The sequence below is a fragment of the Pseudomonas reactans genome, assembly GCF_013385825.1.
In the GTDB taxonomy this organism is placed as follows: Bacteria; Pseudomonadota; Gammaproteobacteria; order Pseudomonadales; family Pseudomonadaceae; genus Aquipseudomonas; species Aquipseudomonas reactans.
Map to the genome: position 1 here is coordinate 141204 of NZ_JACAPG010000005.1, position 55660 is coordinate 196863.

A 55660-nucleotide genomic window follows, 5' to 3' on the forward strand; every position below is an offset into this window, starting at 1 on the left:
TTGTGTTCCCTGATACTGCTGGGGTCAGGCATGTACCGTTTGAATAAGCGCCGGGGCATAAGGGGTCCAGGTCAGTTCGAGGGGCAAGTATGCCCGCATTCTATAAACAGAAAATTCAGACTTTGTGACAAAACATCATAGGCCGTGCTGGGCATCCGGCTAAGACTGAGTGGATCACTTGAAAAGGATGATCCATGAGGACAGGGATGTTCGCGTTTGCGCTGGGGTTGCTGGCCTTGCGCTTTTTACCGGGATTGCCGACGACCGGCTGGCTGATCGCCTTGCTGGTGCTGGCCTTGATGCTATTGCCGTTTCGCACGTATCCCTTGGCGTTTTTCCTGTTCGGGCTGAGTTGGGCGTGCATGAGCGCGCACTCGGCGCTGGATGATCGCCTCAAGCCAGTGCTGGACGGCCAGACGCGCTGGGTGGAAGGGCGGGTCAGCGGGCTGCCGCAACAGACGGACGAGGGCGTGCGCTTTGTACTGACCGACAGTCGGTCGCGTAATGCCCGGCTGCCCACGCGCATCCGGGTGTCCTGGCGTGGCGGGCCGCCCGTGCGCAGCGGTGAACGCTGGCGCCTGGCAATCACCCTCAAGCGGCCCGCCGGGTTGCTGAACTTCCATGGGTTTGATCAGGAGGCTTGGCTGCTGGCCCAGCGCATTGGCGCCACGGGCACGGTAAAGGACGGGCAGCGCCTGTCACCGGCTGCCAACGCCTGGCGCGACAGTGTGCGTCAGCGTTTGCTTGCGGTGGACGCCCAAGGCCGGGAGGCGGGCCTGATTGCCCTGGTGCTGGGCGATGGCTCTGGATTGACCGCTGCTGATTGGCAGGTGCTGCAAGACACCGGGACTGTCCATTTGCTGGTCATCTCCGGCCAGCACATCGGTTTGCTCGCTGGCTTGATCTACGGCTTGATCGCCGGCCTGGCCCGTTACGGGGTTTGGCCTCGAACCTGGCCCTGGCTGCCCTGGGCCTGTGGGTTGGCGTTTGCCACGGCGCTGGGTTATGGCTTGCTGGCCGGGTTTGGCGTGCCGGTGCAGCGCGCGTGTGTGATGGTTGGCTTGGTGCTGGTGTGGCGATTGCGCTTCCGTCATCTGGGGCTGTGGTGGCCTTTGTTGCTGGCGCTCAATGGGGTGTTGGTCCTGGAGCCGTTGGCCAGTTTGCAGCCTGGGTTCTGGCTTTCCTTTGCGGCGGTGGCGGTGCTGATCCTGGCGTTTGGTGGCCGGCTGGGGCCGTGGAGCCTGTGGCAGGCATGGACCCGGCCGCAGTGGTTGATTGCCATCGGGTTGTTTCCGGTCTTGTTGGTGTTGGGGTTGCCGATCAGCCTGAGTGCACCGTTCGCTAACCTGGTGGCGGTGCCATGGATCAGCCTGGTGGTGTTGCCGCTGGCGTTGCTGGGTACTGCATTGCTGGCGTTGCCGTTTGTGGGGGAAGGTCTGCTGTGGCTGGCGGGCGGGGCACTGGGTGCCTTGTTCAACGGCTTGGCGTGGCTTGCCGGGCAGATGCCGGCCTGGATTCCGGCCGACGTACCGCTGGGGTATTGGCTGGTGAGTCTGCTCGGGGCTGTGCTGCTCCTGCTTCCCACAGGTGTGCCGTTTCGTGTGCTGGGCTGGCCACTGCTGTTGCTGGCGGTGTTCCCCCCGCGCACGCTGGTGCCCGACGGGCAGGTGGAGGTGACGCAGCTTGACGTCGGCCAGGGGCAATCGCTGATTTTGCGCACTCGTCATCACACGTTGCTCTATGACGCCGGCCCGCGCTCCGGCACCTTCGATCTGGGGGCTCGCGTGGTACTGCCGTCTCTGCGAAAACTCGGGGTAGGGGAGTTGGATATGCTGCTGCTCAGCCACGCCGACGCCGATCATGCCGGTGGTGCGGCAGCCGTTGCCAAGGGCATGCCGATCAAGCGCGTGGTGGGCGGGGAAACTGAAGGTCTACCCCCATCGCTCGGCACTCAACCTTGCGTCAGCGGCGAGCGATGGACCTGGGACGGTGTGACCTTTGAACTCTGGCAGTGGCCCGACGCTTTCAGTGGCAACGCGAAGTCCTGTGTTTTGCAGGTGCAGGCCAATGGCGAGCGCCTGCTACTGACCGGTGATATTGACCGCGCCGCCGAGCAGGCCATGCTCGCGTCCCCCCTGGCGGTGCCCACCGATTGGCTGCAAGCGCCGCACCATGGCAGTCGCAGCTCATCGTCCTGGCCCTTTGTGGAGCGGCTTGCTCCACGGTCCTTGTTGATCTCGCGGGGGCGCAACAACGCGTTCGGCCATCCCCATCCGCAGGTGATGGCGCGTTACCAGCGATTGGGCAGTCAGGTGTATGACAGTGCCGAGCAGGGCGCCGTGCGTCTGCAACTGGGGGCTTTCACGCCGCCGGAGGTTGCGCGCGGTCAACGCCGCTTCTGGCGCGAGCGGTTACCTTAGGCGCGGCCGATGGGGTCTGTGGTCGACGCACCTATATGGTAAAGTGGCGCACTTTTTCGAGGGGACATTCACTGTGTGGGAATTGGTCAAATCCGGCGGCTGGATGATGTTGCCGATCATCATGAGCTCTATCGCCGCACTCGGCATCGTCGCCGAACGCCTGTGGACCCTGCGCGCCAGCCGTGTGACCCCCGAGCATTTGCTGGGGCAGGTCTGGAGCTGGATCAAGAACAAGCAGCTCGACAAGGAAAAGCTCAAGGAGCTGCGCGCCAACTCCCCGCTGGGTGAAATCCTCGCCGCCGGCCTGGCCAACTCCAAACATGGTCGCGAGATCATGAAAGAGTGCATTGAGGAAGCCGCCGCCCGCGTCATCCATGAGCTTGAACGTTACATCAACGCCCTCGGCACCATCGCCGCCATGGCGCCGTTACTCGGCTTGCTCGGCACGGTGCTGGGCATGATCGATATCTTCAGCTCGTTCATGGGTTCCGGCATGACCACCAACGCGGCCGTACTGGCCGGTGGTATCTCCAAGGCGCTGATCACCACGGCCGCAGGCCTGATGGTGGGTATTCCGTCGGTGTTCTTCCACCGTTTCCTGCAACGCCGCATCGATGAACTGGTGGTGGGCATGGAGCAGGAAGCCATCAAACTGGTGGAAGTGGTGCAGGGCGACCGTGACGTGGACCTGGTTGGGGGCAAAGCGTGAAATTTCGCCGCAAGCAACGGGAAAACGTCGATATCAACCTCGCGTCGCTGATCGACGTGGTGTTTATCCTGCTGCTGTTTTTTGTCGTCACCACCACCTTCACCCGGCAGACCGAGCTGCGCGTCGACTTGCCGGAAGCCGTGAGCGGTTCGCCGGCCGAGGACCAGCAAGTCAAGCAACTGGACATCGCCATCAGCGCCGACGGGGTGTTTTCGGTGAATAACCAGTTGCTCGAGAAAAACGACCTGGCCAGCCTTATGGATGCCTTGCAGAAAGAGTCCGGCGGCGACACTAAGCTGCCGCTGTCGATCAGTGCCGATGGCAAGACCCAGCACCAGGCCGTGATCACCGCAATGGACGCCGCCGGTAAGCTCGGCTTCAGCCATTTGCGCATGACCACCGTCGAGGCGGCGGGCCAACCCTGATGGCCCTGTCTGATCGTTTGCTCAAGGCCTGGTACGAGGGCCATCCGGCGCTTGCGCTGCTGCGGCCGCTGGAGTCCTTGTATCGCCGGGTGGTGCAGGGCAAGCGTGCACGCTTCCTGGCGGGTGAAGGCGAGATCTATCAATCGCCGGTGCCGGTGGTGGTGGTGGGAAATATCACCGTGGGTGGCACCGGCAAGACGCCGTTGATCCTGTGGCTGATCGAACACTGCCGACGCAGCGGCCTGAGCGTGGGTGTGGTCAGCCGAGGTTATGGCGCCAAGCCGCCGCAGTTGCCCTGGCGGGTCGAAGCCAGCCATAGCGCCGACGTGGCGGGTGATGAGCCCTTGTTGATCGTGCAGCGCTGCGGCGTGCCGCTGATGATCGACCCCGATCGCAGCCGTGCGGTCCAGGCGCTGCTCGCCAGCGAAACCCTGGACCTGATCCTCTCCGACGACGGCCTGCAACACTATCGCCTGGCCCGCGACCTTGAACTGGTGCTGATCGACGCTGCCCGCGGCCTGGGTAACCGCCGTTGCCTGCCGGCGGGGCCGTTGCGTGAGCCGGTTGAGCGTTTGCAGAGCGTCGATGCGCTGTTGTACAACGGCGCCGTCAGTGATCGAGACGATGGTTTTGCCTTTCGCTTGCAGCCCACCGCACTGGTCAACTTGCTGACCGGCGAGCGGCAGCCGGTGGATCATTTTCCAGCAGGCCAGCAGGTGCATGCAGTCGCCGGCATCGGCAACCCGCAACGTTTCTTCACTACCCTTGAAACGCTACACTGGCAGCCGATACCCCATGGGTTTGCCGACCACGCGACTTACAGCGCCGAAGTCCTGAATTTTACGCCGTCATTGCCGCTGGTCATGACCGAAAAGGACGCGGTGAAGTGCCGCGCCTTTGCCCAGCCCGACTGGTGGTACCTTGCGGTGGATGCACTGCCGTCGCCGGCGTTCGTCGCCTGGTTCGACACGCAGCTGATGCGTCTGCTGCCTTCCCGCCTTTTGCCTTAAACCGCTGCTTTCCAGGAAACACTCATGGACACCAAATTGCTCGACATCCTCGCTTGCCCGATCTGCAAAGGCCCGCTCAAGCTCAGCGCCGATAAAACCGAGCTGATCAGCAAAGGCGCCGGCCTGGCTTACCCGATCCGTGATGGCATCCCGGTGATGCTGGAAAGCGAAGCCCGCACCCTGACCACCGATGAGCGCCTCGATAAATGACCACCGCCTTTACCGTTGTCATTCCTTCCCGCTACGCCTCGACCCGCCTGCCGGGCAAGCCGCTGCAACTGATCGGTGACAAGCCGATGATCCAATTGGTATGGGAGCAGGCCTGCAAGAGCAGCGCCGAGCGCGTGGTGGTGGCCACCGACGACCCGCGTATCATCGAGGCCTGCAAGGGCTTTGGCGCCGAGGCGGTGCTGACCCGCGAAGACCACAACTCTGGTACCGATCGCCTGGCCGAAGTCGCCACCCAGCTTGGCCTGGCGCCAGACGCCATCGTGGTCAACGTGCAGGGCGACGAACCCCTGATCCCACCGAGCGTGATCGACCAGGTGGCCGCCAACCTGGCCGCCCATGGTGAAGCGCGCATGGCGACCCTGGCCGAGCCGATCGAAGACATCGAGACCCTGTTCAACCCGAACGTGGTAAAGGTCGTCAGTGACATCAATGGCCTGGCGCTGACGTTCAGCCGTTCGACCTTGCCTTGGGCCCGCGACGCCTTCGCCAAGCAGCCTGACGTGTTGCCGGAAGGCGTGCCTTACCGTCGCCATATCGGCATTTACGCCTACCGCGCCGGTTTCCTGCATGACTTCGTCAGCTGGGGCCCATGCTGGCTGGAAAACACCGAGTCCCTGGAGCAACTGCGGGCCCTGTGGCACGGCGTACGCATCCACGTGGGCGATGCGCTGGAAGCGCCGCCCGCCGGTGTCGACACCCCGGAAGACCTTGAGCGCGTCCGTCGCCTGCTGGGGGCCTGATGGAGGTTCTGTTTGTCTGTTTGGGCAACATCTGCCGCTCGCCCACCGCAGAAGGCGTGCTGCGCCATAAATTGCGCGAAGCGGGGCTGGCGGGGCAGGTCGAGGTCGCGTCCGCCGGGACGGGTGAATGGCATGTCGGCAACCCGCCGGACCAACGCAGCCAGCGTGCGGCGTTGGTGCGCGGCTACGATTTGTCGGCCCAGCGTGCCCAGCAGGTTTCTCGCGCCGACTTTGCGCGCTATGACCTGATCCTGGCCATGGATCACAGCAACTTGCGCAACCTCAAGGCCCTGCAGCCGGGCCAGGGCAAGGCGGAGCTGGACCTGTTCCTGCGCCGTTACGACGCCGAAGTGGACGAAGTACCAGACCCGTATTACGAAGGCGAACAAGGTTTCGAACGGGTCCTGGACCTGATTGAACGTGCCTGTGATTTATTGGTGATCGAGTTGAAGGGGCGGTTATGACCTTGCAGGTGCTTGCGCAGGTGTCGCTCAAGCCATTCAACAGCTTTGGCATTGACGTGTGTGCCCAACTGTTCGCTGAGGCCCGCAGCGACGATGATGTCCGTGAGGCCTTGGCCTATTCGGCCGCACACGCGGTGCCGCTGCTGGTGATCGGCGGCGGTAGCAACTTGCTGTTGACCCAGGACATTCCGGCGCTGGTGCTGCGCATGGCCAGCCAGGGCATCCGTGTGTTGCACGACGACGGCACGCAGGTGGTGGTCGAGGCCGAAGCCGGCGAGGCCTGGCACCCGTTCGTGCTATGGACCCTGGAACAAGGCTTCTGCGGCTTGGAAAACCTCAGCCTCATCCCCGGCACCGTTGGCGCCGCGCCCATGCAGAACATTGGCGCCTACGGTGTCGAGATCAAGGATGTATTCGCCGGCCTGACCGCCCTGGATCGTCACACCGGCGAGTTGCGCGATTTCGGCCTGGAGGAGTGCAACTTTGCCTACCGCGACAGCCTGTTCAAGCACGAAACCGCCCGCTGGCTGATCCTGCGGGTGCGCTTTGCCCTTAGCCGCGCCAGCCACCTGAAACTCGACTACGGCCCGGTGCAGCAGCGGCTGGCGGGGCAGGGGATCACCGAGGCGACACCGAGTGACGTCAGTCGCGCGATCTGCAGCATCCGCCGGGAAAAACTGCCCGATCCGGCAGAGCTGGGCAACGCGGGCAGCTTCTTCAAAAACCCGCTGGTGTCCCAGGTGTTGGCGGCTGAGCTGCAGGCGCTGTATCCGGACCTGGTTGCGTACCCGCAGGCCGATGGGCAGATGAAGCTTGCGGCTGGCTGGCTGATCGACAAGGCCGGCTGGAAGGGCTTCCGTGACGGCGATGCCGGCGTGCACACGTTGCAGGCACTGGTGCTGGTCAACTACGGCGAGGCCACCGGACACGATATTGCGAACTTGGCCCAGCGTATCCAGCGCGACATTGCAGAGCGCTTCAAGGTCGATCTGGAAATGGAGCCCAACCAGTATTGAGTCCCTTCAAACAAAAATGCCCCGCATCTTTCGATGCGGGGCATTTTTTAGGGTGCTGACAATCAGTCGTCGCGGCTCATGATGCCGAAGATCTGCAACAGGCTGATGAACAGGTTGTAGATCGATACATACAGGCTGATGGTTGCCATGATGTAGTTACGTTCACCACCGTGGATGATTGCGCTGGTCTGGAACAGGATGCACACCGAGGAGAACAGCACGAAACCTGCGCTGATCGCCAGTTGCAGGCCGCTGATCTGGAAGAACATGCTCGCAACCACAGCCGCTAGCAACACGAAGAAACCAGCGGTGATGAAACCACCCAGGAAGCTCATGTCCTTGCGGGTGATCAGCACGTAGGCCGACAGACCACCAAACACCAGTGCGGTCATGGCAAACGCCGAGCTGACCACTTCCGCGCCGCCGGCCATGCCGAGGTAACGGTTGAGGATCGGGCCGAGGATAAAGCCCATGAAACCGGTCAAGGCAAACGCCGACACCAGGCCCCAGGCCGAGTCACGCAGCTTGTTTGTCAGGAAGAACAGGCCATAGAAGCCGATCAGCACGACAAAAATATTCGGGTAGCCGACGCGCATCTGCTGGGCCACGAACGCCATCACGCCGCTGAATGCGAGGGTAAGGGCGAGCAGGCCATAGGTGTTGCGCAACACACGGCTGACTTCAAGCTGCTCAGCCTGCGCGTTACCATTCACTGCGTAATTCTGTTCGCGCATGGCGACACTCCTTCGGTTTTGAAACGTTCAGTCGCAAAGATCATAACAGACGCTCTGTAACAAGCGATGGCAAGAGTTTGACAGTGTGTTTCATTCGGGTATTATGGCGCCCGCTGAGACGGGATGGGCTACTATAATCCTGTGATGCACAAGGGAAATTGGCAGAGTGGTTGAATGCACCGGTCTTGAAAACCGGCGGACGTTAATAGCGTCTCCAGGGTTCGAATCCCTGGTTTCCCGCCAAGATTCAAACAAAAGCCCCGCGAATGCGGGGCTTTTGCGTTTCTGATGGCCCGTAATGCGTCGCGCAAAACATTTGATCGTTTCCGCAACTCGACGTCAGCGGGTCGGTTTCAGGAGCTGGCGTGACGATTTGCCGTCACTTGGTGGCGGCGATGACATCAGATTGAATTGGCGCCAGCACTGAGCGCCCTCTTGAACAGGATCGATTTGACCTGTGTTTGCACATAACGCCGTGACGCTGGTGTGGATGACGTGAACAGTGCCAGCAACGTTAATCCATCTTCTTTAAGATCCAGCGAACCGGCCAGCGTCAGTACCGTGTCACCGCTCTTTTGTGCAGCGGTAAGGCTGACCGATTGTAGTGACAACCCGACCGCACCCGCGTTGATATCAGTAAAACCGGATATTTCGACACACTCGCTGGAGGTCGTCAACGTACCGCTGACACAACCTAAAGCGAGCTGACTTGACGCACTGACGTGCAGTTTCAGGTCATATCCCTCGGTCGCAAGCCATGTGCCATTTAGCGGGTTGTCTTGCTTCGAGGACATCGTAGGGGCAACAGGATTTAGTTCTATGGCCTCACCTGGAACCCGTCGATAGCTCAGTTTGTCGAGGTACGTTCCTTGATTAGCCAGATCGGGAAATTCACGGGTGGCGACGAGCAAATGCGATAGTTCGAACCGATCCTCGCCTGCAATCTGGTGGAGCTGTCCGCACAACCCCGATACCCAATGCCAACTAGGATCAGCCTGCTGCTGATCCAGCGGGTGCCAGTCTATTGCCAATGCCACAGGTAGCCCTTGTTCCTGTGAGAGACTTGTACTCGCTTGATAACCCGTTATGGCGTATTGCCCCGTTGAACCCGTGGACGACTGATACGAGCCGGTTATCACATTACCGGTAACCGTCAATGTCATTACCGAGCCGTAGTCATTTTTCCAGGTGCCTGCGACGGAAAATGGTGGCTCTGTTTGGACATTAGCTACGGTCGGGCTTAGCACCTGGTTTCCACGGACGAGCGTGCGTGCCTCTGCCTCAAAGCGCCGCGAAGATGATCGGGTGATGATCTGCGGCCCTTGCGGACGATTGAACAGCCACATCCCAACCGGCGCAAGTGAGTAAGCGCCCGGGCGACATTGCACCACGCGGTATTCGTAGACAGTGTAGCAATGCTCCATCACCAGCGAACCGACCAACACCAGGTCGGCAAGCCCCAGTGGCTCGAATTGAGGAAGGGTTTTGCCCTGATCTGGTCCTTCCTCGATCAGGACGTTGTACAGATCGGGACCGAGGGTAATCTCGCCATCGGCGAAGCCCAGGACGACCTCTGGGCTCCCTCCCTGGGCAATGCGCTCAAGGGTTTGACGCATTAGTCGGTCATCCCCTTTGAATCGCGATGAGCCAGAATCCAGTGCGAAGGTGACGTTCCTGGCCAAAACATCCCCGCCTACGGTGTAAGACACCAAGGGTGTCGACCAGATGTATTCCACGCCGCGTACTTTGCTGTAGAGCGACCACGGCAGAAAAAGGTGTGGGCCGCGAGTTTTTTCAGCTTCCACGGCGCCCATTTGGCAGACGCCGCGACGCGAAGCAGGGTCCCAATCGAAGGCAACGAAGGGTTGATGGGGGGCAATTTTTCCACTGTTCATCAACGTCTGAAACACAAACGAGCTTCTTCCGTCGACGTAGGCGCTGCTGCTGGGCAAGCCCATGCCACCGTCCCAGTCCAATTGGTGAAACTGCGTTCCGGTGTAGTCTGCCGCCAGTAGCAGCTGAGTGGGCAATACGGTGTTATTCAGGGTCAATACATCCGAACCGGACTTTACCTGCATGGTGCCCCAGGGGCCGAAGCTGTAAGGGCGTTGTAGGCAATCGGTGAAGGTAAAGCTGCTGGACGCCTGATAGTCAAACCGGCCAGCGCTGTAGTGCTGGCAGCGGTCGGGCGAGCACAGTGTGGAGGTTATCCAGGTAATATTGGTTCCGGAGTCCAGCGACAGCTTCAGGAGTTGCCCTGGTGTGCCTACCGGTACAAGGGTGTACCAAGGTGCGGCGCCGTTGTTCTGAAACGGGCCGCGTTGCATGGTGAGGGTCAACCCGTCACGCCATTGTTGATTGTCCATAGTGAATTCCGTTTCTGCGATTTGATGGGGTCATCCGATCGGATGACCCGGTTGAGGTCTGTAGTTATTCAAACGCAGGGGCAGGGTGCTGGCTGTCAGTCACCATGGACAACATCGGCCTGAAAGCACGATAGGCATTGTGCTAATCCAATGCCTTGCCCTCAGTTTCAGGAATGAACAGCGCCAGCAACACGGTTGCCAGCATGAAGGCATTGATAAAGGTGGTGGTCATGTTGAACGAGGCGCCGTAAGCCACCAGCGCGCCGATCAACGAGGGCGCCAGGATATTGGCCACGCGCTGAGCGAATATCGCCCAGCCATACCCGATAGTACGCAGCGGCGTCGGGTACAGCTCGGCGATCCAGGTGCCCCACACGCCCCATGCTCCCAGGCTGAAGAACGCCAGGGCGAAGTTGCTCAGGTACAGCATTTCCAGGCTTTGAGCGTTGGCGAAGCCGTAGCCGGCGAGCACTGAGGCGCTGATGAATCCGATGATGATGTATTTGCGGCCATAGCGATGGGTAAGCCATGACGCCGCCATGTAGCCGGGGATCATGCACAGTGCCGACAGCGCGATAAAACCGTAACTTTGCGGCAGGCTCAGTCCGCGTTGCTGCAACAGCGTCGGCAGCCAGGTCTGTAAGCCCCAGTAGCCCCATGAGAACGTAAAATTCACCAGGATCTGCAACGCACTGATCCTGAACAGCGCTGGTGAAAACAGCTCCCGCTGGCGCCCTAGCGTCGTTTGGTCCACTTGCAGCAAGCAATCCTCAGGCACTTGCACGGTGCCTCGGCTTAATTGTGTGATGACCGTGCGCGCCTGTGGTTGGCGATTGACGCTGGCCAGCCAGTACGGCGACTCCGGCACCCAGCGAGCCACCACTAATGCCCACAACCCACCCAGTGAACTCACCACAATGATCGTGCGCCAACCATAGGGCATCAGCCATACGGTCGCGCCCAGGGCCAGCAGCATGCCGATTGGCCATCCCGAGGCCAGGTACACGGTCAGCGCGCCGCGATGGCGTACTGGCAATAGCTCCTGATAGTGAGCAAATGTCACCACCATCATGCCGACTGCGGCCACCCCCGACAGCAGTCGTAATGCGTAGAGCGAGGCGTAGTCGGGGGCAAACGCGCTCGCCAACGACACCACGCCGTAACTGGCCAGGCTCCAGACCACTGCGCCCTTGCGGCCGATACGTTCGGCGAGCTTGCCCCAGACCAGCGAGCCTAGCAGCATGCCGATGAACATCGCGCCGATCAGGTGGCCGACGGCAAGCGCATCCAGGGAAAAATCCTTGGCGATCAGCGGCGCTGTGTAGACGATGATCATCATCTCCCACGCCTCAATGGCGAATACAAAGAACAGGGCGAGGCAGCACTTGAGGTGCTCGCGGGTCAGGGGTACGTCTCTGAATACATCGCCCACTTGCCGAGTGGAGGTGTAAGTGGTTTGTGCGGGCATTGGCGTGACGTCGCTCATAGAGAGTGCTCCAAGTGAAGGCTAGGCTTGCACACGGTTACCAATCGGCACCGGGCCCTGAAACAGGCCGAAGGCTTTGATTTCGGCTTCCGGTGGCGGCTCGCAACTGCCGACGCGGCTGGGGCTCCAACCGAAGCGCTGCTTCATGCCTGCCATGGCCTCGGCCATCTTGAACGCGGCGACCACAGGGTCGATCACGGGGACGCCAACCTCACGCTGCACCTGTTCGAAGAAACCAAATTCGATGGTGCAGCCCAAAATGATCGCTTCCGCGCCGTCTTCCTCAACGGCCTGAAATGCCTGCTCAATGATCTTGCGACGGGTGAGGGCCGGGTCTTTCTGGAACTCATCGACGCCCATGCCCAGCGCGCGCATAGAGGCGAGTCGGTCCGCCGCGCCGTAGCCTCGTATGCGCTCGCGCATTTGCTCCATCCATTTGTCTCGCCCGACGATGATCGAATAACGGTTAGCCAACTGGTCGGCGATCTGCAAACTGGCCTGGCAGGGTGCAACGACCAGGCAATTGCCGGAGATTTCCCGTGCATCCTCCAGGGCCGGATCGTAGAAGCAGCCAATCACCAGTGCATCGATGTTTTGCTGCGCGCAATCGCGGGCGACGCGTACTGTGCGCTCGTAAGTCATTGCCTCGTAGGCCCGGTACTCCAGGTGTGTTGGGCTGGGCTGCATGTCGAACGACACCACTTCGATGTGTGTCGAGGGCTGCTTGATGCCGTGCAGCAAGTCGGCGATCGGTGCGTCGAACATCGAGCAACCAATGGGGTTAAGCCAGCGCACTGTCACCGGCACATCGTGTGGCGGGGGAGTGGGGGTTGGGGTGTGCATAGGGTATTTCCTCGGATAGGGGGCCAATTGGGGCTAGAAGAACTTCACCAGCGCCATGGTCAGCTCATTGGAATGGGTCAGATTGGCGCTGTGGTAGTAGTCGACATTCAGATTTGCCGACAGGTAGAGCCCCTGTTGGGAAAACCCTGTGTAGGTCATCGACGGTCCGATCTTTCCAACCCGCGACTCGGCATAGTCCGAGGCTGTTCGGTTGTTGATGTGGTAGACGTGGTGCACGCCCAGCCACAGGTCATCTGTGACGAGATAGCCAGCGGCGACATTGGCCAGCCATAGGCTGACACCGCCTTGCAAGCGCTTGGGATCGCCGGTGCCGAAATCCGTGCTGTTGCGGTTACGCGCGGCGTAATGGATGCCAACCGGGGTAAAGGTGGCGGCGAATTTTCCGACGCGCAGGTAGTTGGCGAGGCTGAAGCTCACCGCATAGCGGTTGGCGAAGGCGCCGTAACCGGCGACCTCGTTGTTGCCGTTGGGGAACTCGACCATCAGCGTCGGGTTGGTCCAGAAGGTGGTGTAGTCGTCGGCGCCGTAGGCGCTGGTGGGCTCGACCACGTTGTAGTAGTAGGCAAAGCCGAGATTGGGCGACGCGATGCCCCACGGGCTGACGTTTTTCGCGTCATTGGTGCTGGCGTATCCGGGGACGGCACCGACCCAGAACTGCAATTGGTCGCGCGTCGTGTCGGTAAAGCCCGTCTCGGAAAAGTATGCAAGCACGGTGTTGCCACCGGCACGTACGTTGCCGTCGGTGTTGCGATTGAAGACCGGGAAGGTTTCAAGGGCCCAGCGTCCAGGAGGCCCTGGCTGACCAAAGCCGATGAATTGTTCGGCTTGGGTTGAAGGGCTGCCCAATACCAAAGCCAGTGAGCACGCAGCGCCTAAGCGCGAGAGTGGATGTTGCAACATGACGGTTCCCTCTTATTGTTTTAGGTGAACGCATGGAAAGCCGCCGAGCGGCGGCAGGTTGGAATCAGGGCATGACGCCGTACACGGCGCGGGCGGTTTGCGCGTCGAGGTAGCCATTCCTCAAGTCGTCGCGCACGGCAGCTGGATCGCGTGCTGCGGGCGGGCCAAAGCCGCCGCCTGCGCCGGTGCGTACCCGCACCAGATCTCCGGCATTGAGAGGGATGCTGCTGGCCATGGCGTAGCGTTCTGGCGGGTTGTCGCCGCGCAGCACTTCCACGTAGTTGGGGGTGCCGTCCAGGCCTTGTTGCAGGCCCCAAGGAGGGACGACTGAGCGGGTGTAGCCGCAGGTCAGGAAGCTCTCATCGGCCCGCACGCGATAATCGATGCAGATGCCGCGCCCGCCACGGAACTGGCCGTGGCCACCCGGCTCATCGTTCAGTGCCATGCGCTCGACATACAGGCCGTAACGGGCTTCGCAGACTTCCACCGGGCAGTTGTAGGTCTCGCCGTGCAGGCCGCAGTAAACGGCGTTGTTGCCATCACGTCCGGGTTCGGCGCCCCAGCCACCGATTTCCGGCTCCACCAGGGTGAACAGCCGACCGGTATCCGGATGCCGGCCGCCGATAACGGTGGCGCAGACCGAAGAGAAATTGCCCGCCGGCAAACGGTCGGGAAAATGCTGGGCCAGGCAGCGCAAGATCAGATCGTGCACACGAATCAGGTTTTCGAAGTAAAACCCTTCAGCAGCTGGCGGCTGGGCATCGAATAACGAGCCTGGACGCGTCAGCACATTCAATGGGCGGAAGGTGCCCCCATTGGTGATGCCTTGCGGGGTCGTAAGGGCTTTGAACGCCATCTGGGCCGCAACCACTGCGCCATCCCGGCTCAGGTTGGTGGGCCCGGCGCACTGATCGGGGTTGTCGCGCAGGTCCACGGTCATTGTACGGTCATAGATCTGCACCGACACCGTATACAGGCTGCCGTCGTCTTGCGGCTCCACCAAGGAAAGGCTGACATTGGGCAGTTCTTCTAGGGCTTTGCGCGATACTTTTTCGCCCAGGTCCATGAAATCCTGCATCGCCAGCAAAAACAGGTCAGTGCCGTATTTGGTCGTCAACTCACGCAGGTGCAAGGCCCCGCCGCGTACTGCTGCTACGCCAGCCCAGAGATCGCCTTCCATGAAGTCCGGCATGCGCGTGTTGGCCCGCAGGATCTGCAGTACCGAGCGGATAGGTTGGCCACGGCTGATAAGCTTGACCGAGCACAATCGCAGGCCCTCCTGAAAGATGTCGGTAGCCTGAGTGGACATCGATCCGGGGACCATGCCACCCACATCGTTCCAATGCGCGATGTTCGCAGTCCAGGCCACGCGCCGACCTTCGGCAAACACAGGCATGGCCAGCACCACATCGTTCAGGTGAGTCACTGCGCCGCTATGGGGGTCGTTGCAGATGAACACATCGCCGTCTTCGATATCATTGGGGCCGGCATGCTGGAGCAGAATCTGTTTGACCGCCTTGTCCAGCACCCCGACGAAGGCCGGAATACCCGCGCCGGAGCTGGCGATTTCACCGTTGGCGTCGGTGATGCCGGTGCCCATGTCCAGCACCTCATAGATAATTGGGCTCATGGCGGCCTTGCGCATGGCGACGAACATTTCGTCAGCAATGGCTTGCAGCGAGTTTTGAATGATGTCGCGAGTAAAGATATCAAGCGTATGCATGGTGAAACTCCCGTCAGCCGTTGATCGTGATGTGCAGGTTGCCGAGACGGTCTACGTACACTCGGTTGTGTGGGTGAACGACCACAGTGGTGCCGGCGTCTTCGACGATGGCGGGGCCGTCGAAACACATCTGGGGTTCTAGCAGGGCGTAGTCGTAGATGGCCGCTTCGTGGATGCCGTCCGTGGCGTAGTCGACGACGCGATGGCTTTTGCGTGCGGCCTCCAGCGTGCGCCCGGTCACCGCAAGGGCTTCGGGAATCAGCTTGTCAATTTGAGCAGTGGCGACCAGGTGGAAGCCGACGATCTCAACGGGGGCGTCCAGGCAATAGGTGTAGTGCTGCTCGTACAGGGTGTGGAAGCGGTGTTCGATGTGTGCCCAGTCGCGGTCGAGTTGTTCGTCAGCGTCCAGCGGCACTTCCACCGAGTGTTCCTGGTTCTGATAACGCAGCTTGCAATGCACCTTTAATTCGACCCGCTCCGGCGGCACTGCTTCGGCAATGAATTGCTCGCGGGCCGACGCCATCAGTTCATCCAGGAATACCTGGGTTTGCGCCTGTGCATGCGGCTGAGTGGTATCGACAAAACGATTGATGAACAGGTCGCGGCGCAAGTCCGACAGCGTCATGCCCCACGCTGAAAACACCGAGGCACCGCGTGGGACTATGACTTTTTTGACACCCAGCTCTTGAGCCAGGGCGACCGCATGCAGCGCGCCACCGCCGCCAAAAGCCATCAGGGTCAGGTCCCGGGGATCGTGGCCGCGGCTCAACGACACCAACTTCAGCGCGTTGACCATATTGTTGTTAGCCAGGCGCACCACACCACGGGCAATTTCATCGGCAGGCAGATCCAGGCGTTCGCTCAGAAGGCTAAAGCCATCCGCCACTGCTTGCAGGTCGGCGACAATTTCGCCGCCGCAGAAGTACGTCGGGTTGATTCGGCCGAGTGCTAGGTTGGCATCAGTGGTCGTGATATCGGTGCCACCGTTGCCGTACGCCGCCGGGCCAGGCAGGGCGCCCGCTGATTGCGGGCCGACATGCAACTTGTCAAACCCGTCGACCCAGGCGATGGAGCCGCCACCGTTGCCGATCTCCACCAAGTCCACCACGGGAACCATGATGGGGTAGCCGGCATTGAGGCGGTCGCGCTCGATCCAGTAGTCCGTTTTGATCGCGACCTGGCCGTTGCGGATCAGCGCGCACTTGGCCGTGGTGCCCCCGATGTCGAGCCCCAGCAGGTTGGGCTCATCGATCAAGCGCCCCAGCTCGGCAGCGGCCCAAAAGCCGCTGGCCGGCCCCGACTCGACCATGGTGATGGGGATGTCCCTGGCGTGGGCCACACTGTCAACGCCGCAATTGGATTGCATGATGTACAGCGGCGCCTCGTAACCTCCGCTGCGCAGGCCCGCCTCCAGTTCATCGAGATAGCGCGCCGCGATCGGTTGCACGTAGGCCGACAGCACCGTGGTGCTGGAGCGCTCGTACTCACGCCATTCACGGGTGATCTGGTGTGAAGCGACCACCGATACTTCTGGCCACAGCCGCTTCACTTCGGCCAGCACTGCCTGTTCGTGACCGGGGTTGGCATACGCATGCAGCAGGCAAATAGCGATGGCTTGCACGCCATCGGCGCGGAAGGCTTCGATGATGGCGGGCAACTCGTCCAGCACCAATGGCTCGCGCTCACGGCCATCGGTGTGCAGGCGTCCGACCATTTCCCTGCGCAGGTAGCGCGGAACAAAAGGCGCGGGTTTGACCCATTTCAGGTTGAAGTAGTCAGGGCGGTTGGCCCGGGCGATTTCCAAGATATCGCGAAAGCCTCGGGTGGTGATCAGCGCGGTCTTGACCCCGCGTCGTTCGGTAAGCGCGTTGATGACGACAGTGGTGCCGTGGGCGAGGAAGTCGACTTCCGAGAGCGTTACCCGTGCCTTTTTGATAACGTTGAGAATGCCTTGGGCAAAGTTTGGCGGCGTGGTGTCCACCTTCGCTGTACGAATAGTCTGCCGGCCGGTGGCGGGATCACTTTCGAAATACACAAGGTCAGTAAAGGTGCCACCCACATCGGTGGCTACGCGCACGGTCTTTCGGCTTTTCTGCACGGTTCGTCTCCTGGATCGTGTCTTGTCGGAAGCAGGAGAAGGACGGCATCGCGTCCCTCATTGCTGATGGTCACGATGCTAGGCAGGGTGTTGAAGGGGGGCCACGGGCGGGGCGGGTAGGTCACTGGCCAACAGGCAGTAAGACCTACCCGCCTGAGTAGGTTGGTGACTTAAACGGTGGTGTTGAGGTGCCCTTGACGTATCGCAGCGCTGATTGCCGCGGTGCGATTGTCCACGCCCAGTTTGGCGAACAGGTGTTTGAGGTGGAACTTCACCGTGTTCTCGGAGATATCCAGGGCGAGGGCGATGGCTTTGTTGGATTGACCGCTGGCAAGCAGCTCCAGTACCTGGGTTTCCTTGCCACTCAGGGCCATGTGCACCGGCGTTGGGTGCGAACGCCAGCCGCGTAGTCGCGTGATTATTGTCGGCAATAGCGTTGTGGGTTGGGAGTAGGCCTCCAATGCCGGTAGTAGGCAGGGGCCGACTTCCAGTAGAAGGCCGGGCAGGGCGTACTGAATGATCGGGGCCAGGGCCACATCGAGTTCATCGGATTGGAGCCGCTGGCCTTTGCTCGCTGCGGCCAAGGCCATCAACCTCAAGCGCCAGGCGGGTAGACGCAAGCCTTTGTTCTCCATCGCTTCAGCGGTTCGTTGAAGGCCTGTCAATGCGGCCCCCGAGCAACCGCTGAGTAACTGCAAGCGGCCCAACGCCAGGCTGGCAGCTTCCTGACTGCGCCAGTCTTCGCGCTGATCTGCAATCTGTTCCAGATTGGCCTGCAGGAGCGCTTGGCGAGCGGCGTGCAACTGCCCGCTCTGTACCTGGGCGTCGATAGACCAGGCCTGTACCAGGCGTGATAACCGTGGCCACTGGCGCGCGCGCCAGTTGGTCCACATGGCTTAGCTCCTGTAGTGCGGCATGCAACCCATGGCTGCGTAACCGAGTACGCCATGCTACCTCTGCCGTCACCGCGATCACATCCAGCCAGCCATCGGCGTGTTCCAACGCGGCCCAGCCGTCATCCAGCCAGGGTTGGGTTCCGGACCAGGTTCCTTGCCAATACAGCTGGCGTGCCTTGAAGCAGCCGACCAGTGCCCGCAACGAACTCTCTCGACCAAAATGGCCGTCGGCGAATGCCAGTGCCTCGTCCACCAGTGTGTTGGCTTCGTTGATAAAGCCTGATACCGCCAGAGCCTGTGCCTCATGGATTCTGCAGTAATTCTCGCCACGCGGGCTGGCGATCACGCGCATTTTGACGTGAGCGTCCCTGATGGTTTGCAGGCTTGATACCAGTTCGCCGCGAGTTAGAGCCGCCAGTGCATGCACACACTCCAGCGTGGCTTGTGCGAGGGTTTGGTCGAGGGGGTAGGGGCTGCTCTGGAACCTCACAATATCGGCATTGAGGCACTCAAAACGGTCATGATAGGCATCTGCCAGGGTTCGAATAACGTGAAAGTCGCGGGCGAGTCGTGCATCCCCGATCACCGAGACCCGGGCCAGGTGCAACAGTTGCGCTGACAGTTTGTGATCACCCTGTTTGGCGTGCAGGTAGGCCTGGAGCAGCAGGAGGTCAGGCTGGGTGTTACACGTAACGGCGTCGAACTGACTCAATAAACCCTGGGCGTAACGAATGCCATGGTGCAGCACCAGTTCCCAGCCGCCTGCGCTGACTACCAGGTTGACCGCCAGTGGGATGTCGCCCGCCTTGAGCGCGTGATGGATGGCTTGGCTCCAGTCCTTCTGATGTGCCAACCAATGTGCGGCAGCGCGGTGGATTACCTGAGCCTGATGACTGTCTATACGCAGGCGCAGGAAGTCACGTAGTAATGCATGGTAGCGGAACCATTGACGTTCGGGGTCCAGGGGAATCAGTAGCGTGTCGAGGTGGTGCAGTTGTCTTAAAAGGTCTGCGCTGTCATGGCGGCCGCGCACCGCATCGGCCAAATCGGCGTTGAAACGTTGCAGCAGAGAGGTCTGCAGCAACAGTGATTGGCAGTCCGCGGACAGGCTGTTGAAAATATGTGAGGTGAGGTAGTTCGCAACGTCCGTCACGCCCCCGGAGAATGCCGTTAAACCATACGCTGAGCCATCAATGCTGGTACGCCACAGGCGCGCCAACTGCACCGCCACGGCCCATCCCTCGGTAGCAATATGCACTCGGCGCAGGTCGTTCTCATCCACTGCCTCGCCCAGAATGCCCCGCACCTCCTGAAGGGACAGGATCAGCTCCCGTGCACTGATTTCATGCACCCAACCCTTGGCTTTCCAGCAGGACAGCGGCCAGTCTGGGCGCGTCCTACTGGCAACCACCCAACGTAACCCCGGCGCGGCTTGCTCCACTAACACACCTAGCAGCACACCCACCTCGGGACTGGCAGCGAGGTGATAATCATCCAGAAATAATGTAATTGATCGATCTTCCTCTGCAAGTGCTCTCAGCAGCGCCTGGATAGTGCGCTGTGGCTGCACGTCCAGGGCTTGCGAGGCTGCCAGGCGCGGTAAGTGCGCCAGCGCAACGCCAGCATGGTCCAGGGCGAGGATCAGGTACGCGAGGAAACGATTGGGGTCTGAATCGGCCTCGTCCACTGATAGCCAAGCTACTAGGGCCTTCGGCGCTTGCTGGTGTATCGCTATGTGCCATTGCATCAGCAAGGTGGTTTTACCGAAGCCGGCGGGGGAGGTCAGCAGCGTCAGCGGGACAAGCGCGTTTGCTTGCATTGAGTTTAACAGCGCTTCGCGCGCAACCGACGTGAGCAAGAGCTGCGGCGGTGTGAGTTTGCCGATCCAGTACCAAGCATTGGATGAGCGAGGGGGAAATTTTTGGTTCATGGTGAGACGCACTAATGACGATCTATTGGGTGCGTTTTAACAGCAAATTACACCAGTTGTTTATTGACTGTGTTACCCGTAGTTTCCAAGGCTCAGGCACGAAAAATTAGCCCCACTACCCGATCAGTTTTCCTCGGGGTGTGAGTGTCCGAATTCGTTGACCTGCAGGTCGCTGGCTTGAGGGTTGATCCAGACGATTGCAGTGCGACTGTAGGTTCGTTCGTGCTAATCCTAGGCTCCGTTGTTGGCCGGATAAACCTCATCAGGAGTGCAACCGTATTGCGCGACGAGCGGGCTACTAGAATGTCGAGGGCTACTCGGAAGGGTTTTGCATGGAACCGGACTCCCTTTTGGGCATATTTTTATCAAACCGAAAAATGTGGATTTTTTTGCCTGCTATTTCGTTATCGCCGGGTGGTGTGCGGTATTCCAATAGTGCATTGCTGATGTGTGTCGATGAAAGAATCGACCCGACATCCACTGCAGGAACCCACAGATGAGTTGCAACGAACCGACTAAGAACGAAAATGCGCGGGGCATCGACGTGTCGCGCTGGCAGGGCGATATTGACTGGACCCGCGTTGCGGGTGCGGGCATTACCCATGCAATCGCCAAAATGACAGAGGGTGGAGACTACACCGACCCAAAGTTTGCCACGAACTTCAAGGGTATGCAGGCAAACGGTTTGAAAGCCGGGGTCTATCACTATTTTCGTGCGTTGAGCAGTACGCCGTGCGAGCAACTGACCAATATCAAGGGGCGTCTGGCCGAGGTGGCGTTCAACGCCAAGCGGGATATCCTGGTCATTGATGTCGAGACCAATCGCAACGAGGCGGCCAGCCCGGATCAGATGGCCGATGCCCTGTTTCAGCTGGTGACGCTGATTAGGGTTTCGCTGCTGGAGGGGGCATACCCGCACATCTACACCTCTCCCAGCATCTGGAGTAACCGCGTGGCCTGGCGCAAGTACGATTTCAGTGAGTGCCCGCTGTGGATTGCCCATTGGGAAGTGGCTCAGCCCACAGTGCCTGAAACCTGGAGCGCCAAGGGTAAAAGCTGGGAGTGGTGGCAACACAGCAGCAAGGGCCAGGTTGACGGTATCCAGGGGCCGGTAGACTTGGATTGGGTCAAGTCCTAATGCCCTACATCATAACGGCCCATTCAGGGCCGTTGCTATTGACTACCTTTGCCTATTTGAAGGGCTTGGCGGTTGCACGAATTGCATTGACCTTCGCATCTGCTCTGCGATCGAGCTTTTACTCGTCATCTCTTTGTTTTTTTACTACTATTACTCGTCTGTGCGCTCAAGGAAGAGAGGCTGAGCGCCTTGAGTCTGGTAGAAAATTTACACTCGATCATTGAGTGAGCTATTGCTTTTACCCAGAACCTAACGACTCAGCCAACCATAATTACTTCTTGGTGAAACCGATGGATAAAATGTGTGGCATCGTTGTAGTGGTAGGACTTGCCCTCGCGGGATGCGCTACGAAAACTCCAGAAAAAACTGAAGTGACCCCACCTCCTGCCGTCGTCCATGAAGCATCACCTGAAGCCGCACCTGCGCCAGCACCCAATTACACTGTGCGCTATGACAATACACCTGCGAACGCCAGTGCTGACACCGCCGTTCACGGCGCTCCAGAAGCCGCTCAGCCAGAATCAGAAACAACCCGCGCCGAACAATGCCGTAAAGAGCTGGATGTTTTGAAGGTTTACAACAAGCCGTCTTACGTTAAATACGAGGCGGAATACCAAGCCATTGCTGCCAAGACCGCTAAATATATGGAAATCAAGGACTCATTGGGTGCTGATTTGAACTATATGGTCATGCCAGCCTATCAATTTCAAATTCGTGAGTTCTGCTTCCGCGTGAAGACTCGTCTGTCGCAGCTTGTGCTTCGCCAAGCCAAATAATATAGGCAGACCCGCTGCGGGTGCTTCCTGGTCCAGAGAGGTCAGGTGGGCCCGTAAGGCTTAAAAGCCCTGCGGGTTTATCCAAGACTACAAAAGCCAATGCCCCGACCTGTCGGGGCATTGGCTTTTTACGTTTTGACACAGCCCGTGCCGACACTGAGCGTGCTACAGATAGCTCATCACAAAGGTTACCGATGCGTTTGCAGTGCCCGCTTTCAGCTCGCCATCAGCCAGCCTGTAATAAGCCGCAGAAAGCGGGATGTTGAAGCTGGTGCCCGTGCTATTGAAGCCATTGAATGGGTAAGTGGTGCCCAGGGCGATGGGTTGACCGCTGTCGTTCATCAGTTTCAGGCCGATGCCTTTGGCCGTTGAGCTGGCGTTCAACGCTACGATGCCCTGCTGCGGATCAATCACTTGAGAAGTGGCTTTAAGGGAATAAGTGACCTTCTGGATACCGGTCTGGCATTGGTTAAGGCCAATGTTGAATTTAACGGCTTGAGACGTATCGCCCACAGTGCTGAATTCATGCAGGTAATAATCATCGCCCATTTGAACAGAGACATCCGGGGTCTCGCAGGACGCGGCGTTCAAGATGATCGGATTGGCCAGGTTGATCCTCACAAGGTCAAGGTCTCCGTACCGATGCGCCCCCAGATTGCCTGCGGGAACCTCATTTTTCAATGACAGTTCACCTGATTTAATAATCTCAAGGGTGTATTGCCTGGCGACGTCCACGAAACTTCCACTGAGAAATCTGTCTGCAGTTAAATAGCCGTTCACTGTGTTCTTGATTTTGAGCGATAGTCCCGTCTTACCCAAAGGAAAGGTATTGCCAGTGGTAACGCTACCGAACGTTGGATTCAGGGTAAAGACAAAAGGGGATGTACCAGGGCAGTTAAAACCTTGCGAGGGTGCTGTGATGGACTCTTCGTAAACCACCGTACCGGCGGGCGCATCTCTAGGGACCGTCAAGGCAACGGGCGCGGCGGCGTAATTAGCTGTGAAAACGCGCCCTTGGGTGAAAGAGCAACTCGCCGCCAAGGTATTCGCTGAATAGACAAAAATTACCGCGGCTACGGTTCTCAACAGTGCACGTAATCGGCGTTGTTTTTCTGAAACACACATTTTGTTGACGGCCATGATGGAGGCAAGATGGACGGCCACCCTATCGATCACGCGCACCTGAGAAAATCAGGCGATCCTTAGAGTGCGTGCTGCGATGCTATTTTTTTGCAGTGGAAGGAGGGGAGCAATCATTGGCGCACCTTGATACCTCTCCGCGACTTGATCAGCCCACCGTCTGCAACCACTCAAGCAACGCCATTTCCACGCTGCCTTTCTCCGGCTCAGCCGAAGACAGCAGGCAATAGTTTGAGCCGTCTTCAACGAATCCCAAGGGCGCAGCCAACACGCCGTTCTCGAGATCGTCGCGCACTAAATGCCAGGGGCCGATGGCAACCCCGAGACCTGCTACAGCCGCCTGGATGCTGAAGTAAAAGTGCTCAAATACTTGCGTCTCCACCACCGGGGTCGGCAGTTCTCTTGCCGTTGCCCATTCCTGCCACGCCGTTGGCCGGCTTTTCGTCTGAAGCCGTGGAGCCGATGGGTGCAGAATGCCCTTGCTTGGGTCGAACCACGCACTGACTTTATCCGGCCGACAGACAGGGCCAACCTTTTCCTGGAATAGCGCTACTGCGTGATAGCCGGGAGGGCGGGGGAAGTCGTCACGCCGGATGGCGAGGTCGATACCCTGGTCGAACGAAAACGGGCCACCGCCCGCCACCAAATGAATGTCCAGCCCTGGTTGACGTGCCTGGAAGTCGCTCCAGCGCGGAATCAACCAGCGCATTAACAGGGTGGGTTCGCAGGATAGAACAAGCTGTCGTGCGCGGCGGGATTCGGTGCGGATCTCGCGCACGGCGTGGCTCATCAATCCAAACCCTTCGCTGACCGCCTTCGCGAGGCGTCTTCCGGTATCCGTTAGAAAAACCTTGCGGTTACGTCGGTCGAACAGGTCAGCGCCCAAGTCTTCTTCAAGCAAGCGCACCGCGCGGCTGATGGCGCCGGGCGTCAGGTGCAATTCCTCTGCCGCACGGGCAAAACTTTCAAACCGCCCGGCAGATTCGAAGCAGCGCAGGGCAAGCAAAGAGGGCATGCGCTGGTTAGAAATAGACGATTCAGAATCACCTTTTTCTTTAGAAAACATCGTTAGTGCCTGTCGTTAGAGTTTGGAAAAATCATGGGCCATGATCGATATTTCTCAAGGTACACCATGAACGAATGGATAGCAGTAATCACCCTTACACTGTTGGCGTGCGTCAGCCCGGGGCCGGATTTTGCCATGGTGTCTCGCAACGGGTTGCTACTGTCCCGGCGCGCAGGCGTTTTCACGGCACTGGGAATTGGAATGGGTGTGCTGGTACATGTGGGCTATACGCTGCTGGGGCTAGGATGGGTGCTTCAACAAAGCCTTTGGCTGTTCACGGCATTGAAGCTGGCTGGGGCGGCGTATCTTGTCTACTTGGGCATCAACATGTTGCGTGCCACGCCAGCACGTGAGCATGCCGAGGCACCGGCGCCGGCCTTGTCCGATCTGGCGGCGCTGCGTACCGGGTTTCTGACCAATGCGTTGAATCCTAAAACCGCGATTTTCATTGTCAGCCTGTTCATGGGGGTGGTGCGACCGGAGACGGGCGTAGCCGTGCAGATGGCCTATGGCGTGTTTATCGCGGGGGCACACGTCGCGTGGTTCAGCCTGGTCGCGCTGTGCTTCTCCGCCGGGCGGGTGCGTGAGAAGCTGATGGCCGCCCGGCATTGGATTGACCGGTTGTTTGGTGGCCTACTTGTGGCCTTTGGTGTGTCATTGGCGATTGCTCAGCGTTCGAGCTAGGTCATTAAAGAAAGTCATCGCCAGCCGGTCTGTCGGTCAGTTGCATCGTAACCTTTTGACCCGATACATCTCCCCATCCGCATGACTCAACAGTGTATCCGCATCCTCCCCATCCGCTGGGTAAAACGCCACGCCGACGCTGCAGGACGGCATCTTCACCCCGCCAAACTCGGCACCCAGCGGCTCCGCCATGACCGCCAGTATCCGCTCTACCTTTTCGGCCACTGCATTCTGCGACGGGGTATCCGTAATCAGCACCGTGAATTCATCCCCGCCCATCCGCGCCACCAGGTCGCTCTCGCGCGCGCAGCGCTCCAGTCGTCGTGCAATCACACAGAGCACGCGATCGCCCATGGCATGGCCATGTACATCGTTGATGCCCTTGAAGTCATTGATGTCCAGAAACAACAGCGCGAGGGTGTGGTTATGAGTTTTTGCGGTGTGCAGGGCGCTGTCGAGGCGCTGATTGAACAGCGATCGGTTGGTGAGTGCCGTCAGCGGATCATGATGGGCGAGAAAGCGTAATTCTTCCTCGGCCTGGGTGAGCGCCGTCACATCCCGCGCGACACCGATCCGCGCACCGACATCCTTGGACCAGAAGGCCGCCCACAGAATGTGCACGACGCTGCCATCCTTGCGCAGGTAACGATTGCGGAAGTCGACGTGGGGTTGGCCATTCATGACCCGCACAATGGAAGCGCGGGTGCGCGCCAGGTCTTCAGGGTGCATGTAGTCGGTAATCAGGGTGCCGGTCAGCTCTTGGGCACGGTAGCCGAGCAGGGCCTCGCAGGCATCGCTCACGAAGACAATCTGGTTATCGCTGTCGACGACGAAGACCGTATCCAGCATCAAGTGGATCAGTTTGGGATAAAGGGCTTGCAGGTCAACAGGCATGGGGCATAGGGCGTCCGGTTCAGATGGCCGATCATAGCCCGATCATCACGTAAGGCGGCTAGGGGGATTGCACATTTTTAATGCCGTTCATGCCAATTATGCCCCGAGTGTTCAAAACCGCCGGCCAACCGTATGATCGGAGCCAGCGCCTTATCGAGGCGCCGAGACTCACCCCTGATATAAGGACATGAGCATGCAAAAGCACTTCGGCAATTCAGGCCTGTTCAAGGCTGCTTCGTATCTCTGCGACGAAACCCTCGGTAGCGGCATTGCCCGCTGGGAGTTGAAAAACAGTGCGTTGAATACGAAGGAGTTTTTGATATGTCCAAAGAATTACTCGGAGTTTCTGCTCTAGGATTGATGATCGTTGGTGAGTTTTGTGCAATCTACAGTGAGGTGGTAACCGCCAGGTTGGCTCAAGCCAGTGACGGTTCATGGCAGGCGTTCATCATGCCGGTGGTGGTGATGTGCTTCGCGGGGCTTTGTCTGTTGGGCGCTTATTGGCTGGGGTATCTAGCGGTCGGTGATATCTGGGTGGTCACGGTGGTTTCCGTGACGTCGTTATTGCTGCTGGAACCGATCGTGATCTGGGCGCTGTTCCAGGAGTTTCCCGGGCGAGGCGCATTGATCGGGTTTTGCCTGGGCGCTCTGGGCATGCTGGCCACCGTCTTGCTGTAGCTGCATGTTCTGGCCCGGCATTCGAATGTCGGGCCAGGTTCAGGTGGGTCGTTGACAATACCTTCCACCGCCGCAATTGCAGCTGGGTATTAAAGCGATGACACGCAGCTCAGCAAAAAAGCTGTGCCACCGAAAGCAGGCAAATCATCTGAACAACCATTTGCGCACGAATTGGATGTTTCATTGCCGTCACCCTTATGTACTGCCGTTTTAATGAGTATAGAGACTGAATAGAATTATTCAGAATCAAGCCCATTCATCTGCCCAGCGGTCTTTGGTTACAACTATCTACCCCAGCCATTGCACTTTTCTGGAATTCTCCGCTCTATCCTTGTCCCAGCCCCGCCGATCCCCCGCGTGGGCAGATGAACCAGATCGGGTGCCGATGGATCGCACGTTTCCTTGTTTCAATAGTCGACGAATGTACCAGCCCATGCTGCTGGCAGCCTTGTTAATGCTCTGTGCCAGCGGTTGCAGCCAGCAACAGGGTCGGGATATCGCCAAGCAGTTCAGCAATGGCAAGCCAGATGAGTTCTTCCAGACCAGCGTCGATCGCATGGCAACGCTGGGCATGCGCGACAATCTGCAAAGCCTGTATGTGTTGATGAACAAGCTCTATCTGCGTAATCCCAGCCAGTGGCGGCAGTCGGGGTACCCGGACGCGGTGACGGCAGCGCGCAAGATTCGCCAGGCCATTGAGCAGCGTCAATCCCTCCCCGCGCTGGGCGATCGGCGTGATCTGGCGGCGCTGAGCTATTCCTTGGGGCCGGACTTCAAGGGCGACCGGGTCGGCGCTTTTATCTATGCCATCGGCAGCATGATCGTGACCGCCCACGGTGGACGTACCGAGTTCTACATCACCGACTCGATCAATCCGCAGTTTGTCAGTAATGCCGCGCGCAATATCGAGAAGGCCACCTGGCTGCTGAGCAAGCGCCAGGATACGAATGGCGTTCTGCTGTTGTTTTCCAATGAGATCTCGGAGGAGGGCAGCAACCTCAGTTTTGCGGTGGAGTTCGGCAAGATTGTCGCGCGCCTTGACCTGCTGACCCAGATGCTCGATGAGCGCTACCGGCGCATTGGTCTGAACTATGCGCAGAGTCTGTTGCTGATGAATTTTTTGCCGGTGCAGTAAACGGGTCAGCGTCAGGATAAATGTATGGTGTTTCCCTTTTTTATGTAGGACTCGGCCTATCTTGACGCCCCATGCTTGAAACACTTCACGCTCATCAATAGCCTCGGATTTTTCTGAAATCTGAGGCCTTTACCATGGGTAAGCGAAAAACGGTTTGGCCTACTGAAAGAGAAATACGCTTGCGTTTTATCCTGTTTGCAGTGATCGACGCGGCGAGTGTTCAGGGTGTTTGCGCCGAACTGTTGTTGCCTGCGGACAAACTCCTGCGTGATTCGCCGACCGAGGTGCAGTTGCTCGATGCTCTGCGCGAGATCCTGGCGACGGATGAAATGGAGGGTTTCAGGCTTACGCCAGGGTCGGAAGCCGATGAATTGATGCAAATGCTGATGCGACCTACACGTTAAGCGCGTCTTGTTAGAACGTTTATTTCCATAACGTTGGTCGACATTCCTATGGCGAATATCCATAGCGTCGGTTTGGCTCTCTTAACAATCGCGTCGGATGTAATAGCGTCCAAGTGTCTACTATCACATCCAATGTCACTGTTTTATTCAACTAAGCTTCCCTCCGAACACCCATTCCTGCTGCTCTGCCGCCGTCTTGTGCCGCCGTTCTCCGGCTTTAGAATCGGCGCCAGAACTTACTCATTTCCTGTCGATTACGGAGTTTCGAAGATGATGAATGCCATGCAGATGCCAATGAACACCGCCATGCCAATGATGCCGATGATGGGCATGCCGATGATGATGGCTACCATGAAATGCGAAATGGCCGCGGACGCCATGATGTGCACCATGAAGCCGGCCGCCGGCATGGACATGGCTCAGTTCAAGACCAATGCCGAAATGATGGCGATGATGATGAACTGCGGCATGCCGGTGATGATGCAGTGCGCCAACATGTCGATGATGTGCATGTCGGCCGATGCCATGGCCATGATGACGGGCATGAACATGATGCCAATGATGGGCATGCCAATGCCGATGATGAAGTGCGTGATGGAATGCACCCTGATGGGTGACAGCATGATGTGCAAAATGATGCCAATGCCGGGCATGAGCATGGACATGATGAAAAGCTGCTGCATGCTGATGAACAAAATGATGAACGACTGCGCCATGCCGATGATGATGAGCTGCAACGGCATGCCGATGATGTGCTGCACCTGCTGATAGGTCCGGCGCAATAAAAAACGCCCCGATTATTCGGGGCGTTTTGCATTTCAATCCAGGTCAATCCAGGCGCTCGGGGTAAGTGATCACCAGGAAGGCCACCGCCTCGCTGTCTGCCGGGTTGCGGTAGCGGTGGGGCTGATCGGCGTAGAACAGGATCGAGTCGCCGGTAGCAAGGAGGTAGCGCTCATCGTTGACGCTGACCTCCAACACCCCTTGGGCCACTACCAGGTTTTCCTGGATACCGGGCCCGTGGCCTGCGGAAATTTCCTCGCCCAGCGCCCGCAGGCGGATCTCGTAGAACTCTGACTGGCGCGCCGTATCGTAGGGGAACAACGCTCGGCTGATAAACGCACCATCGGCACTGACCAGGCGCTTGCTCTGTTGCGCCGGCAGCACCTCCACCCCCTCAAATGCTCGGTCCTCCAGAAACGCCGCCACCGACACCTTCAGACCCTTGGCAATCTTGCACAGCACCTTGATCGACGGCACGCTACGACCGGATTCGATCTGCGCCAGCATCGCCCGGCTCACGCCACAGGCGCGCGCCAATCCATCCAGGGACAAATGGCGTTTACTGCGCAGGCGCTGCAGGTTGTGGGCGACGCACTGGCTGATCGCATCGTCGTCGGTGCCGGGCTTGGGCAGCGGTTCAGGTGGTTCGGGAATCACGTGCAGGAAATTCATCGGCCTTACGCCCGGCGCGTATCGCTGGACGGGGCGGCTTGAGCGGTAAACACCGCCAGTCCGGCACGCGCTGCGTACATCGCCCACATCAACTCGGCCGCTGCACGCGCCTGGCGGCGTTTACGGTGGAGTGTGAAGTCGATGACAGTGGCGGATACTTGCATGGGGACGATCTCGGGGTACGTGGGCGACTCAGTGACTCCACAGTAATGCGTGGCGGTTATTTCTTTAAATACTGAGTTTGCATGTGGTAATTCGATTTCGGACTTAGCAAAGAATCCCGATCCGACACTGTTGTCGGAAGGGTCTGGTCCGTTAATAAGGAGTGACCTGGTGGGCGTCCCAGTCTTCCCACCACGTGCCCCCCGAATTCCAAGGACCTGCCCGATGCTGTTGCGCCACCCTCCGTTGCTGTTTGCCGCCCTGACGTTAAGCTCGCTGGTGCATGCCGAAGACCTGCAATTGGCCCCGGTCGAAGTCACCAGCAGCGAAGCCAGCGCCGGCGAAGTGGCCGAGGCGCAGCTCAAGAGCGTGCCCGGCGGCACCAATTACATCGACATGGACAGCGTGCAGCAGGGACGGGTGAGCACCAACGAAGACGTGTTCAAATACCAGGCCGGGGTGTACGCCAAGGCGGCGAACAACGAAGGGGTGAAGCTCTCGATTCGTGGCTCGGGCCTGAACCGCAGCCCCGGTTCCCATGCCTCCGGCCTATACGAAATGTTCGACGGCCTGCCGCTGACCGGCCCTGGCGGCACACCTTATGAGCTGAAAGACCCCCTGTGGCAAAGCCGCGTCGAGGTGCTGCGTGGCGCCAACGGCTTTGACCAGGGCGCCTTGGCCCTCGGTGGCGCTGTCAACTACGTGACGCGCACCGGCTACGACGCGCCCAAGCTGCAACTGCGCTATGAAGCGGGCAGCAAAGGTTATGCCCAGCGCGAAATCAGCTCGGGCCAGGTGCTCGGGGATGCCGACTACTACATCAGCCTCACCGACTCCGAGTCCGACGGCTACCAACGGCAGAGTGCCGCCACCGGCAAGGGCGTGGCCGCCAACTTCGGCTACCGGTTCAGCCCGGACCTGGAAACCCGCTTCTACTTCCGCTACCGCGAAACCACCAACGACACCCCTGGCAAACTCACGCGCAGCCAGATCAGCCATGACCCACGCGCGGCCAACAGCCTCAACGCCGCCCGCGATTCCAAGCGCCTGCAACCGGGCTCCACTTGGATCGCCAACAAGACCACCTTGCAGTTGGATGACAATGCCCGGGTCGAAGTCGGCCTGGCGTACCACGACTACCCGATGGACCTGCGCGAAGGCACCAACCGGCTGAAAGTCGCCTACACCGATATCAGCAGCACCCTCAATTACATCCGCCAGGACACGCTGTTCGGCCACGACAGCAAAACCACCGTTGGCCTGCGCACCACCCAGGCGATGCCCAATAACGGCGCGTCGGAGTATGTGCGCACGCCGGCCGGCAACACGGCAACCTACGCGCCGGGCACCAAGACCCGTGACTACAGCTACCTGGGTTCCGACACCGTGCTGCATATCGGTAACGACCTCGAACTGGTCCCCGACCTGTGGCTGACCACCGGCCTGGCGGCGATCTACACGCGTCGCGAGACCCAAGTCACCTATCCAGAAGGGCAGGCGCCGCTCAGTCAACATGACTGGGACTATGCGCCGCGTGTCGGCTTGCGTTATGACTTCACCCCGCAATTACAGGTGTACGGCAACCTGAGTCGTTCGGTCGAGCCGCCACATGCGTGGTCGATGATCTGGGGTTCCAACAAATACTTCCCCGCCGGCAGTGGAGCGGCCACCGGCCTGCAACGCGAAGGCGTGAGCCTGAAAAACCAGACCGCCACCACCCTGGAAATCGGTGGCCGTGGTGAAGCATGGCTCGGCCAGTGGGACCTGGCGCTGTACCGCTCCGAAGTACGCCACGAATTGCTCACCGTGGAAACCCAGGCCCAGACGTCGACCAGCAACGCCATCGTCGCTGAAAACAATGCCAGCCCGACGGTTCACCAGGGCGTGGAGTTGAGCCTGCTGAGCCCGTTGTGGGAGGGCGGCCGCAACGGCCAACTCACCCTGCGCCAGGCCTACACCTTCAGCGACTTCCACTACCGCGATGACGACCGTTTCGGCGACAACACCTTGCCGGGCATTCCCAAGCACTACTATCAGGCGCAAGTGCGCTACAGCCATCCGACCGGTTTCTACACCAGCCTCAACACCGAGCATTCATCAAGAGTGGCGGTGGACTACGCCAATTCCTACTACGCCGCGTCCTACACCCTTCTCGGCGCCACCTTCGGCTACGACGCCCCCCAGCAGGATTGGCAAGCCTGGGTCGACCTGCGCAACCTCACCAACCGGCGTTACGCCAATACCGTCACGCCGGGGTACGACGATAAAGGCCTGGATGTCGCGCGTTCCACCCCGGCGGATGGCCGTGGCATCTACACCGGCGTCTCCTGGAGCTGGCGCTGAGCCCTTGCCCAAACCCCTTTTTACTGGCATTGTCTGCGCAATTGGCAACTATTCCCATTTGAGATCTTTTTGCGCATGCATGACATTCCGGCCGCGCTGGGCGATTCCGTTCGGCAGCAGACCCTCACGGCGATGTACAGCGAGCACCACGGTTGGTTGCATGGCTGGTTGCGCAAGAAACTCGGGTGTTCCCAGCATGCCGCGGACCTCGCCCATGACGCCTTCATCCGCGTCTTGATGCTGGCCGAACCCCAACAGATCAAAGAGCCGCGCGCGTTCCTGGCCACCACGGCAGGGCGGTTGCTGATCGATGGCGCCCGTCGTCGACGCATCGAAAAAGCCTACATGGAAGCCCTGGTGATCCAGTGCGAAGACGCCGGCATGCCCGACCCGGCGGCGATTCATGTGGCACTGCAAGCCCTGGAGCGCATCGCCGAAATGCTCGCCGGGTTGCCGGCCAAGGCGCGCGAAGCGTTTCTGTTGAGTCGCCTCGATGGGCTGACCTACAGCGAAATCGCCACGCGCCTGGACGTGTCCTCCAGCACCGTCAAAAACTATATCTCCAGCGCCTTGGTGCACTGTTATCACAGCCTGCACCCGGCAGACCCGCTGGCATGAGTTCCGAACAGATCATCCAGCAAGCGGCGCAGTGGCTGACCCGCCTGCACGACGAAGGCGTTACCGAAGCCGACCGCCAGGCGTTCAACAACTGGCGGTCGGCCGACCCGCGTCACGCCGTGGCTATCGAACGCATGGGCGCACTCTGGGGCAGCCTCGATACGCTGCCGGCCAAACCCGCACGCATGGCCCTGAACCGCGCATTCGCCCCACGACGTCCGCGCGGTGCGCAAGTGGTGGGCTTGCTCGGCGTAGTCCTGTGTGGCTGGCTGGGCTTGCAACACCTGCCGGTCTGGATGGCCGACCAACGCACTGGTGTCGGCGAGCGTCGGCAGATCGCCCTCGAAGACGGCAGTCAGTTGCAGCTCAACAGCAATTCGGCGGTGGACGTGAAGTTCGACGGCCATCAACGGGTCATCGACCTGCTGCAAGGCGAACTCTGGGTGGACGTGGCCAAGGATGCGCAACGGCCTTTTGTGGTGCGAACCGACCAGGGCACGGCCACGGCATTGGGCACGCGTTATCTGGTCAAGCGTGCGGCGGACGGCACCACGGTGGTCACGGTGATCGAGTCCACCGTCGCGGTCCAAGGTGATGCCAGTGACGGTGTGAAGGTCACCGCCGGCCAGCGTTCGGTCCTCGACCACGGTCGCGCCCAACCGCCGCAATCCATCGGCAACAGCGACCCGGACGCCTGGACCCGTGGCCTGCTCAAGGTCAATGACCAACCCCTGAGCGAGGTGCTGCAAACCCTCGCCAGCTACCGCCACGGCATGCTGCGCTTCGATCCCCAGGCCCTGCAAAACCTGCGGGTGTCCGGCGTGTTCAAACTGGATGACACGGCGGCGGCGCTGTCGTCACTGGCAGACAACCTACCGATCCAGGTGGAGTACTTCACCGACCTGTTGGTGGTGGTCAAGCCGCGTTAGCTTTCGTGCTGGCGCAGGCGCTTGTACAAGGTGTTGCGGCTCACCCCCAGCTCCCGCGCCAGGTGGGAGATGTTGCCGCCGGCCGCCTTCAAGCGCTGGTTCAGGTCGATGCTGTCATCCAGGTATTCACTGGCGGGCAGTGGCGGCTCCACCTTCAAGTCCACAAAAAAATCATCCGGCAGATGCTCTGCGCGGATCGGTTGTTCTTCGGCCATGGCCAGCGCCACCTGCAACACGCTGCTCACCTGACGCAGGTTCCCCGGCCACGGATGCTGCTCGAACAACGCCAGCACTTCGGCGCTGAGGCCCGCCCATTGCGTCGGCTCGCGGTGCTGCTGCCACAGTTGCTGAAACAGTGCCTGCTTGTCGGTGCGTTCGCGCAACGGCGGCAGTTCCAGGGTCAGGCCGCCGATGCGGTAGTACAAGTCCTCACGAAAACGCCCGGCCTGCACCAAATCCCGCAGCGCACGGTTGGTGGCCGAGATGATGCGCAAGTCCACCGGAAACAACTCGCTGCTGCCCACCGGCTGCACGCAGCGTTCCTGCAACACCCGCAGTAAACGGGCCTGGGTCGGCAGCGGCATGTCACCGATCTCATCGAGAAACAGCGTGCCCTTGTCGGCCTTGCGGATCAGGCCGATGCTGCCTTTCTGATTGGCGCCGGTAAAGGCGCCTTTTTCGTAGCCGAACAGTTCCGATTCCACCAGCTCAGCCGGAATCGCCGCACAGTTCACCGCGATAAACGCCTTCTGGCTGCGCGAGCTGGCCTGGTGCAGGGCTTTGACGAACACTTCCTTGCCCACGCCAGTTTCGCCGTGGATCAGCAGCGGAATGTCCTTTTCCAATAAACGTTCGGCCTGGCGCACGGCTTTTTCCACGCGCACATCGCCAAAATGCAAGGTCTTGAGGCCAATCGGCGCCGGCTTCGGTGGCGTCGGTTCGGTGAAAACGCGTGCCTGCACCGGCATCTGCTTGGGGCGTCTGAGCAAGCACTGGAAACGGTTGCGTCCCGCGGCTTGCAGGGAGAAGGGTAGTCCTTCCGGCTGGTTCAACAACTCCAGCAATGACACCTTGAACAAACTGTCGATCATCACCCGCGACAAGCTGATGCCCAGCAGGTTGTCGGCACGCCGGTTGGCCGACAGCACCTGGCCGCTCTCATCAAAAATCAATAGGCCGGCCCACTGGCTGTCGAGGTTGCTCAGGCCGGTGTTGAAGGTCAGTTGGAAGTGCTCACCGCGAAACAGGTTGAGGATCAGCCGGTTTTCCACGGTCTGGCTCATCATCTTGACCATGCCCAGGGTGTGGGAGGGCGGCAGGTAGCTGTCGCTGGACACATCCAGCACCGCGATGATCTCGCGCTGGGCATCGAAGATCGGCGCTGCAGAGCCGGTCATGAAACGGTTGGCCTTGAGGAAGTGTTCATCGTGTTCGATATGCACCGCCTGGGCACACGCCAGCGCGGTGCCGATGGCATTGGTCCCGCTGGAGCGCTCCATCCAACTGGCGCCCGGGTTGAAGCCGCGCGCCAGCTTGGGCTCGATAAAACGCTGGGTGCCCCAACTCGTCAGCACCTGGCCCTGATTGTCGGCCAACATGATCAGGCAATTGGAATTGCTGAGGATGTTCTCGTAGTAGGGCAGCACTTCCTGATGGGTGGTCTGCACCAGTGAGTGCTGGCTTTCCAGCAATTGGCTGATGCCCTCGGCGGGGAGTTGGTCGAAGCTGGGCGTGCTCTGGTGGTCCAGGCCGAAGGCGCGGCAACGGCGCCAGGATTCCTGGATAAGGGTGTCGTGAGCCAAGGGTTCGGCCATGGGCGACCTTCGTTTTTATTGTTGTTGTTATTTAACCGACCTCCCTTGTAGGAGCCGGCTTGCCGGCGATGAGGCCCTCTAGGACTGCATCGTCCTCCAGATCGCTATCGCCGGCAAGCCGGCTCCTACAGGGGGCGTGATGGCAGAAAAGTCTATTCAGTGTTGTTCAGAACTGTTCATTGTCAACCCCCGACCTGTTCAGTTGTTCAGTCAGATTGTTCACTCTCGAACATCGCTTTCGGCCCATTTCCTTGCACATCAACCACTTGCCGTTTTGGCACGAAACTCGCTCTGACAACTGGCCAGATTCATTCCAATAATAAAAAAGGTCGTGTCATGTCATTGACCCTGGAAAATGTCTCCCGCGTTGTCGAAGGCCAGACCTGGATCGACGACGCCACCATGCGTTTCGAAGCCGGTTCCTTCAACGTCTTGCTCGGCCGCACCCTGTCCGGCAAAACCAGCCTGATGCGCCTGATGGCCGGCCTGGACAAGCCCAACAGCGGTCGCATCCTGATGAACGGCGTGGATGTCACGCAGAAACCGGTGCGCCTACGCAACGTGTCGATGGTGTACCAGCAGTTCATCAACTACCCGACCATGACCGTGTTCGAGAACATCGCCTCGCCGCTGCGCCAGGCCGGTGTGTCCAATGAGGTGATCCAAAGCAAGGTGCTGGAAACCGCGAAAATGCTGCGCATCGAAAAATTCCTCCAGCGCCACCCGTTGGAGCTCTCCGGCGGCCAGCAGCAACGCACGGCCATGGCCCGCGCGCTGGTGAAGGACGCCGAGCTGATCCTGTTCGACGAGCCGCTGGTAAACCTGGACTACAAACTGCGCGAAGAACTGCGTCAGGAAATGCGCGAGCTGTTCGCCGCGCGCCACACTATTGCCATCTACGCCACCACCGAGCCCAACGAAGCCCTGGCCCTCGGCGGTACCACCACCATCCTGCACGAAGGCCGGGTGATCCAGAGCGGCAAGGCCGCCGAGGTGTATCACCAGCCGCAGACGGTGCTGGCCGCCGAGCTGTTTTCCGAGCCGCCGATCAACCTGATGCCAGGTCGCATCAGCGGCAACGAAGTGAGCTTCGCCAATTTCGTGCACTTCCCGCTGAACGTCGACCTGCGCCCCATTGGCGAAGGCGAGTTCCGTTTCGGCGTACGCCCCAGCCATATCAGCCTGGTGCCGAGCAACGATGACGACCTGGAGTTGGCGGTCACCGTGGAAGTCGCGGAGATCAGCGGCTCGGAAACCTTCCTGCACGTGCGCAGCGAGCATTTCCTGCTGGTGCTGCACTTGCCGGGTGTGCACGAGTACGACGTCGACGCGCCGATCCGTGTGTACATCCCCACCCATAAACTGTTTGTGTTCGATGGTCAGGGCCGTTTGGTCCAGGCCCCCGGGCGCCGTGTCGCGAGGGTTGCCTGATGGCCGAGATCCATTTGCAGAACCTGGCGCATAGCTACAGCCCTACGCCGAGTGGTCCGGAGGACTACGCCATCCGGGAAATGAACCACGTGTGGGAGCAGGGCGGGGCCTACGCCTTACTCGGGCCGTCGGGCTGCGGCAAGTCGACCTTGCTCAATATCATCTCCGGCCTGCTCAGCCCGTCCGAAGGCCAGGTGTTGTTCGACACCAAAGTGGTCAACGACCTCACCCCGGAAAAACGCAACATCGCCCAGGTGTTCCAGTTCCCGGTGGTGTACGACACCATGACGGTGTTCGACAACCTGGCGTTCCCGCTGCGTAACCAGGGCATGGCCGAGGCGAAAATTCACAGCAAGGTGCAGGAAATTGCCGAGGTCCTCGACCTGCAAAACCTGCTGAGCAAAAAAGCGCGCAACCTCACCGCAGACGAAAAACAGAAAGTCTCCATGGGTCGCGGCCTGGTGCGTGACGACGTGTCGGCAATCCTGTTCGATGAACCGCTGACGGTGATCGACCCGCACCTCAAGTGGAAACTGCGGCGCAAGCTCAAGCAAATCCACGAGCAGTTCAACATCACCATGGTCTACGTCACCCATGACCAGTTGGAGGCCTCGACCTTCGCCGACAAGATCGCGGTGATGTACGGCGGGCAGATTGTGCAATTCGGCACGCCCCGGGATCTTTTCGAACGGCCTAGCCACACCTTTGTCGGCTATTTCATCGGCAGCCCTGGGATGAATCTGATCGAGGTGCAGGCCGAGGCGGGCGGAGTGCGCTTTGCCGGCACCCATCTGCCATTGTCCGAAGCCCTGCAGCAGCGCATTGCCAGCACCGACTACAAGAAATTGCAGGTCGGCATCCGCCCGGAATTCATCCACGTGTGGGACGAGCACAATCCCGACGCGATGCAGGCCGATGTCACACACCTTGAAGACCTTGGCACCTACAAGATCATTACCCTCAACCTGGATGGCGCCTTGCTCAAGGTGCGCCTGGCCGAAGACAAACCGGTGCCCGAAGGCCAGGCCTCCATCAGCTTTCCCGCGCAGTGGCTGATGGTGTACGCCGACGATTACCTGCTGGAGGTGCAGCCATGAACAAGGTGCAGAACAACAAGGCCTGGTGGCTGGTGTTGCCGGTGTTCCTGCTGGTGGCATTCAGTGCGGTGATCCCGATGATGACCGTGGTCAACTACTCGGTGCAGGACATCTTCGACCAGTCCAGCCGCTACTTTGTCGGTGCCGATTGGTACAAGCAGGTGCTGCTCGACCCACGTTTGCATGACTCGCTGCTGCGCCAGTTCATCTACTCGGCCTGCGTGCTGCTGATCGAAATCCCGCTGGGCATCGCCATCGCCCTGACCATGCCGACCAAGGGCCGCTGGTCGTCGCTGGTGCTGATCATCCTCGCCATTCCGCTGCTGATCCCGTGGAACGTGGTGGGTACCATCTGGCAGATTTTTGGCCGCGCCGATATCGGTTTGTTGGGGTACAGCCTCAACGCCCTCGGCATCAGCTACAACTACGCCGCCAACACCATGGACGCCTGGGTCACGGTGCTGGTGATGGACGTATGGCACTGGACGTCGCTGGTGGCGCTGCTCTGCTATTCAGGCCTACGGGCGATTCCGGATGTGTACTACCAGGCTGCGCGGATTGATCGTGCATCGCCCTGGGCGGTATTCCGACATATCCAGTTGCCGAAGATGAAAAGCGTGCTGCTGATCGCGGTGATGCTGCGCTTCATGGACAGCTTCATGATCTACACCGAGCCGTTCGTCCTCACTGGCGGCGGGCCGGGTAACGCCACCACGTTCCTGAGTCAGACCCTGACCCAGATGGCCGTGGGCCAATTCGACCTGGGCCCGGCGGCGGCTTTCTCGCTGGTGTATTTCCTGATCATCCTGTTGGTGTCCTGGCTGTTCTACACCGCCATGACCCACTCCGACGCCAACCGCTGAGGCCGCCAACATGAGCAAGCGCAAGGTTATTCCGCTGCTGATCTACATCCTGTTCCTGCTGGTGCCGATCTACTGGCTGCTGAACATGTCCTTCAAGAGCAACACCGAAATCCTCGGCGGGCTGACGCTGTTTCCGCAGGATTTCACCTTGGCCAACTACAAGGTGATCTTTACCGACCCGAGCTGGTACACCGGTTACCTCAACTCGCTGTATTACGTAAGCCTGAACACGGTGATCTCCCTGAGCGTGGCGCTGCCGGCGGCCTATGCGTTTTCGCGCTACCGTTTCCTGGGCGACAAGCACCTGTTCTTCTGGCTGCTGACCAACCGCATGGCGCCGCCGGCGGTGTTTCTGCTGCCGTTCTTTCAGCTGTATTCGTCGATTGGTCTGTTTGACACCCATATCGCCGTAGCCCTGGCCCACTGCCTGTTCAACGTGCCGTTGGCGGTGTGGATCCTGGAGGGCTTCATGTCCGGAGTGCCCAAGGAAATCGACGAAACCGCCTACATCGACGGCTACTCGTTTCCCAAGTTCTTCGTGAAGATCTTTATCCCGTTGATCGGCTCCGGCATCGGGGTGACCGCGTTTTTCTGCTTCATGTTTTCCTGGGTCGAACTGCTGCTGGCGCGCACCCTGACCTCGGTCAACGCCAAGCCCATCGCGGCAGTAATGACGCGCACGGTCTCGGCGTCGGGTATCGATTGGGGCGTGCTGGCGGCGGCGGGGGTGTTGACTATCCTTCCCGGCATGCTGGTGATCTGGTTTGTTCGCAACCACGTGGCCAAGGGCTTTGCCCTGGGCCGGGTCTGAGGAGTCGATGATGGAATGGATGGCCTGGACCACCCCCACCGCGCTGTTCTTTGGTGCCATAGCCCTGATCCTCGCGGGTATGACCACCTGGGAATTGCGTTCGCCGAGCATCCCTCGGCGCGGTTTTCTGCCGATCAGCACCACCCGTGGTGATCGCTTGTTTATCGGTCTTCTCGGCAGCGCCTACCTGCATTTGCTGGTGATCGGCGTTACCGACTGGAGCATCTGGGTGGCGTCCGCGCTCTCCCTGGTATGGCTGTTGAGTGTGATGCGTTGGGGCTAGTGCGGATACCACGCCCTTGTAGAAGCTGGCTTGCCGGCGATAGCGATCTTGAGCGCGCCATCGCCGGCAAGCCGGCTCCTACACGGAGCGGTGGTGTTTGTAGTCCCTTTTGAAATTAACCTGGAGGTCTCTATGTTGAATAAGAACAATAAGCTGCGACATAGCATTTCATTGGCCGCCGTACTGGCCCTCAGCGGTTTGAGCGCGTCGGCCTGGGCCGATGCGTACGAAGATGCCGCAAAAAAATGGATCGGCAGCGAATTCAAACCGTCCACCCTCACCGCTGAACAGCAGCTTGAGGAGCTCAAGTGGTTTATCAAGGCGGCGGAACCGTTCCGTGGGATGAAGATCAACGTGGTGTCGGAAACCCTCACCACCCACGAGTACGAGTCCAAGGTGCTGGCCAAGGCCTTCAGCGAAATCACCGGGATCAAGCTGACCCACGACCTGCTGCAGGAAGGCGACGTGGTGGAAAAGCTGCAAACCCAGATGCAGTCCGACAAGAACATCTATGACGGCTGGGTCAACGACTCGGACCTGATCGGTACGCACTTTCGCTACGGCAAGACCGAATCCATCACTGATCTGATGGCCAACGAAGGTAAGGACTACACCTCGCCAACCTTGGATCTGAAGGACTTCATCGGCCTCTCATTCACCACCGCGCCGGACGGCAAGATCTACCAGCTGCCCGACCAGCAGTTCGCCAACCTGTACTGGTTCCGCGCCGACTGGTTCGAGCGCGCGGACCTGAAAGCCAAGTTCAAGGAAAAATACGGCTATGACCTCGGCGTGCCGGTGAACTGGTCGGCCTATGAAGACATCGCCAAATTCTTCAGTGAAGACGTCAAGGAAATCGACGGCAAGCGCGTGTATGGGCACATGGACTACGGCAAGAAAGACCCGTCCCTGGGCTGGCGCTTCACCGATGCCTGGTTCTCCATGGCCGGTGGCGGCGACAAGGGCTTGCCCAACGGCTTGCCGGTGGACGAGTGGGGCATTCGCGTGGAGGACTGCCACCCGGTCGGCTCCAGCGTCACCCGTGGCGGCGACACCAACGGCCCGGCCGCCGTGTATGCCACCCAGAAATACGTGGACTGGATGAAAGCCTATGCGCCACCGGAAGCGGCGGGCATGACCTTCTCCGAATCCGGCCCGGTGCCTTCGCAAGGCAACATCGCCCAGCAGATCTTCTGGTACACCGCGTTTACCGCCGACATGGTCAAACCGGGCTTGCCGGTGGTGAATGCCGACGGCACGCCGAAGTGGCGCATGGCGCCGTCGCCGGTCGGACCTTACTGGGAAAAGGGCATGAAGAAGGGCTATCAGGACGTAGGGTCCTGGACCTTCCTCAAGTCGACGCCTGAGAAGCAGAAACTCGCGGCCTGGCTCTACGCGCAGTTCGTGACCTCGAAAACCGTCTCGCTGAAGAAAACCATCGTCGGCCTGACGCCGATCCGTGAGTCCGACATCAACTCCCAAGCGATGACCGACATGGCGCCGAAACTCGGTGGCCTGGTCGAGTTCTATCGCAGCCCGGCCCGCACCGAATGGTCGCCGACCGGCACCAACGTGCCGGACTATCCACGCCTGGCACAACTGTGGTGGAGCAACATCGCGGCGGCGGCCAGCGGCGAGAAAACCCCGCAGCAGGCGCTGGACAACCTGGCCAAGGAACAAGACGCGATCATGACGCGCCTGGAACGCTCCAAGGTGCAACCGGTGTGCGGCCCGAAAATGAACCCAGAGCGTGACGCGCAATACTGGTTCGACCAGCCGGGCGCGCCGAAACCGAAACTGGCCAACGAGAAGCCGAAGGGCGAGACCGTGGCTTACGGCGACTTGCTTAAACAGTGGGAGGCTGCGCGTAAGTAAACCCGCCACCCTCGTAGGAGCCGGCTTGCCGGCGATAGCGGTGTGTCAGTCAGCCCATTAGCTGGCAGATAGAGCGCCATCGCCGGCAAGCCGGCTCCTACAGGTTATGCGGCTTGCGGTTGCAGGTGCAGCTCGCTGTCCACATCCTTGACCAGTTCACTGGTCAAAAACAGCGGTGCCAGGCGTTTGTGCAGTTGCGGTTCGACAAACTCCTTCACCGTGTCCAGCGCCAGCACGCCGCTCAACGGCAGCTCGGCTTTGGTGTACGACAACCAGGCTTTCTTCAACGCTTGCAGTACATCGCTGCCTGCCGTGGACGCGAAGCGGCGGTGGGTGAGTTTGCCGTCAAAGGTGAAGGTGTGCTGGAACTCATAGCCGGTTTCATCACCTTGGCTGGCCGTGCAGCGGATACAGCTGCACGGGCCTTCGCCGAAGGCGCTGCGCAGGTAGGCGTTGAAGTCCACCACGGGTTTGAGTGACAGGCGCTTATCCACCTCGAACAGGTCCCCAGTCATTTTTTCGTCAGTGTTCAACGTCCATTTCCTCGCAGTGTGCGGCAGATTTTCAAAGCGCGGCACAATACCAGCCGAGCGCCTGTTTGTGGGTTATTTGCATAACAATAGATCCCGATATTCTTTTCCAGTCTTAAAAATCGCCGCTAGGCTCCATCACCTTCTTAAAAACCCGGCAGATTCCTATGACGTTCAAGCGTTCTTCCCTGACCCTGCTGGCTGCTGCGACAGCCTTGATCAGTATCGGCGCCCAGGCCGAAGGCAAGATCAGCATCGCCCAGCAATTCGGCATCGGCTACCTGATCCTCGACGTGGTGCGCGACCAGCACCTGATCGAAAAGCACGGCAAGGAACAGGGCTTGGATATCAAGGTGGAGTGGAACAGCATTTCCGGCGCCACCGCGATGAACGAGTCGCTGTTGGCGGGCGCCTTGGATGTGGTTTCAGCTGGGGTGCCGCCGATGCTCACTCTGTGAGACCGCACCCAGGGCAAGCAGAACGTCAAGGCCATTGCCTCTCTCGGCTCGATGCCCAACTACCTGCTGACCAACAACCCAAACGTGAAGACTCTCAAGGACTTCACCGAGAAAGACCGCATCGCCGTGCCCGCCGCTGGCGTGGGTTTCCAGTCGCGCACCCTGCAGATCGAGACCGCCAAGCAGTTCGGCGATGCCAACTACAAGAAGTTTGACGACATCTCCATCAGCCTGGCCCACCCCGACGCGACCGCCGCCCTGATTGCCGGCGGTTCGGAGATCAATTCGCACTTTTCCAGCCCGCCGTTCCAGTACCAGGAACTGTTGAATCCCAACGTGCACAAGGTGCTCAGTTCCTACGACATCCTGGGCGGGCAAGCGACGTTCAACGTGCTCTACACCACGCAGAAATTCCACGACGAGAACCCCAAAACCTACAAGGCGTTCTATGACGCGCTGGCCGAGGCCGAGAAAATTATCAAGGCCGACAAACCGGCTGCTGCCAAGGCGTATATTCGCGTAGAGCAATCGAAGTTGCCGTTGGACCTGGTAGAAAAAATCGTCCAGGACCCGGAAATCGATTTCACCATCGTGCCGCAGCGCACTTACATCTACGCCGAAAAATTGCAGGAACTCGGTGTGCTGAAAAACAAGGCCGCCAGTTGGAAGGACTACTTCTTCGAAGAAGCCCATGGCGGCAATGGCAGCTGAAATCGCTTTCTGTAGGAGCGAGCTTGCTCGCGAAGGTCGTTAACGATAACGCAGCGCATCGGGTCTGACGCGGCGCTCTTGGGTTCTTCGCGAGCAAGCTCGCTCCTACAGTAGGTTGGGTTAAACGGCGATCAGACTGCGCTTGATCCAGTCATACAAGTCATTCCCCTCGCTCGACAATTCACTGTTGGCCCGCCGGCACAGGTAGTACTGGCGGCCATCATTGACCTCCCGTTCAAACAACTTTACCAACTCGCCACTGGCCACCAATGGAGCCACCAGCGGCTCGCGCAGCAAGGCGCAGCCGAGGCCGGTGAGGGTGGCGGTGAGCGCCAGTTGGCCGTCTTCCAGCAACAACCCATTCAGCGCCGTGGTGTCGACATCGGCCGCTTCGAACCACTGGCCCCAGGTGCCGCGCTCTTCGTCGTGCAGCAGTGGCAGCTGGCTCAGCGCCTCGGGTGAATCGATAGGGCCGTGCTGCGCCAGGAAATCGCGGCTGCAATAGGGCGTCACCGCGCCGGAGATCAGCGGCTCACTGTGATAACCCGGCCAATGCCCGGTGCCGAAGCGGATCGACAGGTCGGCCGCATCGCTGGGGTAACTGCGGTGGTTGGCGTAGGTCACGTTGATGTCCAGCGCCGGGTGGTCCTTCAGAAAATCCGCCAGGCGCGGGATGAACAGGTTGATGCCAAATAGCGGGATCAGGCTGATGGTCACCTGGCGCGTAGCGCTTTTTTCGCGCACGTGCTCGGTGGCGCTGCGCAGTACGGCGAAGGCCGAACGAATCGCGCGGTAATACTCGCGGCCTTCATCGGTGAGTACTAGGTTGCGGCCCTGACGCAAGGTCAGCGGCTGTTGTAGGAAATCTTCCAGCAAGTGCAGTTGATGGCTGATGGCCGAGGCGGACACGTCCAGTTCGCGCGCTGCGGCATTCACTCCGCCATGGCGCGCGAACGCTTCGAAGGTGCGCACGGCACGCAGGGGAGGGTCGTTGGCTAACTGTTCTGATTTATTCATGTGTTGAATTAAATACTAACTTTTAACCTGAATAAAGAGCCATAAATGCCGTATTTTTGGCATAAAAAGCCTGTTATTCGTTTGGTATATGCATATGACTTTCTGATATTTGATAAAAACAGAATAGATGCTTAGTGTGCCGCCCTTGTACGCACTGAGGTCTCTGGTCCTGATGGATGGGTTTCTCCAACAACTGCTCAATGGTCTGATGACGGGCAGTCTCTACGCGCTGGTGGCCCTGGGTTACACCATGGTCTATGGCATTTTGCGCATCATCAACTTTGCCCACGGCGACGTGTTGATGATTGGCGCGTTGGTCGGCTTGTCGATGATTCGCCTGTTGCAGGCGAGCTTTCCAGAACTGCCGCCGGTGCTGGTGTTGCTGTGTGCCACCGTCGTTGCCATGGCGTTTTGCGCAGTACTCGCGGTGGTGATCGAGCGCGTTGCCTATCGCCGCCTGCGCCATGCGCCGCGCCTGGCGCCGTTGATCAGCGGGATCGGCGTGTCGCTGTTGCTGCAAACCATCGCCATGCTGGTCTGGACCCGAAACCCACAGATGTTCCCGCAACTGCTGCCACTGGAGCCGATTGAAGTGTTGGCCGGTGCCTCGGCGCACCCGGCGATTACCAACGTCACGGCGCTGACTACTATCGCTATCGCGCTCTCGGTGATGGTCGCGCTGCTGGTGCTGGTGGAGCGCACGCGCTTCGGCCGCGCCATGCGTGCCGTGGCGGAAAACCCCCAGGTCGCCAGCCTGATGGGCATCAGCCCGAATCGGATTATTGTCATCACCTTCGCCATCGGCGGCGCCCTGGCGGCACTCGCCGGGATCATGATGGCCAGCAACTACGGCAGCGCGCATTTCTACATGGGCTTTTTGCCCGGCATCAAAGCCTTCACCGCCGCGGTGCTGGGCGGTATCGGCAACCTCAAGGGCGCCATGCTTGGTGGCCTGCTGCTGGGGTTGATCGAAGCCTTGGGTACCGGTTACCTGGGCGCGGCCACCAATGGTGTGTTCGGCAGTAATTACCAGGATGTGTTCGCCTTTATCGTGTTGATCGCGGTGCTGGTGTTCCGTCCTTCGGGGTTGTTGGGCGAACGTTTGGCGACCCGCGCATGATCAAGTCCCTGTCTCCCAGCAAGCGTGCGAGTCTCGGCGTGCTGCTGTTCGCCGTGGCCCTGGTATTGGCGCCTTGGATCGTCGGGCATGCCGGCGGCAACACCTGGGTGCGCACCCTGGACTTTGCCCTGCTGTACATCATGCTCGCTCTTGGCCTGAATATCGTGGTCGGTTACGCCGGGCTGCTGGACATGGGCTTCATCGCGTTTTACGCGGTGGGTGCCTATCTGGCAGCGTTGCTCTCATCACCCCATCTGCTGCAACAGTTTCCGGCGTTGGTCGCGCTGTTGCCGGCAGGGATGCATACATCTATCTGGCTGATCTTGCCGTTGGGCGCACTGCTCGCTGCCGGTTGCGGTGTGGTGCTGGGTGCGCCGACCCTGCGCCTGCGCGGCGATTACCTGGCCATCGTCACCCTGGGCTTTGGCGAAATCATCCGCATCCTGCTGCGCAACCTTGATCGCCCGGTGAATATCACCAACGGGCCCAAAGGCATTGCCCAGGTCGATCCAGTCAACCTGCTGGGCGTGAACCTCGGTCGCGCCCAGGAGCTGTTCGGCCTGCGCCTGCCCTCGGTCTGCCTCTATTACTACCTGTTTGCTGCGCTGGTGGTGCTGATTCTGTTTGCCTGCATCCGCCTGGAGCGCTCGCGCATCGGCCGCGCCTGGGTGGCGATCCGTGAAGACGAAGAAGCGGCCCAGGCCATGGGCGTGAACACCGTACGCCTCAAGCTGTTGGCGTTTGCCATTGGTGCCGCGTTCGGCGGGGTGAGCGGGGCGCTGTTCGCTTCATTCCAGGGCTTTGTTTCGCCGGAGTCCTTCACTCTCAACGAGTCCATCGCCGTGTTGGCCATGGTGGTGCTGGGTGGCATGGGCCATATCCCTGGCGTAATCCTCGGCTGCGTGTTGCTGGCGGCCTTGCCCGAAGCCTTGCGCGCGAGCATGGGCCCACTGCAACAGGCGCTGTTCGGCCAGGTGCTGCTGGACCCGGAAATCATCCGCCAGTTGTTCTACGGCCTGGCGCTGATCCTGGCGATGCTCTATCGACCGGCCGGGCTGTGGCCCAAAGGAGTGGCACGATGAACGCACCGCTGTTGCAGATAGACCAGGTCAACAAGCACTTCGGTGGCGTCGCGGCGCTGACCGATGTGAGCCTGAGCATCCAGCCCGGTGAGATCTACGGGTTGATCGGCCCGAACGGCGCGGGCAAGACCACGTTCTTTAATGTGATGACCGGCTTGTATACCCCGGATTCCGGGCGCTTCCAGCTGGATGGCCGTGACTATCAGCCCACCAGCGTGCATCAGGTGGCCGAAGCCGGTATTGCCCGCACGTTCCAGAACATCCGCCTGTTCAATGCGATGAGCGCCCTGGAAAACGTGATGGTCGGGCGCCATGTGCGCACCCGCAACGGCCTGTGGGCGGCCTTGAGTCGGCACCGCCGCGCGCAGGAAGAAGAGGCGCAAACCCGCGCCCATGCCCATCGTTTGTTAGCGTATGTAGGCCTGGCCGGCTTTGCCCATTACCGCGCCGACAGCCTCAGCTACGGCCATCAACGTCGCCTGGAAATCGCCCGCGCGTTGGCCACCGAGCCACGCCTGCTGGCCTTGGATGAACCGGCGGCGGGCATGAACGCCAGCGAGAAAGTGCAACTGCGCGGCCTGCTGGAAAAGATCCGCGACGACGGCCACACGCTGTTGCTGATCGAACACGACGTCAAGCTGGTGATGGGCGTATGCGACCGCATCAGCGTGCTCGACTACGGCCAGGTTATCGCCGTCGGCCCACCCGCTGAAGTGCGTCAGCATCCGGCGGTGATCCAGGCCTATCTGGGAGCCAGTGCGCATGTCTGAAGCCTTGTTGAACGTCGAGGGCTTGCAGGTGCGCTACGGCGCTATTGAAGCCGTCAAATCCCTGGACCTGCATATCGCTGAAGGCGAGCGCGTCACGCTGATCGGCGCCAATGGCGCGGGCAAGTCTTCCAGCCTCAAGGCCTTGACCGGCTTGCTGCCGGCGGCCAGGGGCGATATCCGTTTTGCCGGGCGATCGATTCTCGGCCAGGCGCCGGAAAAACTGCTGCGCCAGGGCATCGCCATGGTCCCCGAGGGCCGCGGGATTTTCGCGCGCATGAGCGTGTTGGAAAACCTGCAGGCCGGCGCCTTTCTGCGTCGCGATAACGCGCAAGTGCAGCGCGAAATGCGCCAATTGTTCGAACACTTCCCGCGCCTGGAAGAACGCCTGCATCAGTCCGCCGGCCTGTTGTCCGGTGGTGAGCAACAGATGCTCGCCCTGGCCCGTGCACTGTTGTCACGCCCGCGCTTGTTGATCCTGGATGAGCCGTCCATGGGCCTGGCGCCGATCATGGTCGAGAAGATTTTCCAGGTGATCGACGACGTCTGTCGCCAGGGCATGACCCTGTTGCTGGTGGAACAGAACGCACGGCTGGCGCTGCAAGTCACCGACCGTGCCTACGTGATGGACACCGGGCGCATCACCTTGACCGGCGCCTCCCAGGATTTGCTTGAACACCCCGAGGTGCGCAGTGCCTACCTCGGCGAATAAAACCATGACGCTACCGGACGCCCGGCGTGTTTCGACCCGCCCGACACTTAGCAGGAATAACCCATGAACACGTTGAAGAAAACCGCATTGATCGGCTTGGCCCTGAGCAGCCTGGCCAGCGCCGTGGCCCAGGCCGACCAGACTGTATTGATCGGCCTCGCCGGTCCGCTCACCGGCCCGTCGGCACGGATCGGCAAGGACCTGGAAAACGGCGCGCAACTGGCCATCGACCAGGCCAACGCCAAGCACCCGAAAATCAACGGTGAAGCCGTGACCTTCAAGCTGGTGTCTGAAGACGACCAGTCCGACCCACGCACCGCCGTCACCGTGGCCCAGCGCCTGGTGGATGAAGGCGTGGTGGGCGTGGTCGGTCACTGGAACACCGGCACCAGCATCCCGGCAGCACGGGTTTACCATGACGCGGGCATCGCCCAGGTGGCGCCGGTGGCTACCGGTCACGCTTACACCCAGCAAGGGTTCGACACCAGTTTGCGCATCATGGGCCACGACGATGATGGCGGTCAGGTCGCCGGCGACTATGCCCTGAAAACCCTCAAAGCCCAGCGTATCGCCGTGATCGACGACCGCACCGCGTTTGGCCAGGGCCTGGCCGACCAGTTCGTCAAATCCATCGAAGCCGGTGGCGCCAAGGTGGTGTCCCGCGAATACGTGGACGATAAAACCATCGACTTCAGCGCCGTGCTGACCAATATCCGCAGCCAGAACCCGGACCTGATCTTCTTCGGCGGCGTCGACGCCCAAGCCGCGCCGTTGGCCCGTCGCATCAAGCAGTTGGGGATCAAGGCGCCATTGATGGGCGCCGGTGGTTTTGTCAGCCAGACCTTCCTGCAGTTGGCACAGAACGAAGGCGAGGGCGTGATCGCCCTGGAACCGGGCCTGGCGATTGCGCAGATGCCGGGCGGCAAGGCGTTCGAACAGGCTTACAAGGACCGCTATAAAACCAATATCGAGCTGCACGCGCCGTTCGCCTACGACGGTGTAGGCGTGCTGGTGGCGGCTATCGAGAAAGCAGATTCGGTGGACCCACAGAAATACCTGCCGGTGCTGCGCGCCATTAGCTATGAGGGCGTGACCGGCACCATCGCCTTTGACGGTGAAGGCAACTTGAAGAAACCGTCGTTCACCGTTTACCAGGTCAAGGCCAATCAATGGCAGCCGGTGAGCGTGGCAGGCGGTCAATAAAACCCGATCCTTTGTAGGAGCGAGCTTGCTCGCGAAAGTATTTCAGGCGCATGCCAGCGTCGGTTGTACATTTTTCGCGAGCAAGCTCGCTCCTACAAGGGCTAATGGAGAGCAGTCATGAGCAAACTGGAAGGTGAACTGGGCATCCTCGCCCGGCGGCGCATTGAGGCCGAAATCATCAAGCCGATCTACGAGATCCTCAAGCGCGAACAGGGCAAGGACTTTGCCGCTGCGGTGATCGGTGAAGCCGTGGGAAATGCCGCGATCCAGGCCGGCAAGCATTTTGCGTCGCTGGAAGAGCAGGGCGCTGACCTCAAGAGCTTCGTCGAGCTGCAAGTGCTGTGGGAGAAGGACGACGCGCTGAAGGTCGAGATCATCGCCAGTGACGCCGAACACTACGACTACGACGTCAAGCGCTGCCGCTACGCCGAGATGTACCACGAAATGGGCCTGGGCGAGATCGGCCATCTGCTGTCGTGCAACCGTGACGAGCTGTTTATCGTCGGCTACAACCCGGACATCCAGTTGACCCGCACCCAGACCATCATGGGCGGCGATCACCGTTGTGACTTCCGCTATCGGGCCAAACCTCATGAGTAAGCTGGCGCGTGTGAACGGCGAACGCCTGTGGGCTTCGCTGATGGAAATGGCGCAGATCGGCGCCACCGAAAAAGGCGGCGTCTCGCGCCTGGCGCTGACTGACGAAGACCGCCGTGGCCGCGACCTGTTCGTGCAGTGGTGCGAGGCGGCCGGTTGCAGCATTCGCGTGGATGCCATGGGCAATATCTTCGCCCGTCGTGCGGGGCGCTTCGATGATTTGGCCCCGGTGATGACCGGCTCCCACGGCGACTCCCAGCCCTTTGGCGGCAAGTACGATGGCATCTACGGTGTGCTTGCGGGCGTGGAAGTGCTGCGTACCCTGAATGACCTGGGGATCGAGACCGACAGGCCCATCGAAGTGGTCAACTGGACCAACGAAGAAGGCTCACGCTTTGCGCCGGCGATGATTTCGTCGGGCGTTTACGCGGGCGTGTTTGACCTGGAGTACGGGCTGTCCCGTGAAGACAAAGCCGGCGTGACCATTGGCCAGGCGCTGCAGCAAATCGGCTACGCTGGCACCGAATCGGTGGGTGGCCAACCGATCCACGCCGCGTTCGAACTGCATATCGAACAAGGCCCGATTCTAGAGGCACAGGGCATTACCATCGGCGTGGTCACTGGCGCTCAGGGCCAGCGCTGGTACGAAGTGGAACTGAGCGGCCGCAGTGCCCATGCCGGCACTACGCCCATGGATCATCGCCTGGATGCCTTGCTCGGTTTTGCCCGTGTGGTCGAGGCCGTCAACGGGCTGGGCCTGGAGCAGGGCGCCGAAGGGCGGGCCACGGTGGGCATGGCGAATATCTTCCCCAACTCACGCAACGTGGTGCCGGGGCGGGTGTTCTTCAGTGTGGAATTCCGTCACCCGGACGAAGCGGTGCTGACGCGCCAGGACCAGCAGTTGCGCGCTGCCGTGGTGCAAATTGCCGACGGGATCGGCTTGCAGCACAGCGTGAAGCAGATCTTCCAGTACGCGCCGATTGCCTTTGACGCGGGCTGTGTTGAGGTCGTGCGGACGTCGGCTGAGGCATTGGGCTACAACCATCGGCCGATGATTTCCGGCGCTGGGCATGATGCCTGCTACTTGAACCAAGTGGCGCCGACGGCGATGATTTTTGTGCCCTGTGTGGATGGGTTGAGCCATAACGAGGCGGAAGAAATTTCCCAGGAATGGTCGACCGCGGGGGCAGATGTATTACTCCAGGCTATCCTGGCCAAATCCACCCACTGATACCCCCTGTAGGAGCCGGCTTGCCGGCGATGGCGACCTCAGTTTCAGTGTAGATCTGGAGGACCTCATCGCCGGCGAGCCGGCTCCTACGCAAAAGGACGGGGTGTCAGCGGAAAAATTCGCCTGGGGTGGCCTCGAACTGCTGGCGAAACGCATTGATAAACGCCGAGGTGGATTCATACCCACACCCCAGCGCCACATCCGTCACCCGCTCGCCCTGTTCCAGGGCGGGCAGGGCGGTAAGCAATCGCAAACGCTGGCGCCACGCCCGGAAGGTCAGCCCGGTGTCGCTCAGGAACAAGCGGCTGAGGGTCTTCTCGCTCACCCCCAGCTTCTGACTCCACTGGCCCAAGGTCGTCTGCTGCTCCGGGTGTGAGTTCAAGCTGCGGTAGATCTGGCGCAAGCGCGGGTCCATTGGCAGCGGCAGCATCAGGTCGACCTGAGGCGCCGCCGCCAGTTGGTCCAGCACCACCTGGGCCAAACGCCCATCCGGCCCATCCTCGGCATATTCCACCGGCAATTCACTGAAACTGCGGATCAACTCCCGCAGCAAACTGCTCACCTCCAGCACATGACAGCGCTCATCCGCCCAGGTGGTGACGCTGCAATCCAGGTACAGGCTGCGCATCTCCGTGTGGGGCGAGCTGAAAACGCGGTGCGGCATGCCGGCCGGAATCCACACCGCCCGTTGAGGCGGCGCGACGAAGCGGCCGACGCTGGTCTGGATCTCCAGCACCCCGGAAATCGCGTAGGACAATTGCACCCACGGGTGGCTGTGGCGACGGGTCAGCGCACGATTGGGCAAGGATTCGGTGCGTCCATACACCGGCCGTGGCAGGCTGGAAAGCCCGGGCACACTACGGCGGACGGTCTTGTCATGTCCTTTAGGCGGCATTTACTGGCTCATTGGCGTTAGTCGGTAACAAGCCGTTACGTTAGAGTCGCGACGACGCTCTTGGCAACCCCCGGAAGATCCTGCTTATGACTCGCCCCCGTTTTCTGCCCGACAACTTCACCCTGACGCTGATCGCCACGGTGATCCTCGCTTCCCTGCTGCCGGCCAGCGGCCAGACCGCCGTGGCTTTCGGCTGGGTCACCAACCTGGCGATTGCGCTGCTGTTCTTCCTGCACGGCGCCAAGCTGTCGCGCCAGGCGATTGTTGCCGGTGCCGGGCACTGGCGCCTGCATCTGTTGGTGTTCAGCCTGACTTTCGTGCTGTTCCCGCTGTTGGGCCTGGCGCTCAAGCCGGTGCTATCGCCGTTGATCGGCAAAGACCTGTACATGGGCATGCTGTACCTCTGCGCTTTGCCGGCCACGGTGCAATCGGCGATTGCCTTCACGTCCTTGGCGCGGGGCAACATCCCGGCGGCGATTTGCAGTGCGGCGGCGTCCAGTCTGTTCGGGATCTTTCTTACGCCGTTGTTGGTGACACTGTTGCTCAACGTGCACGGCGAGGGCGGCTCTACCGTCGACGCGATCTTGAAGATCAGCGTGCAACTGCTGCTGCCGTTTATCGCCGGGCAGATCGCCCGTCGTTGGATCGGTGAGTGGGTCGGCCGCAATAAATCCTGGCTGAAGTTCGTTGATCAGGGCTCGATTCTGCTGGTGGTCTATGGCGCGTTCAGCGAAGCGGTCAACGAAGGCATCTGGCACCAGATCCCGTTGTGGGAGCTGGGTGGGTTGGTGGTGGCGTGCTGCGTGCTGCTCGCCTTGGTGCTGGTGGCTTCGACCGTGTTGGGCAAAGCCTTCGGCTTCAACCAGGAAGACCGCATCACCATTCTGTTCTGCGGTTCGAAGAAGAGCCTGGCAACCGGTGTGCCGATGGCCCAGGTGTTGTTCGCCGGGGCAACCATGGGCGTGCTGATTTTGCCGCTGATGCTGTTCCACCAGATCCAGCTGATGGTCTGCGCGGCGCTGGCGCAGCGTTATGCCAAGCGGCCGGAAAGCATTCCGGAACTGATGGGCCAGGTGGATCCATGATCCCTGTCACAACCTTCGGCGAATAGGCTCAAGTAAACGCCGGCCCAGACGACTACCTTCTTAACTACCCAAGAAGGAGCGTCGACATGAACGTTAAGCGTTTGTCACTGGTTACCGGCGCTCTTGCGCTATGGGCAGGTGCTGGAATAGCGGGCCCCTCAGGCGTCATTCAGTTTCACGGCAGTATCGTCGAGCCGAGTTGTCATGCGGCTGCGCCAGGCAGGTCGACGCTGGAACTCAAGGGCTGCCCCCAGGCCCTGCGTGGCAGCCAGTTAGCGGTGCAGCCTGTGCGCACGGTGACGGCGCTGGGCACTGCGCAGGTTAACGTCAAGTTGATCGCCGACCGCAGTGATGGGCGCTATTACGACCAGCGGTATGTGCTGGTGGACACCCTCGGCAAGCCCATTCAATCGGGGGCCTACGTGGTCACCCTGACCGCGCCATGACGCCCTGAGGTTGTTTTGAGCCGGATCGGCGTCAACAGCCGCGCCAGAAACCTATAGAATGCTCGGCGGCGGCGCTTGTCCTGGGTGGCCGTCTGATCATCGTCCGAGTACCGCGCCCTTCAATGAGCATTTCAGCCGCAACGCCCCAAGCCAACTGGCAACCGGTCATCGCCCTCGCGTTGGCCGCCTTTGTGTTCAATACCACCGAATTCGTGCCCGTCGGGCTGCTCAGCGCCATCGGCGCCAGCTTCGACATGCCCGTGTCCAGCGTCGGGTTGATGCTCACTATTTACGCCTGGATCGTGTCCCTGACCTCGCTGCCGGTGATGCTGCTGACCCGCAACGTCGAACGGCGCAAGCTGTTGATCGTGCTGTTCTGCATGTTTATCGTCAGCCACATTCTCTCCAGTGTCGCCAACAGCTTCGGCCTCCTGATGATCAGCCGCATTGGCATTGCCTTGTCCCACGCCTTGTTCTGGTCGATCACAGCATCGCTGGCAGTGCGCCTGGCGCCGGAAGGCAAGCAGGTGCAAGCCCTCGGCCTGCTGGCTACTGGTACGTCTTTGGCGATGGTGCTGGGCATTCCGCTGGGCCGCCTGCTGGGCGAAGCCATGGGCTGGCGCACCACGTTCCTGGTGATCGGCGCGTTCGCCGCCGCCCTGGTGTTCTGGCTGGCGCGTACCTTGCCGCTGCTGCCGAGCCAGAACTCCGGCTCCCTGCGCAGCCTGCCGCTGCTGTTCAAGCGCCCGGCGCTGGTGGCGTTGTACGTGCTCACCGCCATGACCGTGACCGCGCAATTCACTGCCTACAGCTACATCGAACCCTTCGTCGAAGACGTCGCCGGCATGAGCGGCAGCGCGGTCACCCTGATCCTGTTGGTGTTCGGCGGCGCCGGCATCATCGGCTCGCTGCTGTTCAGCCTGGTGCACCGTTTCAACCCGCACCTGTTCGTGGTCGGCGCGGTATTCATCCTCGCCGCGTGCCTGGCGCTGCTGCTGCCGTTGAGTGGTGCAGAATCCTACCTGGTGGTGCTGAGCGTGTTCTGGGGCATGGCGATCATGGGCTTCGGCCTGGCGATGCAATCCAAGGTACTGGTGCTGGCCCCGGATGCGACCGACGTGGCCATGGCGATGTTTTCCGGCATCTACAACATCGGCATCGGCGGCGGCGCCCTGATGGGCAGTTGGGTGGGTAGCCAGTTTGGCTTTGCCTGGATCGGCGCGGCGGGCGGGTTGTTGGCGGCGGTGGCGTTGATTGGCTATTGCCTGGCGATTCGCCGATTTGGGCAGGGTGTGGCGCGAGCCTGAGTCAACCGCCCGCGCCAGCCACCGTTGGGCTAAGGCGCCAATGCATTCAACACGTGCACGGGGTCATTGTGAATGGCCCTCAACAGCGCTTTGGCCGGCCCTGTCGGTTCCCGTCGCCCCTGCTCCCAATTACGCAGTGTGCCGATTTGAACATCGATCATCGCGGCGAATGCAGCTTGAGTCAGGCCGGTTGCCTTACGGATTTGTTTGACTTGAAGCGCGTCAACAATGAATTCGCGAGAGGGCTGGCGCTCGCCTCGGACGATTTCGTCCATTTGTTGCACGCTTTCCATCAGCTCATCAAAGAATTTGCTCATGGTTATCTCCAGTGTTCGATGACGGCTTTCAATGCCTTGCGTTCATCGTTTGTCAGGTCTTGTTGTTCGTTTTTCGGATAAATCATCAGTAACGCGATTTTTGACGCAGTGACAAAGTGGTAGTAAATCACTCGCGCACCACCACGATTACCGTGGCCCTTTGAGGCGACACGTAATTTTCGGATGCCACCCGTACCTTCAATCACGTCTCCCGCCCTTGGGTTCACCATCAACGCTACCTGCAAGCTCAAATAGGTATCGTGATTCATGAGTTCCGTTACACGCCGGGTAAAAATTGGGGTTTCAATAAAAATCATAGCAAATGTACGCCATTGACTTAGTCGCCGGCAATGCTAGTGCAGTCAGACAGCTGGATCATCTGTTCAGTTGTAAGCGGGTTTTAGGTCAAAGCCCCCTATTCACTCTCCAGGCGTTAAACGTTCAAAAGCATTAATCCAGACAAGTCTTACACAGCAATTTGATACCCATTGCTACCGTCCCCCACGACCGCCCACGGCCTGTGGTGACGGCACTTGAACAGCAATGGAGTCGATTGTGCAAAAGCGTTTGACCG

57 protein-coding genes, 1 tRNA gene and 1 pseudogene (2 of these 59 only partly in view) are annotated in these 55660 nt (G+C 60.1%); 38 read left to right on the forward strand and 21 right to left on the reverse strand.

The genetic code is table 11. The features are described 5' to 3' along the window. Positions 1-59, reverse strand: the start of a protein-coding gene (locus HX868_RS05385) for a DUF2062 domain-containing protein (protein ID WP_012724913.1). 457 nt of this gene lie to the left of the window's left edge; the window shows 59 of its 516 coding nt (coding positions 1-59); it begins with the start codon at positions 57-59; the stop codon falls past the left edge of the window. Positions 60-194: 135 nt separating this feature from the next. Between HX868_RS05385 and HX868_RS05390 the strand changes: the two genes are divergently transcribed. From HX868_RS05390 to murB, 8 genes are all read left to right on the forward strand, one after another. Further along, positions 195-2420 (forward strand): DNA internalization-related competence protein ComEC/Rec2, encoded by a 2226-nt coding sequence (locus HX868_RS05390; protein WP_246355482.1) that lies wholly within the window; start codon positions 195-197, stop codon positions 2418-2420. A gap of 73 nt (positions 2421-2493) precedes the next feature. Next, positions 2494-3129 carry a MotA/TolQ/ExbB proton channel family protein gene (locus tag HX868_RS05395; protein ID WP_016978182.1) on the forward strand — a complete coding sequence of 212 codons (636 nt, stop codon included), beginning with the start codon at positions 2494-2496 and terminating at the stop codon, positions 3127-3129. After that, positions 3126-3554, forward strand: coding sequence for an ExbD/TolR family protein (locus HX868_RS05400; protein WP_010209650.1), 429 nt, complete (start codon positions 3126-3128; stop codon positions 3552-3554). The genes HX868_RS05395 and HX868_RS05400 overlap by 4 nt, the downstream gene beginning before the upstream one ends. Further along, positions 3554-4564, forward strand: a complete 1011-nt coding sequence (gene lpxK, locus HX868_RS05405; protein ID WP_177002161.1) for a tetraacyldisaccharide 4'-kinase — start codon at positions 3554-3556, stop codon at positions 4562-4564. The genes HX868_RS05400 and lpxK overlap by 1 nt, the downstream gene beginning before the upstream one ends. Before the next feature lie 24 nt (positions 4565-4588). Next, positions 4589-4774 carry a Trm112 family protein gene (locus HX868_RS05410; RefSeq protein ID WP_003174668.1) on the forward strand — a complete coding sequence of 62 codons (186 nt, stop codon included), beginning with the start codon at positions 4589-4591 and terminating at the stop codon, positions 4772-4774. After that, positions 4771-5535: a 3-deoxy-manno-octulosonate cytidylyltransferase gene (gene kdsB, locus HX868_RS05415; RefSeq protein WP_177002162.1), complete on the forward strand. Its 765-nt coding sequence runs from the start codon at positions 4771-4773 to the stop codon at positions 5533-5535. The genes HX868_RS05410 and kdsB overlap by 4 nt, the downstream gene beginning before the upstream one ends. Further along, positions 5535-5999, forward strand: a complete 465-nt coding sequence (locus HX868_RS05420; protein ID WP_010209653.1) for a low molecular weight protein-tyrosine-phosphatase — start codon at positions 5535-5537, stop codon at positions 5997-5999. Before kdsB ends, HX868_RS05420 begins: the two co-directional genes overlap by 1 nt. Further along, positions 5996-7015 (forward strand): UDP-N-acetylmuramate dehydrogenase, encoded by a 1020-nt coding sequence (gene murB / locus HX868_RS05425; RefSeq protein WP_177002163.1) that lies wholly within the window; start codon positions 5996-5998, stop codon positions 7013-7015. Before HX868_RS05420 ends, murB begins: the two co-directional genes overlap by 4 nt. A gap of 62 nt (positions 7016-7077) precedes the next feature. Here murB and HX868_RS05430 read toward each other — a convergent pair whose 3' ends face one another. Further along, entirely contained in the window at positions 7078-7749 is a 672-nt protein-coding gene (locus tag HX868_RS05430) for a Bax inhibitor-1/YccA family protein (protein ID WP_016977342.1), read from the reverse strand. 152 nt (positions 7750-7901) lie between these two features. Between HX868_RS05430 and HX868_RS05435 the strand changes: the two genes are divergently transcribed. Continuing rightward, positions 7902-7992 (forward strand) — tRNA-Ser (locus HX868_RS05435). A gap of 158 nt (positions 7993-8150) precedes the next feature. Here HX868_RS05435 and HX868_RS05440 read toward each other — a convergent pair. The 8 genes from HX868_RS05440 to HX868_RS05470 all read right to left on the reverse strand — a co-directional run bounded on the left by HX868_RS05440 (position 8151) and on the right by HX868_RS05470 (position 20012). After that, a complete protein-coding gene (locus tag HX868_RS05440; RefSeq protein ID WP_177002164.1) occupies positions 8151-10115 on the reverse strand; it encodes an avidin/streptavidin family protein in 1965 nt (654 codons plus the stop codon). A 142-nt stretch (positions 10116-10257) separates the two neighbouring features. Beyond that, positions 10258-11601 (reverse strand): MFS transporter, encoded by a 1344-nt coding sequence (locus HX868_RS05445; protein ID WP_177002165.1) that lies wholly within the window; start codon positions 11599-11601, stop codon positions 10258-10260. Between the two features lie 21 nt (positions 11602-11622). Then, entirely contained in the window at positions 11623-12444 is an 822-nt protein-coding gene (locus HX868_RS05450; protein WP_177002166.1) for an aspartate/glutamate racemase family protein, read from the reverse strand. A 33-nt stretch (positions 12445-12477) separates the two neighbouring features. Continuing rightward, positions 12478-13365, reverse strand: a complete 888-nt coding sequence (locus HX868_RS05455) for a hypothetical protein (RefSeq protein ID WP_177002167.1) — start codon at positions 13363-13365, stop codon at positions 12478-12480. A gap of 64 nt (positions 13366-13429) precedes the next feature. Further along, the gene (locus HX868_RS05460) at positions 13430-15088 is read right to left on the reverse strand and encodes a hydantoinase B/oxoprolinase family protein (protein ID WP_177002168.1); all 1659 of its coding nucleotides are present in this window, start codon (positions 15086-15088) and stop codon (positions 13430-13432) included. 13 nt (positions 15089-15101) lie between these two features. Continuing rightward, on the reverse strand, positions 15102-17186 hold the full coding sequence (locus HX868_RS30655) for a hydantoinase/oxoprolinase family protein (protein ID WP_177002169.1): 2085 nt from the start codon (positions 17184-17186) through the stop codon (positions 15102-15104). Between the two features lie 170 nt (positions 17187-17356). Further along, positions 17357-17806 (reverse strand): helix-turn-helix transcriptional regulator, encoded by a 450-nt coding sequence (locus HX868_RS30660; RefSeq protein WP_246355483.1) that lies wholly within the window; start codon positions 17804-17806, stop codon positions 17357-17359. Positions 17807-17825: 19 nt separating this feature from the next. Further along, positions 17826-20012 (reverse strand): winged helix-turn-helix domain-containing protein, encoded by a 2187-nt coding sequence (locus HX868_RS05470; protein WP_246355484.1) that lies wholly within the window; start codon positions 20010-20012, stop codon positions 17826-17828. Positions 20013-20508: 496 nt separating this feature from the next. Here HX868_RS05470 and HX868_RS05475 point away from each other — a divergent pair, with 496 nt between their 5' ends. Then, positions 20509-21150 (forward strand): glycoside hydrolase family 25 protein, encoded by a 642-nt coding sequence (locus tag HX868_RS05475; RefSeq protein WP_177002170.1) that lies wholly within the window; start codon positions 20509-20511, stop codon positions 21148-21150. 290 nt (positions 21151-21440) lie between these two features. Then, positions 21441-21926, forward strand: coding sequence for a hypothetical protein (locus tag HX868_RS30580; RefSeq protein WP_218168561.1), 486 nt, complete (start codon positions 21441-21443; stop codon positions 21924-21926). Between the two features lie 165 nt (positions 21927-22091). Here HX868_RS30580 and HX868_RS05485 read toward each other — a convergent pair whose 3' ends face one another. Together HX868_RS05485 and HX868_RS05490 are read right to left on the reverse strand one after the other, a co-directional pair. Beyond that, positions 22092-23108, reverse strand: a complete 1017-nt coding sequence (locus HX868_RS05485) for a fimbrial protein (protein WP_343048002.1) — start codon at positions 23106-23108, stop codon at positions 22092-22094. A 106-nt stretch (positions 23109-23214) separates the two neighbouring features. Next, positions 23215-24132, reverse strand: coding sequence for a LysR family transcriptional regulator (locus tag HX868_RS05490; protein WP_177002171.1), 918 nt, complete (start codon positions 24130-24132; stop codon positions 23215-23217). A gap of 66 nt (positions 24133-24198) precedes the next feature. Between HX868_RS05490 and HX868_RS05495 the strand changes: the two genes are divergently transcribed. Then, positions 24199-24816, forward strand: a complete 618-nt coding sequence (locus HX868_RS05495; RefSeq protein ID WP_177002254.1) for a LysE family translocator — start codon at positions 24199-24201, stop codon at positions 24814-24816. Positions 24817-24852: 36 nt separating this feature from the next. Here the strand turns inward: HX868_RS05495 and HX868_RS05500 are convergent, their stop codons facing one another. Continuing rightward, complete coding sequence (locus HX868_RS05500) at positions 24853-25710, reverse strand: sensor domain-containing diguanylate cyclase (protein ID WP_177002172.1); 858 nt, start codon at positions 25708-25710, stop codon at positions 24853-24855. A 193-nt stretch (positions 25711-25903) separates the two neighbouring features. Here HX868_RS05500 and HX868_RS05505 point away from each other — a divergent pair, with 193 nt between their 5' ends. From HX868_RS05505 to HX868_RS30585, 5 genes are all read left to right on the forward strand, one after another. After that, positions 25904-26065 (forward strand): hypothetical protein, encoded by a 162-nt coding sequence (locus HX868_RS05505; protein WP_016977319.1) that lies wholly within the window; start codon positions 25904-25906, stop codon positions 26063-26065. A gap of 5 nt (positions 26066-26070) precedes the next feature. Next, positions 26071-26388, forward strand: a complete 318-nt coding sequence (locus HX868_RS05510; protein ID WP_016977318.1) for a hypothetical protein — start codon at positions 26071-26073, stop codon at positions 26386-26388. A 421-nt stretch (positions 26389-26809) separates the two neighbouring features. Next, entirely contained in the window at positions 26810-27523 is a 714-nt protein-coding gene (locus tag HX868_RS05515; protein ID WP_177002173.1) for a hypothetical protein, read from the forward strand. 134 nt (positions 27524-27657) lie between these two features. Further along, positions 27658-27927, forward strand: a complete 270-nt coding sequence (locus HX868_RS05520) for a hypothetical protein (protein ID WP_095015665.1) — start codon at positions 27658-27660, stop codon at positions 27925-27927. A gap of 270 nt (positions 27928-28197) precedes the next feature. Then, positions 28198-28695 carry a hypothetical protein gene (locus HX868_RS30585; RefSeq protein ID WP_246355491.1) on the forward strand — a complete coding sequence of 166 codons (498 nt, stop codon included), beginning with the start codon at positions 28198-28200 and terminating at the stop codon, positions 28693-28695. Between the two features lie 60 nt (positions 28696-28755). Here the strand turns inward: HX868_RS30585 and HX868_RS05530 are convergent, their stop codons facing one another. Both HX868_RS05530 and HX868_RS05535 read right to left on the reverse strand, forming a co-directional pair. After that, the gene (locus tag HX868_RS05530) at positions 28756-29382 is read right to left on the reverse strand and encodes a helix-turn-helix domain-containing protein (protein WP_177002174.1); all 627 of its coding nucleotides are present in this window, start codon (positions 29380-29382) and stop codon (positions 28756-28758) included. 5 nt (positions 29383-29387) lie between these two features. After that, the gene (locus tag HX868_RS05535; RefSeq protein ID WP_177002175.1) at positions 29388-29546 is read right to left on the reverse strand and encodes a hypothetical protein; all 159 of its coding nucleotides are present in this window, start codon (positions 29544-29546) and stop codon (positions 29388-29390) included. 223 nt (positions 29547-29769) lie between these two features. Between HX868_RS05535 and HX868_RS05540 the strand changes: the two genes are divergently transcribed. The 3 genes from HX868_RS05540 to HX868_RS05550 all read left to right on the forward strand — a co-directional run bounded on the left by HX868_RS05540 (position 29770) and on the right by HX868_RS05550 (position 33434). Continuing rightward, a complete protein-coding gene (locus tag HX868_RS05540; RefSeq protein ID WP_177002176.1) occupies positions 29770-31887 on the forward strand; it encodes a TonB-dependent receptor family protein in 2118 nt (705 codons plus the stop codon). 75 nt (positions 31888-31962) lie between these two features. After that, positions 31963-32505, forward strand: coding sequence for a sigma-70 family RNA polymerase sigma factor (locus HX868_RS05545; protein WP_038843667.1), 543 nt, complete (start codon positions 31963-31965; stop codon positions 32503-32505). Then, positions 32502-33434, forward strand: coding sequence for a FecR family protein (locus tag HX868_RS05550; protein ID WP_177002177.1), 933 nt, complete (start codon positions 32502-32504; stop codon positions 33432-33434). The genes HX868_RS05545 and HX868_RS05550 overlap by 4 nt, the downstream gene beginning before the upstream one ends. Here the strand turns inward: HX868_RS05550 and HX868_RS05555 are convergent. Next, positions 33431-35248 (reverse strand): sigma-54-dependent Fis family transcriptional regulator, encoded by a 1818-nt coding sequence (locus HX868_RS05555; protein ID WP_177002178.1) that lies wholly within the window; start codon positions 35246-35248, stop codon positions 33431-33433. The two genes, HX868_RS05550 and HX868_RS05555, sit on opposite strands and share 4 nt — an antisense overlap. A gap of 336 nt (positions 35249-35584) precedes the next feature. Here HX868_RS05555 and HX868_RS05560 point away from each other — a divergent pair, with 336 nt between their 5' ends. The 6 genes from HX868_RS05560 to HX868_RS05585 all read left to right on the forward strand — a co-directional run bounded on the left by HX868_RS05560 (position 35585) and on the right by HX868_RS05585 (position 41608). Continuing rightward, positions 35585-36679: an ABC transporter ATP-binding protein gene (locus HX868_RS05560; protein WP_177002179.1), complete on the forward strand. Its 1095-nt coding sequence runs from the start codon at positions 35585-35587 to the stop codon at positions 36677-36679. Then, a complete protein-coding gene (locus tag HX868_RS05565; RefSeq protein ID WP_177002180.1) occupies positions 36679-37776 on the forward strand; it encodes an ABC transporter ATP-binding protein in 1098 nt (365 codons plus the stop codon). The genes HX868_RS05560 and HX868_RS05565 overlap by 1 nt, the downstream gene beginning before the upstream one ends. Then, the gene (locus HX868_RS05570; RefSeq protein WP_010209674.1) at positions 37773-38639 is read left to right on the forward strand and encodes a carbohydrate ABC transporter permease; all 867 of its coding nucleotides are present in this window, start codon (positions 37773-37775) and stop codon (positions 38637-38639) included. Before HX868_RS05565 ends, HX868_RS05570 begins: the two co-directional genes overlap by 4 nt. Positions 38640-38649: 10 nt before the next feature. After that, the gene (locus HX868_RS05575; RefSeq protein WP_003174634.1) at positions 38650-39450 is read left to right on the forward strand and encodes a carbohydrate ABC transporter permease; all 801 of its coding nucleotides are present in this window, start codon (positions 38650-38652) and stop codon (positions 39448-39450) included. A 10-nt stretch (positions 39451-39460) separates the two neighbouring features. Continuing rightward, the gene (locus tag HX868_RS05580) at positions 39461-39733 is read left to right on the forward strand and encodes a DUF2160 domain-containing protein (protein WP_010209675.1); all 273 of its coding nucleotides are present in this window, start codon (positions 39461-39463) and stop codon (positions 39731-39733) included. 132 nt (positions 39734-39865) lie between these two features. After that, entirely contained in the window at positions 39866-41608 is a 1743-nt protein-coding gene (locus HX868_RS05585) for an ABC transporter substrate-binding protein (protein ID WP_038843653.1), read from the forward strand. Positions 41609-41712: 104 nt separating this feature from the next. On the opposite strand, the gene HX868_RS05590 is transcribed toward HX868_RS05585, so the two are convergent. Beyond that, positions 41713-42141 carry a hypothetical protein gene (locus HX868_RS05590; RefSeq protein WP_177002181.1) on the reverse strand — a complete coding sequence of 143 codons (429 nt, stop codon included), beginning with the start codon at positions 42139-42141 and terminating at the stop codon, positions 41713-41715. Positions 42142-42305: 164 nt separating this feature from the next. On the opposite strand from HX868_RS05590, the pseudogene HX868_RS05595 reads away from it, so the two are divergent. After that, positions 42306-43307: pseudogene (locus HX868_RS05595) on the forward strand (ABC transporter substrate-binding protein). Positions 43308-43427: 120 nt separating this feature from the next. Here the strand turns inward: HX868_RS05595 and HX868_RS05600 are convergent. Further along, entirely contained in the window at positions 43428-44324 is an 897-nt protein-coding gene (locus tag HX868_RS05600) for a LysR substrate-binding domain-containing protein (RefSeq protein WP_177002182.1), read from the reverse strand. Positions 44325-44496: 172 nt separating this feature from the next. Between HX868_RS05600 and HX868_RS05605 the strand changes: the two genes are divergently transcribed. The 7 genes from HX868_RS05605 (at position 44497) to HX868_RS05635 (ending at position 51036) form a co-directional block, all read left to right on the forward strand. Further along, positions 44497-45444, forward strand: a complete 948-nt coding sequence (locus tag HX868_RS05605; RefSeq protein WP_177002183.1) for a branched-chain amino acid ABC transporter permease — start codon at positions 44497-44499, stop codon at positions 45442-45444. After that, complete coding sequence (locus HX868_RS05610; RefSeq protein ID WP_177002184.1) at positions 45441-46526, forward strand: ABC transporter permease subunit; 1086 nt, start codon at positions 45441-45443, stop codon at positions 46524-46526. The genes HX868_RS05605 and HX868_RS05610 overlap by 4 nt, the downstream gene beginning before the upstream one ends. Further along, complete coding sequence (locus tag HX868_RS05615) at positions 46523-47296, forward strand: ABC transporter ATP-binding protein (RefSeq protein WP_016977293.1); 774 nt, start codon at positions 46523-46525, stop codon at positions 47294-47296. The genes HX868_RS05610 and HX868_RS05615 overlap by 4 nt, the downstream gene beginning before the upstream one ends. Next, positions 47289-48005, forward strand: a complete 717-nt coding sequence (locus HX868_RS05620) for an ABC transporter ATP-binding protein (protein ID WP_177002185.1) — start codon at positions 47289-47291, stop codon at positions 48003-48005. The genes HX868_RS05615 and HX868_RS05620 overlap by 8 nt, the downstream gene beginning before the upstream one ends. A 63-nt stretch (positions 48006-48068) precedes the next feature. Next, positions 48069-49208, forward strand: coding sequence for a branched-chain amino acid ABC transporter substrate-binding protein (locus tag HX868_RS05625; RefSeq protein WP_177002186.1), 1140 nt, complete (start codon positions 48069-48071; stop codon positions 49206-49208). Between the two features lie 117 nt (positions 49209-49325). Further along, positions 49326-49808 (forward strand): L-2-amino-thiazoline-4-carboxylic acid hydrolase, encoded by a 483-nt coding sequence (locus tag HX868_RS05630; RefSeq protein ID WP_016977290.1) that lies wholly within the window; start codon positions 49326-49328, stop codon positions 49806-49808. After that, entirely contained in the window at positions 49801-51036 is a 1236-nt protein-coding gene (locus HX868_RS05635) for a Zn-dependent hydrolase (RefSeq protein WP_177002187.1), read from the forward strand. The genes HX868_RS05630 and HX868_RS05635 overlap by 8 nt, the downstream gene beginning before the upstream one ends. Before the next feature lie 106 nt (positions 51037-51142). Here the strand turns inward: HX868_RS05635 and HX868_RS05640 are convergent, their stop codons facing one another. After that, on the reverse strand, positions 51143-51931 hold the full coding sequence (locus HX868_RS05640; protein ID WP_177002188.1) for an AraC family transcriptional regulator: 789 nt from the start codon (positions 51929-51931) through the stop codon (positions 51143-51145). 86 nt (positions 51932-52017) lie between these two features. Here HX868_RS05640 and HX868_RS05645 point away from each other — a divergent pair, with 86 nt between their 5' ends. The 3 genes from HX868_RS05645 to HX868_RS05655 all read left to right on the forward strand — a co-directional run bounded on the left by HX868_RS05645 (position 52018) and on the right by HX868_RS05655 (position 54769). Then, positions 52018-53016: a bile acid:sodium symporter family protein gene (locus HX868_RS05645; protein WP_012724877.1), complete on the forward strand. Its 999-nt coding sequence runs from the start codon at positions 52018-52020 to the stop codon at positions 53014-53016. A gap of 86 nt (positions 53017-53102) precedes the next feature. After that, the gene (locus tag HX868_RS05650) at positions 53103-53462 is read left to right on the forward strand and encodes a type 1 fimbrial protein (protein ID WP_177002189.1); all 360 of its coding nucleotides are present in this window, start codon (positions 53103-53105) and stop codon (positions 53460-53462) included. 122 nt (positions 53463-53584) lie between these two features. Further along, positions 53585-54769: a sugar transporter gene (locus HX868_RS05655; RefSeq protein WP_177002190.1), complete on the forward strand. Its 1185-nt coding sequence runs from the start codon at positions 53585-53587 to the stop codon at positions 54767-54769. Between the two features lie 29 nt (positions 54770-54798). Here HX868_RS05655 and HX868_RS05660 read toward each other — a convergent pair whose 3' ends face one another. Then, a complete protein-coding gene (locus HX868_RS05660) occupies positions 54799-55086 on the reverse strand; it encodes a helix-turn-helix domain-containing protein (RefSeq protein ID WP_126570912.1) in 288 nt (95 codons plus the stop codon). A gap of 2 nt (positions 55087-55088) precedes the next feature. Continuing rightward, entirely contained in the window at positions 55089-55403 is a 315-nt protein-coding gene (locus HX868_RS05665; RefSeq protein WP_177002191.1) for a type II toxin-antitoxin system RelE/ParE family toxin, read from the reverse strand. A gap of 238 nt (positions 55404-55641) precedes the next feature. Between HX868_RS05665 and aqpZ the strand changes: the two genes are divergently transcribed. Continuing rightward, positions 55642-55660, forward strand: the 5' portion of a protein-coding gene (gene aqpZ / locus HX868_RS05670) for an aquaporin Z (protein ID WP_425504215.1). It continues 683 nt past the right edge of the window; the window shows 19 of its 702 coding nt (coding positions 1-19); its start codon is at positions 55642-55644; its stop codon lies off the right edge, out of view.

What these genes read in the sequence shown, in the direction of transcription:
- HX868_RS05495 (WP_177002254.1), top strand. Translation starts at nt 24,199, where the DNA reads ATGAACGAATGGATAGCAGTAATCACCCTTACACTGTTGGCGTGCGTC.
- kdsB (WP_177002162.1), top strand. Translation starts at nt 4,771, where the DNA reads ATGACCACCGCCTTTACCGTTGTCATTCCTTCCCGCTACGCCTCGACC.
- HX868_RS05390 (WP_246355482.1), top strand. Translation starts at nt 195, where the DNA reads ATGAGGACAGGGATGTTCGCGTTTGCGCTGGGGTTGCTGGCCTTGCGC.
- murB (WP_177002163.1), top strand. Translation starts at nt 5,996, where the DNA reads ATGACCTTGCAGGTGCTTGCGCAGGTGTCGCTCAAGCCATTCAACAGC.
- HX868_RS05445 (WP_177002165.1), bottom strand. Translation starts at nt 11,601, where the DNA reads ATGAGCGACGTCACGCCAATGCCCGCACAAACCACTTACACCTCCACT.
- HX868_RS05625 (WP_177002186.1), top strand. Translation starts at nt 48,069, where the DNA reads ATGAACACGTTGAAGAAAACCGCATTGATCGGCTTGGCCCTGAGCAGC.
- HX868_RS05645 (WP_012724877.1), top strand. Translation starts at nt 52,018, where the DNA reads ATGACTCGCCCCCGTTTTCTGCCCGACAACTTCACCCTGACGCTGATC.
- HX868_RS05630 (WP_016977290.1), top strand. Translation starts at nt 49,326, where the DNA reads ATGAGCAAACTGGAAGGTGAACTGGGCATCCTCGCCCGGCGGCGCATT.
- HX868_RS05460 (WP_177002168.1), bottom strand. Translation starts at nt 15,088, where the DNA reads ATGCATACGCTTGATATCTTTACTCGCGACATCATTCAAAACTCGCTG.
- HX868_RS05455 (WP_177002167.1), bottom strand. Translation starts at nt 13,365, where the DNA reads ATGTTGCAACATCCACTCTCGCGCTTAGGCGCTGCGTGCTCACTGGCT.
- HX868_RS05555 (WP_177002178.1), bottom strand. Translation starts at nt 35,248, where the DNA reads ATGGCCGAACCCTTGGCTCACGACACCCTTATCCAGGAATCCTGGCGC.
- HX868_RS05570 (WP_010209674.1), top strand. Translation starts at nt 37,773, where the DNA reads ATGAACAAGGTGCAGAACAACAAGGCCTGGTGGCTGGTGTTGCCGGTG.
- HX868_RS05620 (WP_177002185.1), top strand. Translation starts at nt 47,289, where the DNA reads ATGTCTGAAGCCTTGTTGAACGTCGAGGGCTTGCAGGTGCGCTACGGC.
- HX868_RS05575 (WP_003174634.1), top strand. Translation starts at nt 38,650, where the DNA reads ATGAGCAAGCGCAAGGTTATTCCGCTGCTGATCTACATCCTGTTCCTG.
- HX868_RS05660 (WP_126570912.1), bottom strand. Translation starts at nt 55,086, where the DNA reads ATGAGCAAATTCTTTGATGAGCTGATGGAAAGCGTGCAACAAATGGAC.
- HX868_RS05535 (WP_177002175.1), bottom strand. Translation starts at nt 29,546, where the DNA reads ATGCAAGTATCCGCCACTGTCATCGACTTCACACTCCACCGTAAACGC.
- HX868_RS05475 (WP_177002170.1), top strand. Translation starts at nt 20,509, where the DNA reads ATGAGTTGCAACGAACCGACTAAGAACGAAAATGCGCGGGGCATCGAC.
- HX868_RS05520 (WP_095015665.1), top strand. Translation starts at nt 27,658, where the DNA reads ATGGGTAAGCGAAAAACGGTTTGGCCTACTGAAAGAGAAATACGCTTG.
- HX868_RS30580 (WP_218168561.1), top strand. Translation starts at nt 21,441, where the DNA reads ATGGATAAAATGTGTGGCATCGTTGTAGTGGTAGGACTTGCCCTCGCG.
- HX868_RS05640 (WP_177002188.1), bottom strand. Translation starts at nt 51,931, where the DNA reads ATGCCGCCTAAAGGACATGACAAGACCGTCCGCCGTAGTGTGCCCGGG.
- HX868_RS05610 (WP_177002184.1), top strand. Translation starts at nt 45,441, where the DNA reads ATGATCAAGTCCCTGTCTCCCAGCAAGCGTGCGAGTCTCGGCGTGCTG.
- HX868_RS30585 (WP_246355491.1), top strand. Translation starts at nt 28,198, where the DNA reads ATGATGAATGCCATGCAGATGCCAATGAACACCGCCATGCCAATGATG.
- HX868_RS05545 (WP_038843667.1), top strand. Translation starts at nt 31,963, where the DNA reads ATGCATGACATTCCGGCCGCGCTGGGCGATTCCGTTCGGCAGCAGACC.
- HX868_RS05550 (WP_177002177.1), top strand. Translation starts at nt 32,502, where the DNA reads ATGAGTTCCGAACAGATCATCCAGCAAGCGGCGCAGTGGCTGACCCGC.
- HX868_RS05515 (WP_177002173.1), top strand. Translation starts at nt 26,810, where the DNA reads ATGTACCAGCCCATGCTGCTGGCAGCCTTGTTAATGCTCTGTGCCAGC.
- HX868_RS05410 (WP_003174668.1), top strand. Translation starts at nt 4,589, where the DNA reads ATGGACACCAAATTGCTCGACATCCTCGCTTGCCCGATCTGCAAAGGC.
- HX868_RS05655 (WP_177002190.1), top strand. Translation starts at nt 53,585, where the DNA reads ATGAGCATTTCAGCCGCAACGCCCCAAGCCAACTGGCAACCGGTCATC.
- HX868_RS05585 (WP_038843653.1), top strand. Translation starts at nt 39,866, where the DNA reads ATGTTGAATAAGAACAATAAGCTGCGACATAGCATTTCATTGGCCGCC.
- HX868_RS05635 (WP_177002187.1), top strand. Translation starts at nt 49,801, where the DNA reads ATGAGTAAGCTGGCGCGTGTGAACGGCGAACGCCTGTGGGCTTCGCTG.
- HX868_RS05440 (WP_177002164.1), bottom strand. Translation starts at nt 10,115, where the DNA reads ATGGACAATCAACAATGGCGTGACGGGTTGACCCTCACCATGCAACGC.
- HX868_RS05615 (WP_016977293.1), top strand. Translation starts at nt 46,523, where the DNA reads ATGAACGCACCGCTGTTGCAGATAGACCAGGTCAACAAGCACTTCGGT.
- lpxK (WP_177002161.1), top strand. Translation starts at nt 3,554, where the DNA reads ATGGCCCTGTCTGATCGTTTGCTCAAGGCCTGGTACGAGGGCCATCCG.
- HX868_RS05540 (WP_177002176.1), top strand. Translation starts at nt 29,770, where the DNA reads ATGCTGTTGCGCCACCCTCCGTTGCTGTTTGCCGCCCTGACGTTAAGC.
- HX868_RS05470 (WP_246355484.1), bottom strand. Translation starts at nt 20,012, where the DNA reads ATGAACCAAAAATTTCCCCCTCGCTCATCCAATGCTTGGTACTGGATC.
- HX868_RS05600 (WP_177002182.1), bottom strand. Translation starts at nt 44,324, where the DNA reads ATGAATAAATCAGAACAGTTAGCCAACGACCCTCCCCTGCGTGCCGTG.
- HX868_RS05560 (WP_177002179.1), top strand. Translation starts at nt 35,585, where the DNA reads ATGTCATTGACCCTGGAAAATGTCTCCCGCGTTGTCGAAGGCCAGACC.
- HX868_RS05450 (WP_177002166.1), bottom strand. Translation starts at nt 12,444, where the DNA reads ATGCACACCCCAACCCCCACTCCCCCGCCACACGATGTGCCGGTGACA.
- HX868_RS05650 (WP_177002189.1), top strand. Translation starts at nt 53,103, where the DNA reads ATGAACGTTAAGCGTTTGTCACTGGTTACCGGCGCTCTTGCGCTATGG.
- HX868_RS05490 (WP_177002171.1), bottom strand. Translation starts at nt 24,132, where the DNA reads ATGTTTTCTAAAGAAAAAGGTGATTCTGAATCGTCTATTTCTAACCAG.
- HX868_RS05580 (WP_010209675.1), top strand. Translation starts at nt 39,461, where the DNA reads ATGGAATGGATGGCCTGGACCACCCCCACCGCGCTGTTCTTTGGTGCC.
- HX868_RS05530 (WP_177002174.1), bottom strand. Translation starts at nt 29,382, where the DNA reads ATGAATTTCCTGCACGTGATTCCCGAACCACCTGAACCGCTGCCCAAG.
- HX868_RS05665 (WP_177002191.1), bottom strand. Translation starts at nt 55,403, where the DNA reads ATGATTTTTATTGAAACCCCAATTTTTACCCGGCGTGTAACGGAACTC.
- HX868_RS05565 (WP_177002180.1), top strand. Translation starts at nt 36,679, where the DNA reads ATGGCCGAGATCCATTTGCAGAACCTGGCGCATAGCTACAGCCCTACG.
- HX868_RS05420 (WP_010209653.1), top strand. Translation starts at nt 5,535, where the DNA reads ATGGAGGTTCTGTTTGTCTGTTTGGGCAACATCTGCCGCTCGCCCACC.
- HX868_RS05430 (WP_016977342.1), bottom strand. Translation starts at nt 7,749, where the DNA reads ATGCGCGAACAGAATTACGCAGTGAATGGTAACGCGCAGGCTGAGCAG.
- HX868_RS05510 (WP_016977318.1), top strand. Translation starts at nt 26,071, where the DNA reads ATGATCGTTGGTGAGTTTTGTGCAATCTACAGTGAGGTGGTAACCGCC.
- HX868_RS05505 (WP_016977319.1), top strand. Translation starts at nt 25,904, where the DNA reads ATGCAAAAGCACTTCGGCAATTCAGGCCTGTTCAAGGCTGCTTCGTAT.
- HX868_RS05605 (WP_177002183.1), top strand. Translation starts at nt 44,497, where the DNA reads ATGGATGGGTTTCTCCAACAACTGCTCAATGGTCTGATGACGGGCAGT.
- HX868_RS05500 (WP_177002172.1), bottom strand. Translation starts at nt 25,710, where the DNA reads ATGCCTGTTGACCTGCAAGCCCTTTATCCCAAACTGATCCACTTGATG.